Origin of the sequence: Rhodophyticola porphyridii (genome assembly GCF_003688285.1) — a bacterium.
Lineage (GTDB): Bacteria > Pseudomonadota > Alphaproteobacteria > Rhodobacterales > Rhodobacteraceae > Rhodophyticola > Rhodophyticola porphyridii.
On the sequence record NZ_RCNT01000008.1, the window covers coordinates 115,343 to 170,403 of the forward strand.

General features: G+C 62.8%; 61 protein-coding genes, 2 tRNA genes and 1 pseudogene (2 of these 64 running past the window's edge). 26 read left to right on the forward strand and 38 right to left on the reverse strand.

What is annotated here, in order from left to right:
* Positions 1–326 carry the start of a glycerol-3-phosphate dehydrogenase gene (gene glpD, locus D9R08_RS15405; protein WP_121898963.1) on the reverse strand. Its footprint begins 1,333 nt before the window's first position, so the window shows 326 of its 1,659 coding nt (coding positions 1–326); its start codon is at positions 324–326; its stop codon lies beyond the left edge, outside the window.
* A gap of 239 nt (positions 327–565) precedes the next feature.
* Between glpD and D9R08_RS15410 the strand changes: the two genes are divergently transcribed.
* Complete coding sequence (locus D9R08_RS15410) at positions 566–1,327, forward strand: DeoR/GlpR family DNA-binding transcription regulator (protein WP_121898964.1); 762 nt, start codon at positions 566–568, stop codon at positions 1,325–1,327.
* Between the two features lie 392 nt (positions 1,328–1,719).
* Positions 1,720–1,989 (forward strand): annotated as a pseudogene (locus D9R08_RS15415) (transposase); the annotation flags it as partial.
* 255 nt (positions 1,990–2,244) lie between these two features.
* Here D9R08_RS15415 and D9R08_RS15420 read toward each other — a convergent pair.
* The 4 genes from D9R08_RS15420 to D9R08_RS15435 form a co-directional block, all read right to left on the reverse strand.
* Positions 2,245–2,589, reverse strand: a complete 345-nt coding sequence (locus D9R08_RS15420) for a cupin domain-containing protein (RefSeq protein ID WP_121899062.1) — start codon at positions 2,587–2,589, stop codon at positions 2,245–2,247.
* A 322-nt stretch (positions 2,590–2,911) separates the two neighbouring features.
* On the reverse strand, positions 2,912–3,748 hold the full coding sequence (locus tag D9R08_RS15425) for an NAD-dependent epimerase/dehydratase family protein (protein WP_121898966.1): 837 nt from the start codon (positions 3,746–3,748) through the stop codon (positions 2,912–2,914).
* Between the two features lie 206 nt (positions 3,749–3,954).
* Positions 3,955–4,653: an FkbM family methyltransferase gene (locus tag D9R08_RS15430; RefSeq protein WP_121898967.1), complete on the reverse strand. Its 699-nt coding sequence runs from the start codon at positions 4,651–4,653 to the stop codon at positions 3,955–3,957.
* Between the two features lie 48 nt (positions 4,654–4,701).
* Entirely contained in the window at positions 4,702–5,730 is a 1,029-nt protein-coding gene (locus D9R08_RS15435; protein WP_158599020.1) for a zinc-binding dehydrogenase, read from the reverse strand.
* Between the two features lie 119 nt (positions 5,731–5,849).
* Here D9R08_RS15435 and pth point away from each other — a divergent pair, with 119 nt between their 5' ends.
* From pth to D9R08_RS15450, 3 genes are all read left to right on the forward strand, one after another.
* The gene (gene pth / locus D9R08_RS15440; protein ID WP_121898969.1) at positions 5,850–6,590 is read left to right on the forward strand and encodes an aminoacyl-tRNA hydrolase; all 741 of its coding nucleotides are present in this window, start codon (positions 5,850–5,852) and stop codon (positions 6,588–6,590) included.
* Entirely contained in the window at positions 6,587–7,618 is a 1,032-nt protein-coding gene (locus tag D9R08_RS15445) for a DUF2332 domain-containing protein (RefSeq protein ID WP_121898970.1), read from the forward strand. Before pth ends, D9R08_RS15445 begins: the two co-directional genes overlap by 4 nt.
* Positions 7,619–7,687: 69 nt before the next feature.
* Positions 7,688–8,074 (forward strand): DUF2237 family protein, encoded by a 387-nt coding sequence (locus D9R08_RS15450; RefSeq protein ID WP_227287621.1) that lies wholly within the window; start codon positions 7,688–7,690, stop codon positions 8,072–8,074.
* Here the strand turns inward: D9R08_RS15450 and D9R08_RS15455 are convergent, their stop codons facing one another.
* The 9 genes from D9R08_RS15455 to D9R08_RS15495 all read right to left on the reverse strand — a co-directional run bounded on the left by D9R08_RS15455 (position 8,075) and on the right by D9R08_RS15495 (position 13,242).
* Positions 8,075–8,587 carry a helix-turn-helix transcriptional regulator gene (locus D9R08_RS15455; protein WP_121898972.1) on the reverse strand — a complete coding sequence of 171 codons (513 nt, stop codon included), beginning with the start codon at positions 8,585–8,587 and terminating at the stop codon, positions 8,075–8,077. It lies immediately after the preceding gene.
* 24 nt (positions 8,588–8,611) lie between these two features.
* Positions 8,612–9,013, reverse strand: a complete 402-nt coding sequence (locus D9R08_RS15460) for a hypothetical protein (protein WP_199709395.1) — start codon at positions 9,011–9,013, stop codon at positions 8,612–8,614.
* Between the two features lie 83 nt (positions 9,014–9,096).
* Positions 9,097–9,570 carry a hypothetical protein gene (locus D9R08_RS19295; protein ID WP_199709396.1) on the reverse strand — a complete coding sequence of 158 codons (474 nt, stop codon included), beginning with the start codon at positions 9,568–9,570 and terminating at the stop codon, positions 9,097–9,099.
* 264 nt (positions 9,571–9,834) lie between these two features.
* Positions 9,835–11,064, reverse strand: a complete 1,230-nt coding sequence (trpB, locus tag D9R08_RS15470; protein WP_121898974.1) for a tryptophan synthase subunit beta — start codon at positions 11,062–11,064, stop codon at positions 9,835–9,837.
* Between the two features lie 118 nt (positions 11,065–11,182).
* Positions 11,183–11,836 (reverse strand): phosphoribosylanthranilate isomerase, encoded by a 654-nt coding sequence (locus D9R08_RS15475; RefSeq protein ID WP_121898975.1) that lies wholly within the window; start codon positions 11,834–11,836, stop codon positions 11,183–11,185.
* 9 nt (positions 11,837–11,845) lie between these two features.
* Positions 11,846–12,208 (reverse strand): lipopolysaccharide assembly protein LapA domain-containing protein, encoded by a 363-nt coding sequence (locus tag D9R08_RS15480; RefSeq protein WP_325048899.1) that lies wholly within the window; start codon positions 12,206–12,208, stop codon positions 11,846–11,848.
* Positions 12,209–12,222: 14 nt separating this feature from the next.
* Positions 12,223–12,510, reverse strand: a complete 288-nt coding sequence (gene ihfB, locus D9R08_RS15485) for an integration host factor subunit beta (RefSeq protein ID WP_121898976.1) — start codon at positions 12,508–12,510, stop codon at positions 12,223–12,225.
* A gap of 231 nt (positions 12,511–12,741) precedes the next feature.
* Positions 12,742–12,818, reverse strand: a tRNA-Arg gene (locus D9R08_RS15490).
* Positions 12,819–12,930: 112 nt separating this feature from the next.
* The gene (locus tag D9R08_RS15495; protein WP_121898977.1) at positions 12,931–13,242 is read right to left on the reverse strand and encodes an ETC complex I subunit; all 312 of its coding nucleotides are present in this window, start codon (positions 13,240–13,242) and stop codon (positions 12,931–12,933) included.
* Positions 13,243–13,885: 643 nt separating this feature from the next.
* On the opposite strand from D9R08_RS15495, the gene uvrB reads away from it, so the two are divergent.
* Entirely contained in the window at positions 13,886–16,081 is a 2,196-nt protein-coding gene (gene uvrB / locus D9R08_RS15500) for an excinuclease ABC subunit UvrB (RefSeq protein WP_121898978.1), read from the forward strand.
* Positions 16,082–16,314: 233 nt separating this feature from the next.
* Here the strand turns inward: uvrB and D9R08_RS15505 are convergent, their stop codons facing one another.
* Positions 16,315–16,815 carry an NYN domain-containing protein gene (locus tag D9R08_RS15505; protein ID WP_121898979.1) on the reverse strand — a complete coding sequence of 167 codons (501 nt, stop codon included), beginning with the start codon at positions 16,813–16,815 and terminating at the stop codon, positions 16,315–16,317.
* Positions 16,816–16,969: 154 nt separating this feature from the next.
* Positions 16,970–17,323 (reverse strand): MmcQ/YjbR family DNA-binding protein, encoded by a 354-nt coding sequence (locus tag D9R08_RS15510; protein WP_121898980.1) that lies wholly within the window; start codon positions 17,321–17,323, stop codon positions 16,970–16,972.
* Positions 17,324–17,508: 185 nt separating this feature from the next.
* Here D9R08_RS15510 and D9R08_RS15515 point away from each other — a divergent pair, with 185 nt between their 5' ends.
* From D9R08_RS15515 to D9R08_RS15530, 4 genes are all read left to right on the forward strand, one after another.
* Positions 17,509–18,597 carry a hypothetical protein gene (locus D9R08_RS15515; RefSeq protein ID WP_121898981.1) on the forward strand — a complete coding sequence of 363 codons (1,089 nt, stop codon included), beginning with the start codon at positions 17,509–17,511 and terminating at the stop codon, positions 18,595–18,597.
* Between the two features lie 166 nt (positions 18,598–18,763).
* Entirely contained in the window at positions 18,764–19,021 is a 258-nt protein-coding gene (locus D9R08_RS15520) for a hypothetical protein (RefSeq protein WP_121898982.1), read from the forward strand.
* Positions 19,022–19,225: 204 nt separating this feature from the next.
* Positions 19,226–19,666, forward strand: coding sequence for a hypothetical protein (locus tag D9R08_RS15525; protein WP_121898983.1), 441 nt, complete (start codon positions 19,226–19,228; stop codon positions 19,664–19,666).
* 111 nt (positions 19,667–19,777) lie between these two features.
* Positions 19,778–20,047, forward strand: a complete 270-nt coding sequence (locus D9R08_RS15530; protein ID WP_121898984.1) for a hypothetical protein — start codon at positions 19,778–19,780, stop codon at positions 20,045–20,047.
* Positions 20,048–20,053: 6 nt separating this feature from the next.
* On the opposite strand, the gene D9R08_RS15535 is transcribed toward D9R08_RS15530, so the two are convergent.
* The 4 genes from D9R08_RS15535 to D9R08_RS15550 all read right to left on the reverse strand — a co-directional run bounded on the left by D9R08_RS15535 (position 20,054) and on the right by D9R08_RS15550 (position 22,251).
* Entirely contained in the window at positions 20,054–20,320 is a 267-nt protein-coding gene (locus tag D9R08_RS15535; protein WP_121898985.1) for a TFIIB-type zinc ribbon-containing protein, read from the reverse strand.
* Positions 20,321–20,445: 125 nt separating this feature from the next.
* On the reverse strand, positions 20,446–20,769 hold the full coding sequence (locus D9R08_RS15540; protein ID WP_121898986.1) for an antibiotic biosynthesis monooxygenase family protein: 324 nt from the start codon (positions 20,767–20,769) through the stop codon (positions 20,446–20,448).
* A 146-nt stretch (positions 20,770–20,915) separates the two neighbouring features.
* On the reverse strand, positions 20,916–21,416 hold the full coding sequence (locus D9R08_RS15545) for a tRNA (cytidine(34)-2'-O)-methyltransferase (protein WP_233557512.1): 501 nt from the start codon (positions 21,414–21,416) through the stop codon (positions 20,916–20,918).
* Positions 21,409–22,251 carry a DUF6206 family protein gene (locus D9R08_RS15550; RefSeq protein ID WP_121898988.1) on the reverse strand — a complete coding sequence of 281 codons (843 nt, stop codon included), beginning with the start codon at positions 22,249–22,251 and terminating at the stop codon, positions 21,409–21,411. The genes D9R08_RS15545 and D9R08_RS15550 overlap by 8 nt, the downstream gene beginning before the upstream one ends.
* Before the next feature lie 105 nt (positions 22,252–22,356).
* Between D9R08_RS15550 and D9R08_RS15555 the strand changes: the two genes are divergently transcribed.
* Both D9R08_RS15555 and D9R08_RS15560 read left to right on the forward strand, forming a co-directional pair.
* Positions 22,357–22,833: a HugZ family pyridoxamine 5'-phosphate oxidase gene (locus D9R08_RS15555; RefSeq protein WP_121898989.1), complete on the forward strand. Its 477-nt coding sequence runs from the start codon at positions 22,357–22,359 to the stop codon at positions 22,831–22,833.
* A 33-nt stretch (positions 22,834–22,866) separates the two neighbouring features.
* Complete coding sequence (locus D9R08_RS15560; RefSeq protein WP_147450704.1) at positions 22,867–23,358, forward strand: hypothetical protein; 492 nt, start codon at positions 22,867–22,869, stop codon at positions 23,356–23,358.
* A gap of 3 nt (positions 23,359–23,361) precedes the next feature.
* On the opposite strand, the gene D9R08_RS15565 is transcribed toward D9R08_RS15560, so the two are convergent.
* The 4 genes from D9R08_RS15565 to D9R08_RS15580 all read right to left on the reverse strand — a co-directional run bounded on the left by D9R08_RS15565 (position 23,362) and on the right by D9R08_RS15580 (position 28,539).
* On the reverse strand, positions 23,362–23,838 hold the full coding sequence (locus tag D9R08_RS15565) for a DUF427 domain-containing protein (RefSeq protein WP_121898991.1): 477 nt from the start codon (positions 23,836–23,838) through the stop codon (positions 23,362–23,364).
* A 136-nt stretch (positions 23,839–23,974) separates the two neighbouring features.
* The gene (locus D9R08_RS15570; RefSeq protein WP_121898992.1) at positions 23,975–26,269 is read right to left on the reverse strand and encodes a glycosyl hydrolase family 28-related protein; all 2,295 of its coding nucleotides are present in this window, start codon (positions 26,267–26,269) and stop codon (positions 23,975–23,977) included.
* Between the two features lie 176 nt (positions 26,270–26,445).
* Positions 26,446–26,859, reverse strand: coding sequence for a DUF4864 domain-containing protein (locus D9R08_RS15575; RefSeq protein WP_121898993.1), 414 nt, complete (start codon positions 26,857–26,859; stop codon positions 26,446–26,448).
* A gap of 99 nt (positions 26,860–26,958) precedes the next feature.
* On the reverse strand, positions 26,959–28,539 hold the full coding sequence (locus tag D9R08_RS15580; RefSeq protein ID WP_121898994.1) for a lysine--tRNA ligase: 1,581 nt from the start codon (positions 28,537–28,539) through the stop codon (positions 26,959–26,961).
* Positions 28,540–28,701: 162 nt separating this feature from the next.
* Between D9R08_RS15580 and D9R08_RS15585 the strand changes: the two genes are divergently transcribed.
* Positions 28,702–29,073: a tellurite resistance TerB family protein gene (locus D9R08_RS15585; protein ID WP_407690613.1), complete on the forward strand. Its 372-nt coding sequence runs from the start codon at positions 28,702–28,704 to the stop codon at positions 29,071–29,073.
* A gap of 87 nt (positions 29,074–29,160) precedes the next feature.
* Here the strand turns inward: D9R08_RS15585 and D9R08_RS15590 are convergent, their stop codons facing one another.
* Positions 29,161–29,442, reverse strand: coding sequence for a hypothetical protein (locus D9R08_RS15590; protein WP_121898995.1), 282 nt, complete (start codon positions 29,440–29,442; stop codon positions 29,161–29,163).
* A gap of 140 nt (positions 29,443–29,582) precedes the next feature.
* Here D9R08_RS15590 and D9R08_RS15595 point away from each other — a divergent pair, with 140 nt between their 5' ends.
* Positions 29,583–29,771: a PLD nuclease N-terminal domain-containing protein gene (locus tag D9R08_RS15595; protein ID WP_121898996.1), complete on the forward strand. Its 189-nt coding sequence runs from the start codon at positions 29,583–29,585 to the stop codon at positions 29,769–29,771.
* Between the two features lie 71 nt (positions 29,772–29,842).
* On the opposite strand, the gene dacB is transcribed toward D9R08_RS15595, so the two are convergent.
* From dacB to D9R08_RS15615, 4 genes are all read right to left on the reverse strand, one after another.
* Complete coding sequence (gene dacB / locus D9R08_RS15600) at positions 29,843–31,300, reverse strand: D-alanyl-D-alanine carboxypeptidase/D-alanyl-D-alanine endopeptidase (RefSeq protein ID WP_325048900.1); 1,458 nt, start codon at positions 31,298–31,300, stop codon at positions 29,843–29,845.
* Between the two features lie 148 nt (positions 31,301–31,448).
* Complete coding sequence (locus D9R08_RS15605; protein WP_121898998.1) at positions 31,449–32,051, reverse strand: nicotinate-nucleotide adenylyltransferase; 603 nt, start codon at positions 32,049–32,051, stop codon at positions 31,449–31,451.
* 114 nt (positions 32,052–32,165) lie between these two features.
* Positions 32,166–34,097: a calcineurin-like phosphoesterase C-terminal domain-containing protein gene (locus D9R08_RS15610; protein WP_233557515.1), complete on the reverse strand. Its 1,932-nt coding sequence runs from the start codon at positions 34,095–34,097 to the stop codon at positions 32,166–32,168.
* 228 nt (positions 34,098–34,325) lie between these two features.
* Entirely contained in the window at positions 34,326–34,541 is a 216-nt protein-coding gene (locus tag D9R08_RS15615) for a hypothetical protein (protein WP_147450705.1), read from the reverse strand.
* 360 nt (positions 34,542–34,901) lie between these two features.
* On the opposite strand from D9R08_RS15615, the gene ettA reads away from it, so the two are divergent.
* Positions 34,902–36,557, forward strand: a complete 1,656-nt coding sequence (gene ettA, locus D9R08_RS15620) for an energy-dependent translational throttle protein EttA (RefSeq protein WP_121899001.1) — start codon at positions 34,902–34,904, stop codon at positions 36,555–36,557.
* A gap of 431 nt (positions 36,558–36,988) precedes the next feature.
* On the opposite strand, the gene D9R08_RS15625 is transcribed toward ettA, so the two are convergent.
* The 4 genes from D9R08_RS15625 to D9R08_RS15640 form a co-directional block, all read right to left on the reverse strand.
* Positions 36,989–37,065: transfer RNA gene (locus tag D9R08_RS15625), tRNA-Arg, on the reverse strand.
* A gap of 47 nt (positions 37,066–37,112) precedes the next feature.
* Positions 37,113–38,447: a sensor histidine kinase gene (locus tag D9R08_RS15630; protein WP_121899065.1), complete on the reverse strand. Its 1,335-nt coding sequence runs from the start codon at positions 38,445–38,447 to the stop codon at positions 37,113–37,115.
* A gap of 81 nt (positions 38,448–38,528) precedes the next feature.
* On the reverse strand, positions 38,529–39,941 hold the full coding sequence (locus D9R08_RS15635) for a dihydrolipoyl dehydrogenase family protein (RefSeq protein ID WP_121899002.1): 1,413 nt from the start codon (positions 39,939–39,941) through the stop codon (positions 38,529–38,531).
* Between the two features lie 3 nt (positions 39,942–39,944).
* Positions 39,945–40,691: a TVP38/TMEM64 family protein gene (locus tag D9R08_RS15640; protein ID WP_121899003.1), complete on the reverse strand. Its 747-nt coding sequence runs from the start codon at positions 40,689–40,691 to the stop codon at positions 39,945–39,947.
* 288 nt (positions 40,692–40,979) lie between these two features.
* Between D9R08_RS15640 and rpmH the strand changes: the two genes are divergently transcribed.
* From rpmH to D9R08_RS15695, 11 genes are all read left to right on the forward strand, one after another.
* A complete protein-coding gene (gene rpmH / locus D9R08_RS15645; protein WP_025311815.1) occupies positions 40,980–41,117 on the forward strand; it encodes a 50S ribosomal protein L34 in 138 nt (45 codons plus the stop codon).
* A gap of 22 nt (positions 41,118–41,139) precedes the next feature.
* On the forward strand, positions 41,140–41,532 hold the full coding sequence (gene rnpA, locus D9R08_RS15650) for a ribonuclease P protein component (RefSeq protein WP_121899004.1): 393 nt from the start codon (positions 41,140–41,142) through the stop codon (positions 41,530–41,532).
* Positions 41,529–41,750 (forward strand): membrane protein insertion efficiency factor YidD, encoded by a 222-nt coding sequence (gene yidD / locus D9R08_RS15655; protein ID WP_121899005.1) that lies wholly within the window; start codon positions 41,529–41,531, stop codon positions 41,748–41,750. Before rnpA ends, yidD begins: the two co-directional genes overlap by 4 nt.
* A gap of 156 nt (positions 41,751–41,906) precedes the next feature.
* Complete coding sequence (ttcA, locus tag D9R08_RS15660; protein WP_121899066.1) at positions 41,907–42,758, forward strand: tRNA 2-thiocytidine(32) synthetase TtcA; 852 nt, start codon at positions 41,907–41,909, stop codon at positions 42,756–42,758.
* A 92-nt stretch (positions 42,759–42,850) separates the two neighbouring features.
* On the forward strand, positions 42,851–44,404 hold the full coding sequence (locus tag D9R08_RS15665; RefSeq protein WP_158599022.1) for a putative bifunctional diguanylate cyclase/phosphodiesterase: 1,554 nt from the start codon (positions 42,851–42,853) through the stop codon (positions 44,402–44,404).
* Positions 44,405–44,612: 208 nt separating this feature from the next.
* Entirely contained in the window at positions 44,613–46,442 is a 1,830-nt protein-coding gene (yidC, locus tag D9R08_RS15670) for a membrane protein insertase YidC (protein WP_121899007.1), read from the forward strand.
* Positions 46,439–47,179, forward strand: coding sequence for an MOSC domain-containing protein (locus D9R08_RS15675; protein ID WP_121899008.1), 741 nt, complete (start codon positions 46,439–46,441; stop codon positions 47,177–47,179). The genes yidC and D9R08_RS15675 overlap by 4 nt, the downstream gene beginning before the upstream one ends.
* A complete protein-coding gene (gene yihA / locus D9R08_RS15680) occupies positions 47,176–47,829 on the forward strand; it encodes a ribosome biogenesis GTP-binding protein YihA/YsxC (protein ID WP_121899009.1) in 654 nt (217 codons plus the stop codon). Before D9R08_RS15675 ends, yihA begins: the two co-directional genes overlap by 4 nt.
* Before the next feature lie 63 nt (positions 47,830–47,892).
* A complete protein-coding gene (gene argB / locus D9R08_RS15685) occupies positions 47,893–48,756 on the forward strand; it encodes an acetylglutamate kinase (protein ID WP_121899010.1) in 864 nt (287 codons plus the stop codon).
* A gap of 39 nt (positions 48,757–48,795) precedes the next feature.
* Entirely contained in the window at positions 48,796–49,446 is a 651-nt protein-coding gene (locus tag D9R08_RS15690; RefSeq protein WP_121899011.1) for a ferredoxin, read from the forward strand.
* Entirely contained in the window at positions 49,443–49,943 is a 501-nt protein-coding gene (locus D9R08_RS15695) for a SixA phosphatase family protein (RefSeq protein WP_121899012.1), read from the forward strand. Before D9R08_RS15690 ends, D9R08_RS15695 begins: the two co-directional genes overlap by 4 nt.
* A gap of 94 nt (positions 49,944–50,037) precedes the next feature.
* Here D9R08_RS15695 and D9R08_RS15700 read toward each other — a convergent pair whose 3' ends face one another.
* The 5 genes from D9R08_RS15700 to D9R08_RS15720 all read right to left on the reverse strand — a co-directional run.
* Positions 50,038–50,841, reverse strand: a complete 804-nt coding sequence (locus tag D9R08_RS15700; protein WP_121899013.1) for an amino acid ABC transporter ATP-binding protein — start codon at positions 50,839–50,841, stop codon at positions 50,038–50,040.
* A 12-nt stretch (positions 50,842–50,853) separates the two neighbouring features.
* Positions 50,854–52,170 carry an amino acid ABC transporter permease gene (locus D9R08_RS15705; protein WP_121899014.1) on the reverse strand — a complete coding sequence of 439 codons (1,317 nt, stop codon included), beginning with the start codon at positions 52,168–52,170 and terminating at the stop codon, positions 50,854–50,856.
* Position 52,171: 1 nt separating this feature from the next.
* Positions 52,172–53,389, reverse strand: a complete 1,218-nt coding sequence (locus D9R08_RS15710) for an amino acid ABC transporter permease (RefSeq protein WP_121899015.1) — start codon at positions 53,387–53,389, stop codon at positions 52,172–52,174.
* A gap of 130 nt (positions 53,390–53,519) precedes the next feature.
* Positions 53,520–54,536, reverse strand: coding sequence for an amino acid ABC transporter substrate-binding protein (locus D9R08_RS15715; protein ID WP_121899016.1), 1,017 nt, complete (start codon positions 54,534–54,536; stop codon positions 53,520–53,522).
* A 235-nt stretch (positions 54,537–54,771) separates the two neighbouring features.
* Positions 54,772–55,061 carry the 3' end of an ATP12 family chaperone protein gene (locus D9R08_RS15720; protein ID WP_121899017.1) on the reverse strand. It continues 424 nt past the right edge of the window, so only the last 290 of its 714 coding nucleotides appear in the window; its start codon lies beyond the right edge, outside the window; the stop codon is at positions 54,772–54,774.

The window sequence follows — 55,061 nt, forward strand, 5'->3', positions numbered from 1 at the left end:
CGCATCGGCCAGCTGATATGGGGCATGGCGCGCAACAACGTCTCCCGCTCGATCAGCGCCTCGCGCACAAGCCTGACTTCGAAATACTCCAGATAGCGCAACCCGCCATGAAACAGCTTCGTCGAAGCACTGGAGGTTGCCGAGGCAAGATCGTTCATTTCGACCAGCACCACATCAAGGTCCCGGCCGGCCGCGTCCCGCGCGATGCCACAGCCATTGATGCCGCCGCCAATGATCAGAAGGTCGTGAATATGCTTTGTGGTCGGTGTTGCGTCCACGGATGCCTCTCCTGCGCCAGCGCGCTGATGTCCTTGAGATCCGCACATGTTCTGCGCCTTTACGAATAAAAAGGAAAGTCAGAATTTTCTTTTTTGTTCGATATGGGTTCGCTATCAAGCTGGCCAAGGGGGTGTCTGGCCTCCTGGCAACAGAGACCGGCGGACGCCTGACATCGTGAAAAGGAAGCCCCGAAGATGGACATGGAAAACTGTCGGAGCGTGCCGATACGGCGCTCCCCTTCGCGAAGCCTCGGACACTCCCCCGCCTTGACCTTCGAGGACATATTATGACGCTTAGCTTTCGGCAGGTCGAAATCCTCGAAATCGCCAAACGCGACGGGAAGGTCACGGTCGATAGCCTGGCCCGGCATTTCGGGGTCACGCTTCAGACCATACGTCGCGACCTGACGGAACTGGGCAACGCAGGCCAGCTTGACCGTGTTCACGGCGGGGCGATCATTTCTTCCGGTACCACCAATGTCGCCTATGAAGAACGCCGCTCCCTTCATTCGGAGGAGAAGGCGCGGATTGCGAGGCTCTGTGCCACCGCAATTCCCGATGACTGCTCCGTTTTCCTGAATATCGGCACCAGTACGGAGGCGGTTGCGAGCGAGTTGCTGCACCATCGAAATCTCATGGTGGTGACCAACAACATCAATGTCGCGCACATTCTGGTCGCCGCGGAGCAGTGCGAGGTGATCCTTACAGGCGGCAATCTCGGGCGTTCCGATGGCGGGCTCCTGGGGCCGCTCACGATGGACGCGGTGCGGCGGTTCAAGGTCGATTATGCGGTGATCGGATGTTCGGCCCTCGATCAGGAGGGTGACCTGCTGGATTTCGATATTCAGGAAGTGGGCGTGAGCCAGGCCATCATCGCCCAGGCGCGACAGTCATTCCTTGTCGCGGATCACTGGAAGTTCCAACGGACGGCGCCCGTGCGGATCGCCTCTCTCGCGGATCTGGATGCGTTTTTCACCGATCATCCGCTACCGGGTCAACTTGCTGAGAAATGCCGCGACTGGGGTGTCGAGGTTCACGTGACCGGTTGAGATAGAGGCGGAGCGGTCGAACCGATATCCCGATTTCGCCGCCATATTTCAGGACTGCGAGACCAGCGGAGCCCTTCGGAACGAGCGGCAGCGGCTAAATCGCAGCATCCGAGCCATCCGGGTCGAAAGCGGTCGCACCATCCCCGTGCGTCGTCGGGTAAGCGGCGGCACTAGGGGTCCACGGCGACCGCGATCAACCGTATTTCAATCTTCCATGCGCAGTTGACGTCATTCCGGCGCTGGCGGATCCGAAGGTCAGCCAAAGCGGGTTTGCATGGTTTTGCCGTCAGATCTCGGGAAGGGGTTTGTGAAGTTTTCCCAGAAAGCTGGGCAGTTATCCAAGGTGTATCCCGAACCTTTGACGGGATACGAGAACGGCGAAGCGCAGAAAGTTTACAGACCAGTTTAAAGCCAGGGTGGTGTTGAAAGCGCTCAGGTGCGACAGGACGATCCAACAGATCGCGGCCAGGCATCAAGTTCATCCGAACGAGGTGAGCACAGGGAAGCGGCAGGCGGTTGAAGGCATGGATGAGGTCTTTGCCCATGGCGGCAAACCCGAAGACCCGATTGAGGCTGAGGTCAGGGAGCTGCATGCCAAGATCGGGAGATTGGCTATCGAGAACATTTTGTCCGAAGCCGAGGCGATGGCCTGCAGGTGCTGATCAAACCTGAAAGCCCCGCTGTGATGCGCGGGCGCACATTGCAGGGTGTAGAGAGAGAGTTTGACGTCAGGCCCTTCCCCTCCGCTACCGGCAGCCGCATCTCTGTTTTTGCTCTGTGAACCGCGCGGAATGCCTGTAAGAACTCCGCAATGTACCTGGCCGTCTTCTGACGTAGGATGCCCTGACGGAGCGATTTTCCATATGAGATCGTGACCCTGCGACCGATCGCCGGAAGACAACCCGGATAGCGACTTTCTATACGGCTTCTCGGTCGCCTCTTGTCGTTGGGGAGGAGATGACAAGAAATCTGACATCGCTCGCGGCATCCTCATTTCGCGCCTGATGGATCTGGCCGGGCCGCACATTCAACCCGTCCGACGGGCCGAGCCGCTCTGTGCGTCCGTCGACCTCGATCGTAAGTGTTCCATCGAGAACGAAGAACAATTGGTTCGCCTTGTCGTGAACATGCATCACTTCCGCCGTGCCGGGCGGCATGCGTTCCTCAATCACGCTCAAGTCGTCTCCGTCCAGCAGACGCCAGCCGTCACAGACATCTGCCCATTTGTAGTGCGGAGCGTTTGAACGGTTCACAACAGCCATGGCGTCAGATTGCAGCATTCGCGCTCTCGTTTGCAATCTGATTTGGCCAATCGAACGAAGCCCTGACGCAGCCGCTGTGCAGGTGCCGTTCCGTGCTGCATCCTCATCGGAGCCACCGGCTCCGGGAGACCGGTTTCGGGCAAGTACGGGAAGAAGCTTTCGGCTTTGATCTCGTGCGGGGCCACGTAAAAGTTCACGTCGATACCGCGCCCGATAGAGGGGACAGGATGAAGCGGAGCGGTGCGGCGTCGTGATCCGTCCCCTACTTGCGGGCTCCGTGCCATTGCGAAGCCCCGCCTTTCATGCTGTCGAGGGTCTGACGTCAGGTCTTCTTGCGGTCATCCACAATGTTCATTCCCGCCAGTCCGCTCTGGCCGAGCGGTGTCGAGGCGAAGGGGCCGCCATGGCGCATCTGCGCCAGATCGTCGGTGTCGGCGGGCGGCGCCTCGGCAAGGATCCGTTCGGCAAACCGCTCGGCATTGTCGCGCGGCCGGTAGCCGAGGTAGCTGGCCGCGCTGTTGTCCACCGGCGAGCGGTCGTTGTCGGACACCCCATAGACAATGCTGAACCCGGTGGTCGGCGTGTCGATGGCGCGGGTGACAAGCTGGATTAGATCGTCATAGCTCAGCCATGTTCCGAGGGCGCGCGGGCTGGTGACTTGGGCACAGGACAGGATGCGCAGGCAGACCGACTCGAGCTGCCGCTTTTCCCAGTACATCCGCCCTAGATCCTCGGCGAAGCATTTGGCGAGCCCGTAGAATGTATCGGGGCGGTGCGGCACGTCGATGCCGATGAATTCATTGCGTGGATACATGCCCACCGCATGGATCGAGCTGGCATAGACCACGCGTTTCAGACCCTGCCGGAACGCCGCTTCCCAGACGTTGTAGGCACCCAGGAAATTCGGCCCAAGCATCTCTTCGAACGGCACCTCATCCACGATCGCCCCGAAATGCACGACCATATCCGCCCCGTCGAGCAGGGTGTGGACCGCATCATAATCGGCGATGTCGGCGCGAATGTAGCTTTCGCCGGGGTAAAGCATGCCGATATCCTCCGCGATATCGGAGGAGACCAGCGTCCCGGCCAGTCTCGTCAAGGGCTCCCTGAGGTAGGAGCCGAGGCGGCCTCCGGCGCCGGTCAGAACGATCTTTTTCATATCACTGCCTTTTCAGCAAAGGGCGCACCCTGGAAGGTGCGGTCATGATGGAAGGGTGTCAGATCCCGGCTGCGGTGGCAGCCATCGGTCAGATACTCCGCCCTTGCCGCGGCCATTGTGGGCGGGTGTCGCAGACCATGGCCCGAGAAACCGCTGGCGGAAACGACGTTCGCCACCTCCTGATGCGTGCCGGGGATTGCGGTCGATCACGGGGCCGGCCCCTCCTCCTCCTCGTGCCAGACCCTTCGGAAGCCGAGCGTCTTGCCCCGCGACGTGCTCGGGTCATAGGTCATATGCATATCGGAGGCCCAATCGACGATCTTCTTGATGACGCGCGGGGCGTATTGCTTGGGGTGCAGTTCCAGCACCAGAAAGCGCAACGGGCATGTCCAGGGTTGGGCGAACAGATGCGCCTCGGCGCCTTCAACATCCATCATCACCACATGGGGCCGCTGCTTGCGGATCAGATCGGCGATTGGCACCAGCGGCACCTCGATCGTGTCTGCCCGAACGTTTTTCCGGGCAAGGCGCGAACTGGTGAGGGCATCCCCCAGACGCAACCGAGCGGTCTGGCCCGGCTCCGCATGGCCGGTTACGGCGCCGTGCATCAGCGTGACGCCCTCCTGCCCGTTCAGGGCGAGATTTGCGCGGATCACATCCAGCATGCGGGGATTGGCCTCTACACTCAGCACGTTTTCCGCGCCGGCTCGCATCGCACAGATCGCGGTGACGAAGCCCATGCCGGCACCCAGCTCCAGCACCCGGAATCCGGGCCGGATGCAGCGCCGCGCGGCATTGCCCTCATCGAATTCATACGTGCCGTTTTCGAGTTTTTCGACAAGGCCGGGCTTGGCCAGATCAGACGGCAGGCTGAGTTTCACGCCGTGGACGGTGAAGTTGGGCATCGGCGGCACGGCCTTTCTTGCAGCGACATCGGGGGTGTCAGGGCCGGGCTATTGCGACGGCTCGACGCCAAGGGGAAATGCCCCGGTCGAGATCAGTGTCTTGCCCGCGCTCATATCGGCGGCATAGGCGGCGGGGGCCGTCGCCGCCTCGGCCAGGTCGATGATATGGGCCACATGGCTTTGCGCGGCCCCGTCCTGCAACGCTTTGACGACCTGACGCATGATCAGCATCTTCTGCGGCAGGGATTTCCGGGCGATCCATTTCGATACCCAGAAGCCGCGCACCACGATTTCCCTGAAGAGCAACGTTCCCGGGTTGATCTGCGAGGCCGCGCCCTCAAGCGCGCCGTAGACCAGCACTTCGCCGCGCGGCCTCAGCGCCTCGACCAGCCGGCCTGTCATCACCCCGCCGATCGCGTCCAGCGCAAGGCGGCAGCCGGTGGTCTTGCAGGCGGCGGCCAGTTCCGCGTCGAAATCGGCATCCGTCTGATCCAGAACATAGGTCGCGCCCTCGGCCTTCAGCCGCTCGACCTGCTGCGCGCCGCGCACCACGTTGATCACATCGACGCCCTGCGCCTCGCCCAACCGGCGGATCATCGCGCCCAGCGCCCCGCCGGCGGCGGTGCTGATCAGCGCCCTGTGCCCGTCCTGTTTGGCGATCTGCAGAAACGCCACGGCGGTCAACGGATTGACAACCCCCATCGCCGCCAGCCCCAGAGGCAGATCGGCAGGCAGCGGCAGACACAGCCCCGCCTGCGTCACCATGTATTCGGCCCAGCAGCCTTGCGTATCGGCGGTGCAGGAAACCGGTTTGTCGAGCACATAGCGCCCCATGATGCCGGGCCCGGCGGCTACGACCTGCCCGCTTCCTTCCAGCCCGGGGATCAGCGGATAGGGCCAGGCCAGACCGTACTCACCGTCAAGGAAATGCAGATCAGAGGGATTGATCGGCGAGGCGGCGAGTTTGACCAGAACCTCGCCCGGGCCGGGTTTGGGCACGGACACCTCGCGCAGTTCCAGCGCGGCGCGGGGCGCGGTCAACACAAGGGCTTGCATGGTCTCGGGCAGATCTGGCATCGGCGGCTCCTCGTGTTTCTGGCCCGATCCTGACACGCGCCGCGCCAGCATTCCAGCTTGGCAAATGGCGCAGGGGCTGGCATCACCACCCCCAATCACCAGTTCGGGAGCATTATGCGATGCGCCTTTTTGTCGGGCTTGGCAATCCGGGCGGCAAATACGCCGGGAACCGCCATAATATCGGCTACATGGCTCTGGACAAGATCGCGGCAGATCATGACTTCGGCCCGTGGCGATCCAAGTTTCAGGGCGTGATCGCCGAAGGCCGTCTTGGCGGCGAGAAGGTTCTGGCGCTGAAGCCGGAGACCTTCATGAACCTGTCCGGCCAGTCGGTCGGTGAGGCCATGCGGTTCTACAAGCTCGAACCCGCCGATGTGACAGTATTCTACGACGAGTTGGATCTGGCCCCCGGCAAGTTGCGCGTCAAGACCGGCGGCGGGCTGGCCGGGCATAACGGGTTGCGGTCGATCAATGCCCATATCGGCGCCGACTTCACCCGCGTGCGCATGGGCATAGGGCATCCCGGACACAAGGACCGTGTTTCGGGTTACGTCCTGTCGGATTTCGCAAAGGCGGATCAGGAGTGGCTGGCCGACCTGCTGCAAGGTGTCAGCGATGGCGCAGGCGAGTTGGCCGCCGGGGACCCGGGCAAGTTCATGAATGCCGTGGCCTTGCGCACTGCCCCGCCCAGATCGTCCAAAACGGACGCCAAATCGCGGCCGGCCACGGCCCCATCGGCACCCGCGCCCGCCCCCACACCCAAACCCCCGGCCAAGTCCGGGCCCGACACCGCCCCCCGCACCGAAGCGGAGCCGGATAGCCGCACCCCCCTGCAAAAACTGATGGACCGGTTCAGATGAACGAGCGATTGCGAGAGGCCTTTCTCGGCCAGGCGAAAAGCTGCGCCATCCTTGGCTCGCCCTTCATGGAGCGGCTGATGACCCTGATGGCCAAACGGCTGGCGCCGGGCAGTGCGGTGGCCGATCGCCTGCTTGAGTGGCCTGGCGACCTGACGTCTGCGGGGCAGTCCGTCCCGCTCAGAACAGCCGGCAGCCTGCACGGGCTGGTGCTGGATGGCGGGGATGAGGGCCTCGCACGGGTCTATCCCCCGAACGAGGCCAGCGACGACGCGCTTTGGGGCGAGATCACCCGGGCGTTCCGCGAGCACGAGACACGGCTGATGAGCTGGCTGGATCTGCCGCCGCAAACCAACGAAGTACGCCGCAGCGTCGCCCTGATCCCCGCAGCTTTGCATCTGACCGGACAGTTCGGCCTGCCGCTGACGCTGTCGGAGCTGGGTGCGAGCGCGGGCCTGAACCTCGCCTTCGACCGCTTCGCGCTGGAGACAGGGGCGGGGCCGCGCGGCGCGGCGGGCAGCCCGGTGACGCTGACACCGGAGTGGACGGGCGCGACCCCGCCGGACCTTCCGCTCCGCATCGCGGAACGCGCCGGCGTCGATCTGCACCCGCTGGACCCCGGTCAGCCCGATCAGGCCCTGCGGCTTCTGGCCTATCTGTGGCCGGATCAGCCCGACCGGCTGCGCCTGACCCGGCTTGCAATGGATCTGGCCACGACACGGCCCGAGCCCGGCGACGCCGCGGCATGGCTGCACCGCAGGTTGGCGACACCCCGCCCCGGAACCACCCATCTGATCTATCACACGGTCGCGTGGCAGTATTTCCCGCCCGAAACGCAGAAGACCTGCACAAGAGCCATCGAGGAGGCGGGTGCCCGCGCCACGGAAGACGCGCCTGTCGCCCATTTCTCGATGGAGGCGGACGGACGCGGGCGCGGGGCGGCGATGACCCTGCGCATCTGGCCCGACGGCACCGAGATTGACGCCGGGCGCGTGGATTTTCACGGCAGATGGATCGACTGGCGCCTGTAGCATATAATCTTTGCATTCGATAAGACCTGCCCTAGGTGTAGGAAAAACGGAACGGCAAGGGGCGACGCTATGGGATTAGAGATGGCACCATCGGTGAATGTACTGGGCGGCGAGCTGCAAAGCTGTTCGCAGGATCCGGTGACCGGGTTTTTCCGGAATGGCTGCTGCGACACCGGGCCCACCGATCAGGGGTCACACACGATCTGCGCCGTGATGACCGCCGAGTTCCTCGCCTTCTCGAAATATGTGGGCAACGATCTGAGCACGCCGCGGCCCGAATACGGGTTTGCGGGGCTGAAACCGGGGGATCAGTGGTGCCTCTGCGCCTCCCGCTTCATGCAGGCTCATGAGGACGGCGTGGCCCCGCTGGTCAATCTGGCCGCCACCCATCACGCGGCTCTGGAAATCGTTCCGCTTTCGGTGCTCCAGCTTTACGATCTGAACCAGGAAGCGTAGCTAGCCGGTGCTGCCGCCATCGGGCAGCACCCCGTCGCTCATCAGGTCGTCGACAAAGACGCTGAGCAGTTGCGGCCGCCCGGTCACGCCAGCCTTGCGATAAATCGCGTTGGTCTGAGCCTTGACCGTGCCCTCGGATGTGGCGCGGAGCCGGGCGATCTCGGCAAGACTCATGCCCTTCAGCGCGAACAGGGCCACATCCCGCTCCGCCGGCGTCAGGCCCCATTCGTCAAACCGGTCTTCGACCAGTTCCATGAACGCACCTGATGCGGCGCGCAGTGCCTGCTCCGCGGCCCGCGTGCGCCGGAGCGCCGACCGCAGCAACAGCGCGCCCAGCACCACCCCCATGATCAGCCCGATCGCGGCCCCGATCTCGATCAACTCATGCACTTGCCACGGGATCGGCGCGAACGGCAGCCCGAAGACGGTCAACATGATCTCGGACACGAAGAAAACCGCACAGACAAGTTGCACCACCAGGATGATGACAAAAACACCCGGGCGTTTCAGCATCCCGCGGGCTCCGATCCGGTGGGGTCAATCGTCGTCATCATCCCCGCCGTCATCGTCATCCCCCCCATCATCGTCATCGTCATCGTCGTCATCGTCGTCATCATCATCATCATCGTCATCATCACCGCCGTTTCCGGAACCGGTGCCGCCTCCCCCGCGATCGTCGGAATCGTCGCCCTGGCGCGAGGCGTAATCCCGCAGGATCGCGCCATTGCGCGGGTCCAGCACGATTTCACGAATTTCATCGCCCCTGCGGGCAACGATCCGCACACGGCCCAGCAGAGTCCGGTTTACCCGTTCGATGGTGTAACCCAGCGCTCTCAACTGGGCGACGACCTGATCGGCCGCGCTGGCTTGCGCCGTTGCAGCCCCGGTTCCAAGCAACAGGGCACCCATGGCTGCAAGCAATTCTCTTCGCGTTATCATCTGCCTCCGATCCCGTTGATGCAATCACCCCGACGCCGGGACGCCGGGGGGATCCGCAATGATCTTAGCGCCGGACGACGGGCTTAGTCGTCGTCATAATCGTCGTCATCGTCATCGTAATCGCCGCTGTCATCGCTGCTGTCATCGCCGTAATCGCCATCGTCGTCATCATCATAGTCATCATCGTCATCGTCGTAGCTGCTGTCGTCATCATCATCGTCGCGATAATCATCGTCATCGTCATCGTCGTCATCATAATCGTCGTCATCGCTGTCATCGCTGTTCCAGCGGTCGCTGTCATCATCCGCGTACTCGTCGATATCGGAGTCAAGCAACTGGCCGTCGCGCGAATAGGTGAAATCGCCCTCGAACCCGGCGCCATAGGCATCCACGTCGATTTCGTTGCGCTCGATGTCGATCTCGATGCGCTGGAAACCCTGCGCGCTCAATTCGGCGACAATGCTGTCGATCACCGATTGCGGCACGGCAAGGGCGGGTGCTGCGCCGATCAGAAGGGCGGCGGTGGAGGCGGTCATGAACTTGGCGGTCTTGGTCATCGGTCTGTCTCCTTTTTGTCGGGTTTCGGCCTGACCGGTGCGCGGCCATGGCATGCAGACAGGATGGCCTTTCCACCGGCACCCTTCGATCCGCGGCAGGTTTATCCGCCGCCGATTAAACTTCAGGCCCAGAATAGACCGGGGCATCCCGCAGCCCCATAGACCGCAGGTTTATGCGCGCCCGGGCCGCACAACGACAAACGGCGCCCCGGGGAAGCGCCGCTTTCAACCTTTGGTCTATGCGACCGGCAGGGGTCGGGCGGCCTACCCGGCCTCCATCTCCCAGCCCAGTGCCTTTGCCACGGTGAAAATGTCCTTATCGCCGCGCCCGCACATGTTCATGATGATCAGATGATCCCGGGGCAGTTCCGGCGCGATCTTCATCACATGGGCCAGCGCGTGGCTGGGCTCCAGCGCCGGGATGATCCCTTCCTGCTCACAACAGAGCTGAAACGCCTCCAGCGCCTCGCGGTCGGTGATCGACACATATTGTGCCCGCCCGATATCGTGAAGCCACGAATGCTCCGGCCCGATGCCGGGATAATCGAGCCCGGCGGAGATCGAGTAGCCTTCGAGAATCTGGCCGTCATCGTCCTGCAGCAGATACGTGCGGTTGCCATGCAGCACGCCGGGCCGCCCGCCGGTCAGCGACGCGCAATGCTCCATCCGGTCGTTCACGCCCTTGCCGCCGGCCTCCACCCCGATGATCTGCACATCCTTGTCGTCGAGAAACGGAAAGAACAGGCCCATGGCGTTCGAGCCGCCGCCGATCGCCGCGATTATCGTGTCGGGCAGCCGGCCCTCGGCGGCCATCATCTGTTCCTTGGCCTCCTTGCCGATGATCGCCTGAAAATCGCGGACCATCGCCGGATAGGGATGCGGGCCCGCCACGGTGCCGATGCAGTAGAACGTATCGCGCACATTGGTCACCCAGTCGCGCAACGCGTCGTTCATCGCGTCTTTCAACGTGCCCCGCCCGCTGATGACAGGGATCACCTCGGCACCAAGAAGCTTCATGCGGAAGACGTTCGGCGCCTGGCGCTCCACGTCATGGGCACCCATGTAGACCACGCATTTCAGCCCGAATTTGGCGCAGACCGTTGCGGTTGCCACGCCATGCTGCCCGGCGCCCGTCTCCGCGATGATCCGGGTCTTGCCCATGCGGCGGGCCAGAATGATCTGGCCCAGCACGTTGTTGATCTTGTGCGCACCGGTATGGTTCAGCTCGTCGCGCTTGAGGTAGATCTTCGCGCCGCCCAGCGTCTCGGTCAAACGCTCGGCAAAATAGAGCGGCGACGGGCGGCCCACGTAATGGGTCCAGAGATCATGCATCTCGTCCCAGAAGCTCTGGTCCGTCTTGGCGTATTCATACTGCCTTTCCAGTTCCAGGATCAGCGGCATCAGCGTTTCCGACACGAACCGGCCGCCAAAATCGCCGAAGCGCCCGTCTTCGTCCGGGCCGCTCATGAAACTGTTCAGTCTGTCGTCAGGCATGTGCCGACCTCCGGTTTGGGCTCCGGCCCCGCTCTCGCGCTGACCGGTTCCTTTTCTTTGGGGTTGAGATATCGCGGCAGGCCCCGCGGGGCAACGCCCCCCGGCGGGACGGCGCGGGTCAGCGCGGCGAGGCCACTCCTCTCAGCGCCTCGGCGAAGGCCGCGATCTTCGCGGCATCCTTCACCCCGGGCGCGCTTTCGACGCCGGAACTCACATCCACCTGCCTGGCCCCGGTCATCTCGACGGCCAGCGCGGCGTTCTGCGGCGTCAGCCCGCCTGCCAGCATCCAAGGCACGGGCCAGCGCCGGCCCGCGATCAGCCGCCAGTCGAAAGCCAGCCCGTTGCCGCCCGGCAGACCCGCATCATCCGGCGGCTTGGTATCGACCAGAAGCTGGTCGGCAACGCGGCCATAGGCCTCCAGCTTGGGTAAATCCGCCTCCGTCGCGATCCCCACAGCCTTCATCACGGGCAAACCGTATCGCGCCTTGATCTCCGCCACGCGCGCCGGGGTTTCGGCACCGTGAAGCTGAAGCATGTCCAGCGGCACCCGATCGACGATCCGATCCAGAAAATCGTTATCAGCATCGACCACCAGCGCCACCTTGGCTATGCCCGGCGGCACCTCCAAAGCCAACTCCCGCGCCTCGGCAACCGTGACCGCCCGCGGAGATCTGGCAAAGAAATTGAAGGCCACGTAGCGCGCGCCAGCGACCGCCGCCGCCGCGACATCTTCTGGCCTGCGCAGACCGCAGAATTTGATTGCAATGTCCATCACCGGCACTTAGCGCGAAGAGCCGGTATCCTCAAGCAGGGCCAGCACGTCGTCCTTGCCCTCGTTGGCCCGGCCTTTCAGGCCCTCAACCTCGCGTTCAAGGCGCTGCTTGTCGCGGCGCTGCGTCTTCGCCTCGACCCGGTGGCGATGCTCGCGCAGCCATTCCCATACGAAGCCCACCAGAAGGCCCAGAACGACACCGCCGAAGATGACCAGGAAAAGCGGCAGCTCGATCGCGTAGGACCAGCCGAACCAGAGTGCAAGATTTTCGGGCAGCACCTCCAGCAGAACCGGTTCGCGATTGGCCAGTGCAAGCACGACCAGTCCAAGCGCGACCAGCACCAGAAATGCGTATTTGAAATAGCGGATCACGTCACCCTAGCCTTTCAGCCGTCATGCCCGTTCAACCGATCCCGTAGCAGCTTGCCGGCCTTGAAGAAAGGCACATGCTTCTCCTCGACCGTGACGCTTTCACCGGTCCGCGGATTCCGGCCAACCCGGGCGTCGCGTTTTTTGACCGAAAACGCGCCGAACCCTCTGAGCTCGACCCGATTGCCCTTGGCCATAGCCTCGATAATCTCTTCGAAAATCGCGTTCACGATGCGCTCAACATCGCGCTGGTAGAGATGCGGGTTCTCCTCCGCAAGCTTGGTGATCAGCTCCGAGCGTATCATCCTGTCCCTCCCAGGTAGTGCGCAGCAATTCTGATGACTATAGGCCGATTGGCCGCGCGGCGGAACTGAAAAGCCGCATCCGATTTGCGAAACTCTGCCGGTATCGCCCTGTTTGGACGGGGAAATCACCGATGATCGGCAATCCGCCGCCTTCGGTGGGGGATATGGCTCACCTCTCACCATTTCGTGATTCGGCGGATCGGCGGGGCCGCGGGCGGGCAGGAACTTGTCTGGCGATCCCTGAAGGACTCGAACCCTCAACCTGCTGATTAGAAGTCAGCTGCTCTATCCAGTTGAGCTAAGGGACCGCTCGACGATCAGTTACGCCTTCACGGGGCCGAGGTCCAGATGCGGGTGGCATGCGGGTGGCTGCCCCGCGACCGGTTCGCCGAAGGACGCCACCGGAAACGCCGCCGGATCCTAATGGGTCCAGGCACCGCGCCGGTCGGTGGCGAAATTCTCACCATAGCCGCGCGGGCGGATGTTCGGTTTGCGTGTCTTCGGCTGGATCACCACCGCGTCGATCCCGTTTTCGGCGGCATAATCCCGCGCGGCCTCCAGCGTTTCGAAATGCAGATGCACCTGACTGTTCATGTCGTCGGAACTGGTCCAGCCCATGAGCGGGTCCACCTGACGGGCCGAGGCAGGCGCGAATTCCAGAACCCATTGCCTCGTTTTGGCCGTGCCCGAGGACATGGCGGTCTTGGCAGGTTTGTAGATGCGTGCACGCATGGGCGTCTCTCCGGATGTCTCGCGCTCTTATCGGAAATTCCGGTCTGTCACGCAATGCGCCATCTTTGCGCGGCGATCACTCTTGCTTTCGCGCGGAGCGGCACAAGAAGCCGCAGCAGGTCCCGGCCCTGATCGACGGATCCGCAATTCGGCCGCGTGAAACAGAGACAGGCCGCCTGCCCTCGTATCGAGGTTCCGGCTATCCACTCGTGGCCGGTCGGCACTGGATGCAAGTAGACGATCGGGCGTCCGTTGCGCACCGCAGGGACATGACCGGGACATCTGCAACTGCAATGCGCATGGCGGTGCTTCGCGCAGGTCATGCGTCGAGATCTGGCGGAATACGGCGGAGTATCAGGCGGGAGGAGAAGTGGGTTGCCAACCCGGCTCGAGGGAGCGAGGGGTGGGGTGGGTGCACGAACCCGGTTGGCAACCGCTTCTGCTGCTTGCCAAAAAAGATTATGACGCCGATAGGGTCATTGCAATCAAAAATTCTCCTTAAGGTTGTGCTTATTTGTCTCAAACTCGAGCAGTTTTGTTAACCGTCCGGCAAGGTTTGCCGGGCGGCTGTCAGCATGAGATGAGCAGACCCTTGAACAGGAACAAAATAAGATCATTCTAAGGCTGTCCCATGAGGTCCGTGATGCATAACAACTCCCCCGAACAGATGCCCGTCCTGAACCGCTCCGTGGATGAAGTCCGCGCGCGGGCCAAGCTGGAAGGGGGTAAACGGTTCATTCTGAAAACGGAATTCGAACCTGCGGGCGACCAGCCCACCGCGATCGCGGAGCTGGCGGCGGGGATTCGCGAGGGCGACCAGAATCAGGTGCTGCTCGGCGCGACCGGAACCGGCAAGACCTTCACCATGGCGAAAGTCATCGAGGAGACCCAGAGACCGGCGATCATCCTCGCCCCGAACAAGACGCTGGCCGCGCAACTCTACGGCGAGTTCAAGGGCTTCTTCCCGGAAAACGCGGTGGAGTACTTCGTGAGCTATTATGACTACTACCAGCCCGAGGCCTATGTGGCGCGCTCCGACACCTATATCGAGAAGGAAAGCCAGATCAACGAACAGATCGACCGGATGCGCCACTCGGCCACCCGCGCCCTTCTGGAGCGTGACGATGTGATCATCGTGGCCTCGGTCAGTTGCATCTACGGCATCGGGTCGGTCGAGACCTATGGCGCGATGACCCAGGACCTGATTGCGGGCAAGGAGTACGATCAGCGCAAGGTGATGGCCGATCTGATCGCGCAGCAATACCGCCGCAACGATCAGGCGTTCCAGCGCGGTAGCTTCCGGGTGCGCGGCGACAGTCTGGAGATCTGGCCCGCACACCTGGATGACCGGGCGTGGAAGCTCTCCTTCTTCGGCGAAGAACTGGAAAGCATCACCGAGTTCGATCCGTTGACAGGCGAGAAAACCGACACGTTCGAAAAGGTCCGGGTCTACGCAAACTCCCACTACGTCACGCCGCGACCCACGATGCAGCAGGCCATCAAGGGCATCAAGGCAGAGCTGCAAACCCGGCTTGACCAGCTTGTCGGTGAGGGAAAGCTGCTTGAGGCTCAACGGCTTGAGCAACGCACCAATTTCGATCTGGAGATGCTGGAGGCAACCGGCGTCTGCAACGGGATCGAGAACTATTCGCGCTACCTGACGGGTCGCGCCCCCGGAGAACCGCCACCGACGCTGTTTGAATACATCCCCGACAATGCCATCGTCTTTGCGGACGAATCCCACGTGTCCGTCCCGCAGATCGGCGGGATGTATCGTGGCGACTACCGGCGGAAATTCACCCTGGCCGAGCACGGGTTCCGCCTGCCGTCCTGCATGGATAACCGACCGCTGAAATTCGAGGAATGGGACGCAATGCGCCCGCAATCGGTTTTCGTCTCCGCCACGCCGCAGGCCTGGGAGATCGAGCAGGCCGGCGGTGTCTTCACCGAACAGGTCATCCGGCCCACGGGGCTGCTGGACCCGATGGTGGAAATCCGGCCCGTGGAGATGCAGGTGGACGACCTGCTGGACGAGGTGCGCCGCGTCACCGCGGACGGGTTCCGCACCCTGGTCACGACGCTGACCAAACGCATGGCCGAGGATTTGACCGAATACATGCACGAACAGGGCATCAAGGTACGCTACATGCATTCCGATATCGACACGCTGGAGCGGATCGAGATCCTGCGCGACCTTCGGCTGGGCGCGTTCGACGTGTTGATCGGGATCAACCTCTTGCGCGAGGGGCTCGATATCCCGGAATGCGGGCTGGTGGCCATTCTGGACGCGGACAAGGAAGGTTTCCTCCGCTCGGAAACCTCGCTGGTGCAGACCATCGGGCGCGCGGCGCGGAACGCCGAGGGGCGGGTGATCATGTATGCCGACCGTATCACCGGCTCGATGGAACGCGCGATGGGCGAGACCGACCGGCGGCGTGCCAAGCAGATCGCCTATAACGAGGCGCACGGGATCACCCCCGCGACGGTGAAAAAGAACGTCGAGGATATTCTGGCGGGCCTTTACAAGGGCGACGTGGACATGAACCGGGTGACCGCGAAGGTGGACAAGCCACTCCATGGGGCCAATCTGGAAACGGTGCTGAACGGGTTGCGCATGGATATGCGGAAGGCCGCCGAGAACCTGGAATTCGAAGAGGCCGCGCGGCTGAGGGACGAGATCAAGCGGCTGGAAACCGTGGATCTTGTGATTTCGGACGACCCGCTGGCACGGCAGACGGCAGTGGAGCAGGCGGTGGATTCAGCGACCGGGACGGCCGGGCGCTCCACGGCGGGCAGGCCGGGGCAACGGGGCGGGAATGTAAAGCGACGGAAGCGGTAAGCGCACCGAGGGCCCAATGCCTGCGCGTGGGGTGGCGGTCCGACCGGCATTCTGTGCGCTTCTTGCCAGCCAAATGCGGATGAAGTCAGAGCGATACGTTGCTCCAACCAGATCGCCAGGCCTCCGGGACGGGCGGGCGGTGGCGCGTCGGCCCGAAACCCGCCGAGGGCGCGCTTCGCGCCTTTCTCACCGACCGGAGAGCAAATCGCCCCTATCCAAGACTTCGCCCCCTCCTACGCCGCTTCATCCAACCAAAGCTTCCCGTCCCGAAACCCGCCGCGCAGCAAGTGGCCCGTCTCCTTCACCTCTGGAAAATCCCCCGCCCAATCGCTGAACCGGTCATTCGTGATCACCTTTCCACCCACATCCCGCGCGGCGGCGAGGATGATCGGGTCTGCCGGCTGCCCCTTAGGGACCACAAGCACACGGCTTGCGGGCAGCTTCAGTAGCTCTGCGAAATGACGGTCGTCGAGATATCTGTTGACCAGCTTGTAACCCGCGTTGGCGTCGAACACGATCCCGGGCTGGAACCCTTTCGCCTTGAGCGCGGAGATGACGATTTGGAGGGTCCTGAGCTTCGGCGCTTCCCCGTCCCAATGCATCACGTTCGAGCCATCGATGACGACCGGCTTGCCCCGCCCCTTGTGCCTGCGGACGAGGACGAGCAACAGCAACAGCACCGCAAGAAAGCCGCATGCGGTGGCAAGAACGGCGATGTCGGAAATATAAAGCATTGGGCCCGTCTATTGGATCAGTGTGTCGGGGTCAGAGCGCCGGGATCGAGACGCGAACGCGAAGGATCATCCACCCCCCGAAAGCGATTAGAAGGGGTAAAGAGAAACCGCTTTACATAAATTTGATCCATGGTTGCAACCTGGCATCCCCGCGTCACACCCCCAACTCCGCCCGCCTCTTCTTCGTCATCCCCGCCACGACCAGCCGGTAACTCTCCTCGATATGCTCATGCAGCATCTCGTCGCTCATCGCCCCGTCCTCGTAGACCTGAAGCCATGTCATGCCCCGCGATGCAAGATAGGGTGCAGGGCGGATGCCGGGCTCGCCGCCAAGCACCTCGAACGCGATCTTTCCGACCTTGAACGTGAAGGCGTCCTGTCCGTCGTTCCAGCCGCAGATCGCAAAGACCTTTTCGCCCACCTTCCACACATCTGCATTGCCCCACTGGACCACGTGGGAGGTTGCCTTGAGACCGGCGCAGAACCGGTTGAACTGATCGCGTGTCATGGCCCGACCCTGCCCAGCCCGGCCGGCGGAGGCAAGCGATCTTCGAAGGCGCGCGCGCCCCGCAGGCGCACCCGGATCCGTGCAAATACACGCGCCCTGCCCTTCCAATTCCCCCAAGCGACCCCATTCCTGCCCGAAATCGCGCCTAATTCCAGCCAGAGCAAAACAGACCGGGACAGATACACATGCGATGGGGCCTGCTTTTCACCGATATCTCGGCCCGTCTGATCGGGCTTTTCGGGCTTTATTGCACGGCGCTGCTGCTTCTGGTCTGGGCCCGGAACGCGGGTTTGCCGGAGGCGACGGGCCAGTTCGTTCTGGGGCTCGGGATTTTTTCGCTGGCCATGACGGGACTTTATCTTTTGCCGGGGGTGCATGACAGGGTGTTGCGCAGCACGGTGCGCCTGCTGGCCCGCATCCCCTTCGTGCTGATCAACGCACTCTGGCTCGTCCTGATCATGGCGGTTCTGACCTTCGCATCCGACAGCGGGCACAGGTTGATCCCGATGGAGTTCGGGCGACAGGCCCATATCTGCGCAATCGCCGCCCTTCTGGGGCTGTTCGCGCTGACCATTTTTCCCTTCGGCCTTGCCTATGGCGATGCCAGGGCCGAACTGAACCGGGCGCGTCTTCTCAAACGGCTGGACCGGGACATCACCGCGCGCGCGGCGGGCGCGTTGTATGACACCCAACCAGAACGGCGGCTTCGCAAGCGCGATATCGGCGATGTGCTCGCTCCCCTCCCACTGGGGCTGACGCTTGTCTGGTCGCTCTATGCCTTGCGGTTTGGCGACACGGTTCAAACCGCCCGACTGGACCGATGGGTGGAGACGAACGCGGTGATGCTCTTTGCGAGCATCGCAGTGCTGATCGTGTTGCCGCCCCTCCTCAACCGGCACCTGCGTGCGCCCATCACCCCGCAAGGGGCGCAGCGCGGACTTGGCAGACGGGTGGCCCTGCCCATGCTAGCCCTGCCCATCGCGACCGGTCTGCTTCTTGTGGTTCTGCCCCGTGACGGGCTCCCTGAGGCGTGGAACATGGCCACCGCAAACCCTGTCGAAACGCTGCGCTACAAACTGGTCGATATAGCGACGGAGCCCGGGCTGGGGGGCTGTGTGCGTCTGTTCCCGGTCGACGCTCCCCAACGAAACATGCTGCATTGCGGGATGGACCGCGCGTTCACGGATCGGCTGGCGCCCGGCGATATCTTCGAAGCGACGGGCGAGTTGAGCCGATTTGGCCATACGTTCGATCAGGTTCGCGTTCTGCGCTAGCCGCCGCCGGGCACTTGCGGCGCTTGTCGCCTGCGGTGCCCGCTGTCCGGTCTTTTTGCCGGTCCGTGCGCCAGAGCACAGCGCGCGTCTCTCCGACGCTCTAGACCGTTTCGGGCACGGCTCCCCGGCCTGCAATGTCCAGTTCAGAACAGATAGGAGAGATCAGATGACCAATCCAACCGGCCAATACACCGACGTGCGCGTGGTCGCGATCCAAGGCCATGGCGGCAACATCTCGGGTGCAACCGGCACCTACAGCAATATCAACGTGTTCAGCTGCGGCCCATTTCCACCCAATGACCGCCCCGCGATCGACGGATTCTACAACATCACCGGCAAGCATAACGGGAAGAGCTATTCGTTTCCGGGTGTGAAATGCACGCATTCCGGCGGAACCAGCGACTTCCGGGATCCCAGCAACTGACGGGTCGCGGCGACGCGTACGCCCCGATCCGGTGGCTCCGTCCGGCGCGCCCGGGCGGGGCCGGTGAACGCGCACCCCATGGGTCCGGTTTCGCCACATCCGCCCCGATTAAGGGCCCGGGTCGGCGGGCCGGAAATACGGAAGCTCTACCGGCGCCTCCGGTCGTCTCTTGCCAACGGGCGGAAACGCGCCACACTCCCTGTCATGCGCTGCCTGCTGATGATCGCCGTTCTACTTCTGCCGCTGCCGGCGCTGGCGTGGGATGTCGGCAGAGATGGCCCCCGCTGCACGCTGACCCACCGAACGCCTGAGACGACGATCCGCCTGACCTATGATCCGGGCCTTCCCGAATACACGATCAGTCTGACCCGCCCGGGCGCCCCGTGGCCGAGGGCACCGATCTTCGCCCTGCGCTTCGACGGCGCACAGCCCAACATGATTTCCACCAGTCGGCACATGCTGAGCGACGGCGACAGGCAGCTCATGGTGACCGACAGAGGGTTCGGAAATGTGCTGGACGGTTTGCAATTCAATGACATGGCCACCGCGATTGTCGGCGACGAGATATTGCGAATCCCGCTTGACGGAGCGGCGCCCGAGGTCGCGGATTTCCGCGCCTGCAGGGCACCCCTGCCCATCGGCTGAACAACCGGCACAGCCCCTGCCCGATGCGCCCCCCGGGGACGCCGGGCAGATTGAACCTTCGACAGGCCCCGCGCGACCCATCCCCGAACCATCCTGTCCGGGAGCCTCCTCATGCGCCGTCTCGCTCACATCGTCTGCATTGCCGGGCAACTGGCCTTCACGGGTCCGGCCCTTGCACAATCCTTCAGTATCGGCCTGTCGGAGGGCCCGTTCAGTCTGAGCCTTGGCACGGGGACGCGCAACGCCCGCACATGCGAGATCAGGACGGTGCCGACAGGCGGAACGGTCCGCCTGCGCAAGGGCATGATCGTGGAAAGCGTCAGCTGCGCCGATGCGGACTGCACCCGGCAACGGGTCGTGATCTGTCCGCGCCGCCGCTAGGCCCGCTCAGAAATCGAAGATATCGTCGAGGAAGGATCCGCGCCGCTTTTTCTTGTGATAGCTCGACGACCGGTCCGGGCCCTGATCGTAATCGTCGTCATAGCCGCGGCGCGCCGGTTGCGGCGCGGCCGGCGCATCCGCCGTGGAGCGTTCGATGATCTTGTCCAACTCACCCCGATCCAGCCAGACGCCCCGGCATTGCGGGCAATAGTCGATCTCGACCCCCTGTCGGTCGGTCATTACCAGTTGGGTTCCGTCGATGGGGCATTGCATGGGGCAGATCTCCTGAGGCTTTCATCCATACAGGTAGGCGTCATCAGGCGGCTCGGCAAATGCCGATAGAGAAAGCCTATCGGCCACATGGGGCCCACTCATATCCGCCATCGCCCGGCCGCCGGCTAGGTGTCGAACACGGCCGCGACATCATACATCACCGGTTCGAAACTGCGGCAAAGCTCGGTGATCGCCTTGTTGCGGCGGACCATCTCATCGCTGCGCAGCATCGCCTGAAAATCCTCGCGCCGGTTCCATTGAGAATAATTCGCCACCCGGGTCTGGGCATCGTTCACATGCAGCCCCGCCGCGATGAACCCGGGCTGTTGCGAAATGAACTGATCATAGGCATCGGTCAACGCCTCGATCAGGTCGCGGCAATTGCCGGGCGTGGTTTCGAATGTGGTGATCACGGTTTGCAGGGCCGCACCCTGGACGATGGATGGCATCAGGCTGTCCTTTCTGCTGCGCAAGGGTAACGCCGCAACGCGGGCCGGAGCAAAGGAAAAGAGGCCTCAGGGCACGAGCGGTATCTTTTACCGGAGGCCCACGGTGCCGAACTCCCGACGCCATCGTGGCGAAGCGACGAAAAGGCTCAGACGAAATGGCGGCGCATCGCCTGATACACCACCGCCGTCGCCGCATTGGCAAGGTTGAGCGAGCGGATATGCGGGCTGCGCATCGGGAGATGGAAAACCCGGTCCTCCATCCCGTCCAGTATCTCGGGTTGCAGACCTTTCGTTTCGCGACCGAAGACAAGATAGGCATCGGCCGGGTAGTCCGGCGCATAGAACGATGCCACGCCGTGATCTTCGAAGAAGAAAAGCCGCTCACGGCCAGGCTGTCGCACCCGCAGAAATTCGGGCCAGCTGTCATATTCACTCAGCCGGACATGCCGCCAGTAGTCCAGTCCGGCCCGCCGGACGGCTTTTTCCGAGATATCGAACCCGTAGGGCCGGATCAGGATCAGTTCGAGATCCAGCGCCACACAGGTGCGCCCGATCGTGCCGGTGTTGCCCGGGATTTCCGGTGTGACCAGCACGACCTTCATCCGGGGGGGCGGCCGGTCAGGGGGTCCGGCGCCCGCGTCAGACATTCGGCTTACCTTCCAGACCCAGTATCCGGCGGGTGGCGGTCCAGATCGTGGGCAGACGCGGCGGTGTGTCCAGCTCCGCCATCACCTCGTCTTTCAACGCGCCCGTCAGATGCGTTTCGGCAAACCCCCGCGCCCAGTCAAGCAAATCAGCCTTGTCATCGGGGCGGAGCCGCACCGCGCTGCCGATCAGGCCGACGATGGTGCCTGCGGGGGAATACCATTCGTCCTGGATCGCGCGGATCCGCTCCGGCAGGATCGGGCCAATACCGCGGATCAGCCGGGATTCGGAAAACCGCAGCAGAAGCCTGCCCATCTCTTCGCGCGAATAGCCGATCAGCGGCGGGAATGTGTCGAAGAATATCGGCCCCTCCTGCCCCATGGCGAAGTTGCGGATCGACGGATGATAGCCGATGCGTTCGGGCCGGCGCGCCACCGCCGCCCAGAAGCCCGCGATACTGATCGCCGCCTGATCGAGCAATGCGATCGCCGTTTTCAGATCAGCGGCCCGCAACATGTCGCGGAGCATGGTTTCCGGCGGCAACGCCTTTTGCAGGATCACCGGACGCTGAAAACCCGCCTCCTCCAGCACCAGAAACCGCGTCTCGGGCAGAGTGACGCCGGCATCGCGCAGACAGGCGGCATAGGCGTCATGACGGCGCGCCAGAAGCTCCAGCACCTCGGGATCGCGCCCCCCGCGATAGGTCTTGATCACCCGGTCCGACAGCGGCCCAGACCGGGGGCGGAACGGGGCGCAGAAATATCCCAGGCGGCTGACGGGGTCACCCCGGTCCGCAAGCGCGTCTCGCACGGCGCGGTTCAATTCGCTGGTGTTCATATCCCGCCCTTTCCGCTGGCATTCCCGTGGTTAGGGCGGGGCGCGGCCACGCGCAAGGGTGCCCTGGTTCTGGCGAGGTCGCCGGCCTTGTGATATGCGGACCCCATGGCCGACGCCCCCAACCCGATCCGCGAAACCGACGAGGACGCCCGCACGCTGGCCAAGGGCCTGATCGCGGCCGCGCGTTTCGGCGCGCTTGCCGTGATCGAGCCCGAAACCGGCCTTCCGACGGTCACGCGGATCGCCGTGGTGCCGGGCCCGGACGGAGCACCGATGAGCCTGATCTCGGATCTGTCCAGCCACAGCGCGGCGCTTGCGGCCAATCCGGCCTGTTCGCTGTTGCTGGGTGAACCCGAGGCAAAGGGCGACCCCCTGACCCATCCGCGGATCACCCTGCAATGCCGGGCGCAGCGCGCGGATAAATCGGCGTTGCGCGCGTATTACCTCGGCCTCTATCCCAAGGCGCAGCTCTATTACGATTTCGGCGATTTCCGGATGATCCGGTTTCAGATCGACCGCGCGCTTCTCAATGGCGGGTTCGGCAAGGCCTTCCATCTGACAGCGAATGACCTTGGGCGCTAGGCGATGGCCGGTTTCCGTGCCATGCTATCCCGCATGAGAGCGATTGACCCCGATCTGCTCGGGCGTTGGGGCCTGCCGGGCGAACCTTATATCTACGAGGTTCTGCCAGACGGCAGCTATCACGTGGCCGATGCCGCGGCGCCGCTGAGTTTCTCGGACGATGCGGCGGAAATGACCTGGGACGATCAGGTTTTCGACAGACAAGGCGCAGCCGGTATCGGTGTTGAAGGCGCTTGGCGCGCGCGAGACAGCGCCGAGAGCTGGATGTTCACCGCCGATGGGTCTTACCAGGTCGGGTGGGGCGACGCGCGCCCGCCGGCAACCGGCATCTGGGCCTTGCACGATCATGGCCGCAGGCTCTGGACACGCGAAAAGCTGGCACAGTTGACGACCGACGGGGCCAATGTCGTCTTCCACCTGATCGACGGCGGCCCGCAATCCTATGGCTACACCGTCAGCGACGGGATCTGGACGTTGCTCGACCCCACAAGCTGGAAGAAACGCGCGGCCTATCACAGGCTGTGACGCTCACCAGAACTCGGTTCCCGGCGCGCCCTTGATCCGCCCCTGCAGGTTGGGGGTGACCCAACCGCCATAGAAACTGCCGGGTTGTGGCGAAACCCGCTGATCCCCGACGAAACAGGCATCCATCGGCTCGGAGTAAAACGCGAGATACCCCGCGAGCGACGCGAAGGGTTTCGACGGTCGCGAAAAGCTCCACGCCGCGCGCGGCCGGATCTCGCCGCCCGCCTGCGCCGTCCAGTAGCGCGCGGCCCCTTTCCATTCGCAATAGCTGGCTCCCTGCGCCGCCTTCAGGACACCGGCCATCACATCCTGCGGCGGAAAGTAATAGGTCGGCGCGTGGTGGGTTTCCAGAACCCGAAGCCCTGCCGTCGTATCGGCGATCACCACCCCGCCAAGCACGACTCTCAGCCTTTGCCCTATTTGCTCGATAGCAGGAGGCCTTGGATAATCCTGCACATTTTCAGAGGGAAGATCGTTCATCCCGCTCTCCGACTTGGGAACGCCCCCGCCCCTTCGTCGACCCGGGACCTAGCACAGCTCCGTTATCGAACAAGCCCCCAGATCTGGATCGGCGGGGGCTTGCCTGTTTGTCATGGCCTCGGCGAAAAGGCAGGCGTCAGACCGTGTCGCAGCGCGCGGTCAGTTGCACGGACCCCTTGACGGCCTGCGACCAGTTCAGCCGGATCGAGCCGCGGTCAACGCCATGCCGTGTGGTCGCAAATGGCGTGGTGTAGACCGCCACATTGGAGGCCGTGCGGATTGCCCCCTCGGGCACGACAGAGGTCACCACGCGCGCCTCGGTGCCGAAGGGCAGCCAGTTCCGAAGATCCATCTCCCAGACCTGCTGCGCGGTGTTTTCCGTCATCTTGACGGTGACGGGGTTCTGGGCATCCTTGATGATCCCGTGGAATGTGTTCCCCGTCATCAGGAAGGACCGCGTGCGGCTGGTATCCAGCGGGGCCACGCTTTCATCCACGGCGTCGACCCGGTCAAGCGCCTGCCCGTTGAGCTGCTTGAACACGTTGTCGCAAATCGACAATCCGTTGATGTAATGCCCCGGCCCCATCGGCTTGATGATAATGAACTTGATCCAGGGCGCCGCCCCGTTGGAGGTAAAGATATTGCCGTTGATCGTCAGCCCGCCGAAACTCAGCTCGTTTTGCAGCTCGGGCGTCGGATCGTGCTCGTTGACCCATTCCAGAAAATTGTTGTCGATGTAGTTTCCGGTGATTGTGGATTTGACATTGGTATTGGTCAGAACGATCCCGGCGCTGCGCAATCCGTCAGTTTCCGCATCGCCCTGGAAATAGTGATTGCCGATCACCATGTTGCCCGACCCGGTCAGGACCGCGAAATGCTTGAAGCGCACCGCCCGGTTGTTTCGGATCTTGGGATCGTTGCGATTGACGTTCATGCAGATCGTCGTGCGGTCCTGCGCCCGGGCCGACTGTTCGTTCGACAGGAACTGGCAACGGTCGACCTGTAGACCCTGGCACCCGCTATCGGCCGAGGTGATGGCACGGTCCTTGGGGCCGGTGAAGAAGCAATCGCTGAACTGGAAGGTCAGACCGTTGATCGGCAACATCACTGCGCTGGAGCGCCCGGCGCAGAGGAACTCGATATTGCTGATGACAAAGCGTTGGAGGTTCTGAAACCCGATGAAGTCCAGAAGATACTTGAAGCGCCGGAATGTGTAGGTCTGACTTTGCGGCGGCACATTGAGCGGGTTCGACAGGAAAACCTTCCCCGCCGCGACATTCTTGCCCGAGACGTATACTTCACGGCCCACGCCCTGCGCCGCCGTCACCAGCGACCCGATCTCGATATTTGCCACATTGGCCACGTCGGACAGCTCGGACGGTTTGGTGACGACCCATGTGCCGGTTCCGGTCTGAACCTCGTCCTCCCAGCCGGTGCTGTTATCCGCGCTGAGCTGTCCGTTTCTGATGACGCGGCGGTTGGCATAGGAATTCTTGTTGTCCACCACCGCCTGCACATCGATCGGCTCGATCAGCAGTACGCGGCGCCCGCCCATGTCGAACGCCTCGTGATCGGATTGATTGAAGAGTGTCTGAATGCCTTTCTTGAAGCCGATGACATCATCGCCGAATGCGTCGGAATAGGCATCCAGATCGAAGTTCTTCGTCAATGCGAGCCGGTCGGTGTCCGACATGATCAGCCGGCCCTCGAACCGGACAGGGCTGTTCATCGTCAGGTTGCCGACAATGCGGTAATCACCCTCGGAGACCAGCACCTCGCGCCCGGCGGCGGCGGCATCGGCGGCCAGAAACGCCGCCCGGTCATTCGTTGTGCCGTCGCCCATGGCGCCGAAATCCCGGACATCGACCCAATCCATCAGCTTGCGGCGGAACACATGGGTGATATCTTCGATACGGATGCTCTCGATCCGCACGATCCCGCCATTTGGTCCGGTCAGATCGAGACCGAAATAGCCATAGGCGGCCGTTTCGCCCCAGGGCATGTCCACGCCGCCCCGGTCTCCCAGCCCGACAATCGCCGAGATCGTCACCACCTCGCCGTAGCTGGTGAGGCTCGTCGATGGCCCGGTCTGCGGTACGCCACCCACATTCGCATCCGCGGCAGTACCGGCCCAGGCCCCGATCCGCACGTCGGGCAGGTTGCCCGCGACCGCCTTGAGGCGGGCCGAGATGCGCAGATACATGCCCGGCAGCATCGGCGTCTGCCCCATGTAGCGCAGGGTTGTGACACTGTCGGTTTTCAGGATCTCGAGGCAGGTGCCGAAGTCCTGATCCGCCGGCACCAGCGCGGCATTGGTTGCGGTTGCATAGGTGTCGCTGCCGGGCGTGCCGTCCTGGCGCGACCAGACCCCAAGCCCGTCGCCGAATTCCGGCGGCATCAGCATCAGCCCGTCTGTGATCACCTTGTTCATATCAAACCCTTTCCTGCGCGCGGAACACACACGCATATGGCCCCGCAGGACCAAGGGGCCCTGAAAGGCAACCTCGATTGTTCACATGTCCGGAGAGACCGGCCCGCAAATCAGGGCCGGATACGCTTCAAGGATTAGCGCAGATTAGTTAACGCAGCTTTAATGCGACGTCGTTTTCACGCACCCACCTCTGGCGCGCGCAGGAACTGGACGCCATTGATCTGCCATCCGGCCTCCGTTTCGATCATCTGATAGCCAAGGACATGGACCCGGCCCTGACAGTCGGTCACCTGAACGCGCTGGACGACAAGCCCGCCAAGTGTCTGCAGATCAAGGTAGTCGATCCGGCCCGGACGCCAGACCATCGGATATCCCTCCCGGACCATGCGTCCGAAATTCTCGGGCGTCTGGAACAGGCGCTGAATATTGGGGCTGGCGTATTGCCATGCCGTGGCGACGTCATCTGCCAGAAACGCCTCGAACTGGCTCTGAATGGTGGATTCGATGGCCGGGTTCGGGGCGAGAACCTCCTGCGCCTGCGCCCAGGCCGCAGCCCAGATGAGGCCGAGCGTCAGAATAAATCGCCGCATTGGTCCGTCCTTCCCGCACCGTCTTCGGATATGGAGAAGGGTAGACCGCGCAAGGATCCGGTCAAACCCGCCTTGGCGGCCCGTCGCCCGATGCGTCGGTCAGGCGGCGAGGGTCCCGGCCAGCCCGTCCTCGATCAGCCCGATGGTCTCGGCCACGCCGTAAAGCGCTACGAACCCGCCAAATCGCGGCCCTTGGCTTGCGCCCAGAAGCACTTCGTAAAGCGCCTTGAACCAGTCTCGCAGCGGTTCGAACCCGTGATCCTTGCCCACCGCGAAGACGATTGTCTGCAACGCCTCGTCGTCCTGCGGGCCATCATAGGCGGCCAGACGGTCGGCCAGGTCGCGCATCGCCGCGGCTTCTTTTTCGTCGGGCAGACGGAACACCTTATGCGGCTTCACAAAGTCATTGTAGTACCGCACAGCAAAGCCTGCCGCCTGATCGAGGTCGGGGTGGGTCTCGGCGCTGGCATCGGGCGCATATCTGCGGATGAAGCCCCAAAGCGCCTCCTTGTCCTCAGCATGGGCGACGGATGCCAGATTGAGCAGCATCGCGAAGCTGACCACCATGTTCGAGGCCGGCACGTTGTGGCCGTGGATATGGAACACGGGGTTGTTCAGCCGCGCCGCGGTGTCCTGCCCCGCATAGGCGCGCAATTGCTGATGATATTCGTCCACCGCCTTCGGGATCACGTCGAAATACATCCGCTTGGCGGTTTTCGGTTTTTGATACATGAAGTAGCTCAGGCTCTCCGTCGAAGCGTAGGACAACCACTCGTCGATGCTGATCCCGTTGCCCGTGGACTTCGAAATCTTCTGCCCGTTTTCATCAAGGAACAGCTCATAGGTGAACACTTCGGGCGGCTTGCCGCCGAGCTTCGAGCAGATGGCGGAGTAGATCGCCGTGTTGGGGGCATGCTCCTTGCCATAGCTTTCCCAATCGACGCCAAGCGCGGCCCAGCGCGCCCCGAAATCCGGCTTCCATTGAAGCTTGACGTTGCCACCGGTCACGGGGAGCGTCCATTCGCGCCCCTCAGCGTCGTCGAAGGTTACCGTCCCCTCGCCTGCATCCACATGCTTGATCGGCACATAGAGCACACGCCCGGTTTCCGGGTGGATCGGCAGGAAGATCGAATAGGTCTGCTGACGTTCCTCGCGCAGGGATTTGAGCATCACCGCCATCAGGTCATCATAGCGTTCCGCCGCGCGCAGAAGCGTTTCATCGAAGGCACCGGAGCGATAGAACTCGCGGGCGGAATAGAACTCGTACTCGAAGCCGAACGTGTCCAGAAAACGGCGCAGCATGGCGTTGTTGTGATGGCCGAAGCTCTCGTGCTCGCCGAACGGATCGGGGACGCTCGTCAGGGGCATCTGCAGGTATTCGGCCAACATCTCCTGGTTCGGCACGTTGTCGGGCACCTTCCGCATCCCGTCCATGTCGTCCGAAAAGCAGATCAGCTTGGTGGGGATATCCGACAGGATCTCGAACGCGCGGCGCACCATGGTCGTTCGCAACACTTCGCCGAAAGTGCCGATATGGGGCAAGCCGCTTGGACCGTAGCCGGTTTCGAACAGCACATAGCCTTTTTCGGGCGGGCCATTTTCATAGCGTTTGACCAGACGGCGCGCCTCCTCGAAAGGCCAGGCCTTGGAGTTGAGTGCGGTCTCGCGCAGATCGGTCATTTTCATCTTCCATCGTTTAGCCGCGCCACCTTGCCGCGCGCCGCCTGCACCTATTGCCCCGCGGGCTCTGGGTCAATAAATTCCAATGACGCAAATGCCCACAGGAGCCCCAACGTGACCGATGATACCTCCCTTTCCGCGCAGGACGCGCTGGTTGCCGTCATGGTCGCCGTCTCGGTCTCCGATGAAACGATCCGAACCGCCGAGCTTGTCACCATCGAGGAGCTGGTAAACCACCTGCCCGTTTTCGCGGATTACGACACCGACAGGATGAAGCGCGTGTCGCAAACCGTGTTTGATCTGTTCGAGGAGGAAGACGGGCTGGACGCGCTTTTCGGGCTGATCAAGAACGCCCTGCCCGACCGGCTGTTCGAGACCGCCTACGCGCTGGCCTGCGACGTTGCCGCCGCCGACGGCCTGCTGCGGCAGACCGAACTCGAATTCCTGATGGAAATCCGCTACCAGCTCGATATCGACCGGCTCCATGCAGCCGCGATCGAACGCGGCGCGCGGGCAAGGCATATGGTGTTGTGATCAGCCCCTGAACGGCGACGGGGCGGCCCTTTCGAACCACCCCGGGAATGCCAGCTGACGTGAGCTGCGGCTCAGATCTGTCGGACGTTACCCGTCGTTGGCGGGCGGAGTTACGCGCAGGGTCGGCACTTCGATTTCTTGGGTCTCGGTCGTGACCTCGACTTCGGGAACTTCAACCTCGACAGTCTCGCTCTCCACTGCGATCTCGCCCACTTCGGCGTTGAACTCCGGCATCTGGCCACCTTCGACAGTCACGTCAACGTCCGGCAGGCGGGCTTCCTCCGTCTGGTCAATGTCAATCATGTAGATTGCGCTCACAATACCAATAGCTGCGACAGCCCCGATTGCGATGTATCCAGCGGTTTTCATAACATACTCCTTTTTGATCTTCGGGCTCTCAACAAGCCGGAACGCAAATTGGTTCCCCAGAATAATTATTGGAACCCAAACCCGGGTCGACCGCGTTCACCCCTCAGATACGCTTCTGTTCACATCACAAGGGAAACATCATGGAATATGGTATTTTTGGCCTGCTGGTCCTGATCGCCAATATCTACGCGATCTACAACATAATCACTTCCGGCGCGTCGACCGCGGCGAAGGTCGTCTGGACGCTGGTCATTCTGATCCTGCCGGTTCTGGGCTTCATCGCCTGGCTGATCGCGGGTCCCAAGAGCGACGCAAGCGCCCGGGTGTAAGTCATCCGTTTCGCACAAAGACAAACCCGGCCCGGATCTCTCCGAGCCGGGTTTTCCGCATTTGAAAGCCCCTATGTGTAGAGAGCGGCCCATCGTTCGATCAATTGCTGCTGCAACCGCTTTGCGCGACGGGTGTAGCTACGCCCGCCCTCCGGGCGTTCCATCTGTGCCGGGTTCAATGCGCCGCGCCGATCCAGATCGGCACAGAATACTGCGAAGGCGAAGTCACGACCCGAGGGCGCGCGCGCATATCCCGCCAGCGAACTGACAAAATTCAGCGTTCCGGTCTTGGCCACAACCTCCACCGGATGATCCGGTTGCAGGTTGCCCTCGGCATCGCGCATCGGTATCGCCGTCATCAGGCGGCGCAGCATGCCATCGGCGCCCGCCGCCACCAGAGCCTGGGCCATGTCCTGCGGACGGACCCGGCTGGCCTCCCCCAGCCCGGAATGATCGACGAAGCTGGAGTTCCGCGCCGCAAGCCGGGACCTCATCCAAGCGCTCATCTCGTTGGCCGACGCGCTGAGCGAGCCGGGCGCCGCGCCGCCTGCGTTGCTCGCGCTCAACCCCACCGCCTCGGCCGTGATATTGGTGGACCAGCGCATCATCCCTCGCAGGATGTCCTGCAACGGCTCGCTGACATGTTCGACCAACACGCTCCCGCCCTCGGGGGGCACGCCTTCGCCCGGCCCGTCAAGAACGATCCCGTTCGAGCGGGCCAATGTCTGGAACACATCGGCTGCGTAGAGATGCGGCTGGCGCACCGGCAGCCAGCGACTGCCGCCATTGCCAAGCGCGCCGCGGGCAACGGTCCAGTTCTCCCGTCCTTCGCGCTGCTCATAGGTATACACGGGCACGTCGCGATCCGCGACACGCATCCGGGCAAGGCTGACCGCAGGGCGCAGCGTTTCCGAACGCGCATCCATCCGGACGGTATACTCCCCCTGCTCCCGCGCCCATTCGAAATGCACCCGGTTGAAGTTGAGATTGAGCCCCGAAATCGCCGGGTTGTAGCCCACATGATCCGGCTGCTCCGGGTCGATCTCCCGCACATAGGGCAGCGCGCCGGTGGCCAGCATCAAGCGGCCCGTCACCTCGCGCAGACCGGCTTCCCTCAGCGCGATTGCCATCGCGCTCAATTGATCGGTTCCAAGCAGGGGATCGCCACCGCCGACCAGCCACAGATCACCCTCCAGCCGGCCATTGGTGACCGGCCCGCCGGCGATCAGACGGGTCTGGAACCGGTAACCCGGCCCCAATCGGTCAAGTCCATAGGCGCAGGTGATCGCCTTGGCCACGCTTGCCGGCGGCATCCCGTAAAGCGGGCGTTCCACCTCCAGCATCTCGCCGGTGCGCGCATCGGCAACCGCATAGCCCACACGCCCGCCCAGCTCCGCCTGGGCGATCAAGTCGGACGGTGACGGGATCGCACGCCGCCACAGCCCGCTTGGACGGACCAGCGGCCTCAACGAGGTTTCGGGTGGCATTGCAAAGCCGGGCTGCGCCAGCCCGGCCAATACACCACTCAAGAAAACCCGCCGAGAAACCATTTCAAGAAAAACCCTGTCGCCGCATTCAACTAAACCGCAGCCCGGCGGGCGGCTCAACCCTTTCGGTGGTCACAAAAACCCCATATCCGGAATGGATGACATCCGGAACGCGGCGCACCGCACGCGATCAACGCACCCAATCGCCCCGCGCCCGGATTTCGCTGGACGATACATCCAGCATTGGCACGTTCAGAAAGCACCACGCCGGCGGGTCCGACATCGCCAGGCGCGAGGCGGCGGCAGCCGGCAGCTTGTGGCGGCGGAAAACTTGCGCCGCCTTGGAAGTCCGTGCCGAAATGCGTTGCCCGGGTCGGGCCATCACGCCGACGGGCACGTTGCGCATGATCCATTCCCACCGCTGCCAGCGGTGGAAGCTCGCCAGATTGTCCGCGCCCATCAGCCAGACGAAGCGGACCCCGGGATAAAGCGCAAACATCCGCTCCAGCGTGGCGCCGGTGTACCGCGTGCCCAGACGGGCTTCGATATCCGTCACCTCTACCCTTGGGTGCCGCACAAGCGCCCGCGCCGCCGCCATCCGACGGTCCAGCCTTGCGGGCCCTTCTGCCTTGAGCGGATTGCCGGGCGACACCAGCCACCAGACCCGATCCAGCTCGAACCGCTTCAATGCCTCCCGGCTTACATGCACATGGCCTGCATGGGGCGGATCGAAGGACCCGCCGAAAAGACCCACCCGCATGCCGGGCCGCGCATTGGGAAAACCGCTTCGCAAGGGCCTCACCCCGTCGCATACCTGTCAAAACGGTCTGGTAGCAGCCCAACCCCTTGGGCGCAAAAGAAAAGGGGCGGCACGGATGCGCCGCCCCCTCGCGATGTCCGGGGCATGTCAGTTCGTGGGGTCTTCCCAGAGGCTGTTGTCCCATAGCGGCGCGGGCCGTTCACTGCGCACTTCGAAGGTGATCCGGTCCCGCCATTCGCGCCCGTGCTGATCGGTGGCGGTCACGGTGATCACATTGGCCCCCTCGGGCAGATCGGCGGGCATTTCCAGCCGCCAGAGGTGAGAGGAGCTGTCGGCGATCATCCAGGCCTCGGCCGATTGCGGGACCGCGGGGCCGAACTGCCGGCCCTGCCAGATCTCGAAGCCCTGCGCCCGCGCATCACCCGATTGCGACTGCCACGCATAGCGCCCGACGGTCATCTGCCGCGGGACGGAGAACGGATCGGCATACTCCGCCCCGGTCAGAACATCCTCGCCATTGCCGGCCTGGGTCCGTGTCATCTCCATCATCGGGCCATCACCGATCTGGGCCATCACACGGCTGTTCCGCGTTCCGTTCCAGACATTCGCCGTGAGATAGACGCCCTCCGCCAGCTCCTCCGGCGTGAACAGCTTCACATCGGCCAGATCGTTCACGGTCAGCGGCGGGGCGTCGGCGCTCGTGTCGCCCCGCGCCTCGGTCCAGGCGAACAGTTCGGTGAACCAGTCGCGGAATTGCGGCGTGTTGAAGCTGAGCGCCATCTGCCGGTCGGGACTCTGGTTCGCGGCATGGAAGTTCACCACGAAATTCGAACCGTCGAATTCCACGATCATGTAGCCCGGCGGTGTACCGCCCCGCGCAAAGGACAGCGGAGTGCCATCGAAGCTCAGATCGCCGAAGAACCAGTTCCCCGAGGGCGCGCCGCCCACCACGTGGTCAAAGGGCAACCGGGTGACGCCCACCTGCTCTTCCCAGCCCTGATACCACTCACCGGCGGCCAGATATTCGAACGTATGCGTGTGGCCCGAGAAGGAGACGGCGGGCCGCCCCGCCAGCATCTCGTGGATCTGGGCCAGATTGTCCGTCTGGTGCCGTCCGGTGTTGCTGTCGATGAAGGACACGAACGGAATGTGATGCATCAGCACCACCAGATGGTCCTCAGGGACCAGCGCCAGCGTCGCCTCAAGCCAGGCCATCTGGTCGTCAGTTACCCGGCCGTTATAGACCGTCCGCTCGGGGTCGGCACAGGCATCGCGCCCGCCGGGGCCGCTGTCTTCCGGACCGCAGGGATAGACCACGTTGTCCAGCGCCACGAAAAGCACCTCGCCCATCTCGAAGCTGTAATAGTTGGGCCCATAGATCTGGCGCCAGCTATCGGCGGAATGTGCGTCGCTGGAGGCATCGAAGTCGAAATCATGGTTCCCGTGGATATAGTATTGCGGCAGGTCCAGCACCGAAAAGACATCCATGAACCGAGGCAGCAGGCTGAGATCGTCGCCCATGACATCGCCCAGCATCACCATGCACGCCGCGTCGCTCAGATCGCGGTCCAAAAGGCTGTCCAGCACGCCGTCGCGGACATAGCCGACCTCGGTGTTCGAATAGGGCTGGGTATCGCCCATCATCACACAGGAAAACGCCTCGTCGATACCCGTGCGGATCATCGGGAAATTGATCGCATCGGGCAGCGGACCGGTGGGTGCCAGCCCGCCGTAGCGCAACGTCTCGGGCGTGCCTTCGGGTTTGTGATGGTAGAAGAACTGCGGAACGCCATGGACGTTCACCGGCACGTCCCACGCCGCCGGTTCGCTGACCATGACGGTCATGTTGTCGAATACAGGCAGGCGATAACTGCCATCGGGCCCGGTCTGGGTCACATCGCGCCCGTTCGACACGATCACGCCGCCCACACCGGGTTCGTCATCTTGGCGCATGCCGTCGCGGCTGAGATCGTGGAACACCACACCTGTCACCGTTTCGGCAGTGCTGCCGCTGCCCGGCACCACGTGAATATCTGCCACATAATCGGTCCGCGCCAAGGCCGGCGCAGCAATACTCAAAGAAACCGCCGCAAGCAAAGCTGCGCGGCCCGTGAAACGTCCTGGAGTCATGGGTCACCTTCAGTTTTCAATGAAACGTGCCCGAGGAATGCAACCCCCCGGAGCCCCAAACCTGCACCCGCCGGATGACGCTGCCGTGTCAGAACGGACACGTCTGAATGAAACCGGCAGAAAGCCGCCCGACCGGGGGTCGCCGACCCCGGTATCGGGGCCGGCGGGGGATGCGCGCTAAAGATTGAATATGTTGATCCGGGGCGGCGGGTCGACCGACCGCGGAGGCCGGGCCTGCGGCAGCAGGCCCACATCATGGCGCAGATAGTCGGGGATATCGACCGGTGGCGGCAGATGCCGCTTGGCCGGTTTCAGACGGGCCAGCAGCCGACCAAGGATACGCAACACCGCGCCGGGGCTCCGGCGCCGCGGGTGAACGGATTGAGGTGTCATTTCGTGCTCTCCAATCAAAATGGAAAGCCGCCGCATGAGGTCGGAGAAAAATAGAAAAAGGCCGCGTCATGGGCGGCCTTCGAACAGGATTAGCTGATCGTGCCGCGTTTACGGGTCAAGGCCGCGTAGGGCCGTGCGGGTCACGATCATCAAGTCCATGGGTTTTCCTCGTCGAGGGGTTCAAGTGCGGGGTGCGTAGCGGGCGGGCTGAGTCGCTGCAACCCCTAATCTCGCGGGTGCCCCGCTCGGCAAAAAACCGCGGCCTCCGGGTTACCGCGAATTCGCGCCCGTGCGATTGCCCATTCCCGCCGGCCCAAGTAAAGAACGACGAAACCCCATTTTCCGAGTGGAGCATGACCCATGGCCAGTTACCAATATGTCTATCACATGGATGGCGTCTCCAAGACCTATCCGGGTGGCAAGAAATGCTTTGAAAACATCCGGCTCAGCTTTCTTCCCGGAGTGAAGATCGGCGTTGTCGGCGTAAACGGCGCGGGCAAATCCACGCTGATGAAAATCATGGCCGGGCTCGACAAGGATTTCTCGGGAGAGGCCTGGGCCGCCGAGGGCGCGAAGGTCGGCTATCTCCCGCAGGAACCCCAGTTGGATGAGAGCCTGTCGGTCCGCGACAACGTCATGCTCGGCGTCGCCGAGAAGAAAGCCAAGCTTGACCGCTTCAACGAGCTGGCGATGAACTATTCCGACGAGACCGCCGACGAGATGGCGGCGCTTCAGGACGAGATCGACTCGAACAACCTCTGGGATCTGGACAGCCAGATCGATGTCGCGATGGAGGCGCTCCGCTGCCCGCCGGATGACGCGATGCCGGAGCATCTCTCGGGCGGGGAACGCCGCCGCGTGGCTTTGTGCAAATTGCTGCTCGAAGCGCCCGACATGCTGCTGCTCGACGAGCCCACCAACCACCTTGACGCGGAAACCATCGCCTGGCTTCAGCAGCACCTGATCGATTACAAGGGCACGATCCTGATCGTCACCCATGACCGTTATTTCCTGGATGACATCACGGGCTGGATCCTGGAGTTGGACCGCGGACGCGGGATCCCCTACGAAGGAAACTATTCCGCCTGGCTGGAACAGAAAGCCAAGCGACTGGCTCAGGAAGCGCGCGAGGACAAGTCCCGCCAGAAGACGCTTGAGCGTGAACTGGAATGGATCCGGCAGGGGGCAAAGGCGCGTCAGGCCAAGCAGAAGGCCCGGATCAACGCTTATGAGGATCTGGCCAGCCAGTCCGAGCGTGAGAAGCTCTCGCGCGCACAGATCATCATCCCCAACGGTCCCCGGCTTGGCGGCAAGGTGATCGAGGTGAACGGGCTTGCCAAGCATTACGGCGACAAACAGCTGATCGAAGACCTGAGCTTCGCGCTTCCGCCCGGCGGGATCGTCGGTGTGATCGGCCCCAACGGCGCGGGCAAATCAACGCTGTTCCGGATGCTCACCGGGCAGGAGGAGCCAGATGCCGGAACGCTTGAATACGGCGATACGGTCGATCTGGCCTATGTGGACCAGTCGCGCGATGCGCTTGCCCCCGATGCCACCGTCTGGGAGGAAATCTCGGGCGGTGCCGAGATCATCGAGCTTGGGGATGCGCAAATGAACTCCCGCGCCTATTGCTCGGCCTTCAACTTCAAGGGCGGCGATCAGCAGAAGAAGGTCGGACAGCTTTCGGGCGGCGAACGCAACCGTGTCCATATGGCCAAGTTGCTCCGGTCCGGCGGCAACGTCCTGCTGCTCGACGAACCGACCAACGATCTGGACGTCGAAACCCTGCGCGCGCTGGAAGACGCCCTGACCGAATTCGCCGGCTGCGCGGTGGTCATCTCGCACGACCGGTTCTTCCTTGACCGTATCTGCACCCATATCCTGGCCTTCGAAGGCGAGGCGCATGTGGAGTGGTTCGAAGGCGATTTCTCGGCCTACGAGGAAGACAAGAAGCGTCGCCTCGGCCCGGACGCGCTGGAACCGAAACGGGTGAAGTACAAGAAGTTCGCGAGGTAAACGCCCAGCGGCACCGGCAAGTGCAGAGCGCGGCGCTTGCCGGAAGGCGCGGGTGCGGTGTTCTCCGAGGAAACAGGTGCTGGCAGGCGGCTCTGACCCGGCACCTCGCGCCGTCGCGGCCTGCCACTTTCACCAAGACCATGTGATCGGGGCCGCCATGACATCACCGGTGATCCGGATTCTTTAGCGATAAAAGCCTGTCGATATCGTCCCTGTCGCGTCCGTCGTGGGCCGGCCGCATCCGTTGAGCAACCTCAGGGAGGGACTGCCGAAAAGCTCTCCAACTGCACCTCCAAGATTTTAGGATCGGGGCGGAGATCTGTGTATAGCTCGGCCATAACTCTCTAGGCTGGAACAACTTCAGTCCGGGTTTACGGAATCTGAAAATCAACCACCAGAGCGGAACGAATGCGCAGAAGTGTTTAGAGTAGTGGCGCGCTGGGGAGGATTCGAACCCCCGACCCCTTGATTCGTAGTCAAGTACTCTATCCAACTGAGCTACCAGCGCGTGAGGCCGGGGTTTATCGCCCTGCCCCGATCAGTGCAAGGGGCAATTCAGGCCGCGATGCTGGCCGGAAGGTGAATACAGAAGGTGGTCCCCTCTGGCCCGGTTTCCTGCAACTCCAGCTTGCCGCCATGGCCGCGGATCAGTTCGGACGCGATGGCCAGACCCAGACCGGTGCCCCCGGCGCGCGCGCCTCCATGAAACGGCTGAAACAGGTGATCCTGCGCCTTTTTCGGCAGCCCCGGCCCACTATCCTGCACCTTTATCCACCAGCCCTCGGCGGTCTCACCAGCGCTGACGCAGACCTTGCCCGGCTGGCCCGTTGCAAGGATCGCCTGACGCGCGTTTCGGACCAGATTGCCGAGTACGCGGTAAAGCTGCTCGGGGTCGGCGCGGGCCATGATGCCGGCGGGAATATCGGCGACCAGCTCAACCTCCTCGTCAGTGACGGTCAGCCGTTCATTCTCCATGAGATCGGAGATCAGATGGTTCAGATCGACCCGGTCGAGGGCGGGCGGCGGCTCTTCGGCGCGGCCGAAGGCAAGCGTGCCCTCACACAGGTTCACCGCGCGGGCGAGCGACGCCACGAGCTTCGGCGTGGTGCGTTTGACCGCGGGGTCGTCGATGGTTTCCAGCCGGTCCGCCATGAGCGTCGCCACCGTCAGGATGTTGCGCAGATCATGGCTGATCTTGGCCACCGCCTCGCCAAGCTGGGCAAGGCGTTCGCGTTGTCTCAGCGCGCCGGTCAGTTGGGTCTGAAGCGATTGCAGCGCGATTTCGGCATCCCGAAGCTCCGTGACGCCGGCGGTCGGCTCGATGATCCGGCGGGTATCCTCGGGGGCTTCGGCATAGGACATCATGTGCGACACAACGCGCTTGATCGGGGTCACCAGAAAGCGCCGCACTGCCAGAAAGAGCAATGTCGCCGTCACGACCGAGATCACCGCCGAAAGCCAGAGGATCCGGATACCGTAATCGATCAGCGCCGCCCGCAGCGGCTCGGTATACATTGTCACCTCGATCAGCAGGCCCGCCTCGCGCACCGGCTCTCCGATCACGCGGATGGTCTGGTTTTCCGGTGTGGCGATCCGCACCATCGCGTCGCGGATCAACTGCCAGGCCGGGGCGTCGCGCAGATCGAAGCTATAGGAAACCGGAGGAATGTTATCCGTCGACAGGATCAGCTGGCGCACCTGGTCGCGCCGCAACACCACGTTCAGAACCTCCGCGTTTTCCAGCAACTCGTATTCCAGATCGTCATCGATCATTCCGTCGCTGGCCAACAGGGCGAGCGACGCGATCTGCGCACGTTCCAGGCGGTTGAGCAGATAATCCTCGCGGAACCGCGCAACCGAGGGCACGAAAATCAGGACTTCCGCGATCATCACAAAGATCACGGTCAGGATCAAAAATCTGCCTGAGAGAGAATTCACGGTCGGCTCTCTTCCTTGAACAATTCGTGCGATTTAAAACCGCTGTACCAGCCGCACAACCCGTTTGACCCAAGGGTTTTCGAACAATCTGGGAGAGAAATACGCCCCCGCGGCGCGTTTGTTAATCTCCCCCAGGGTGGGATAGGGCGCGACCATGCCCGCAACAGCGCTCATTTTCAGCCTGTTGGCAATGGCAAGCGCCCAGATCTGGATCAGCTCGCCGGCCTGTGCGCCGACGATGGTGGCGCCCACTGGCTTGCCCTTCACCACCATGACCTTGACAAACCCCGTGGTCCGGCCTGTGGCGATCGCCCGGTCATTCTCGTGATAGGGAAAGCGCGCGACCTCCAGCCTGTCGCCATGCCTCTCGCGGGCCTCCGCCTCGGTCAGGCCGACCTGCGCAAGTTCCGGATCGGTATAGGTGGCCCAGGGAATATGATCGGTCCGTGCCTTGGCGGGCAGGCCGAACAGCATCGGCCGGATGATGACGCCCGCGTGGTAACCCGCGACATGGGTGAATTGCAGCCCGCCCGCGGCGTCGCCCACGGCATAGACGCGCCGGTTGCTGGTCGAGCGCAAACCCGCATCCACCTCCACACCGCGCCGGGTATGGGCCACATTACCCGCCTCCAGCCCCAGCTTGTCGACATTGAGCTTGCGGCCGACCGCGACAAGCAGGTGGCTTCCGTCAAAGCCGCGGCCGTCCTCGGTTGTCACGCGGATGCCACTGCCGGTACCGGCCACTTGCGAGACCTGCGCGTTTTCGACGATCCCGATCCCCTCGGCCCTCAGCTTCTCCAGCACGATGGCCGCCGCCTGGGGGTCGTCCCTGCCCAGCGCCGTCATGCCCTCCAGCACGGTCACCTCGCTGCCCAGCCGGCGATGAGCCTGCGCCATCTCCATCCCGATCGGGCCACCGCCGATGATGATCAGATGGGCCGGCCGCGCGCGCAGGTCGAAGATGGTTTCGTTGGTGAAATGCGGCACTGTCTCAAGCCCCGGGATCGGCGGCACGAACGGGCGCGATCCGGTCGCGATGACAAAACGGCGGGCGGTGATCACATGGTCCCCTGCCTGTACTTCCCTTTCCGATATGAAGTGCCCGAACTCGCGGATCACATGAACGCCGAAACCCTCGAACCGGTCCTGGCTGTCGACCGGTGCAATCGTTTCGATCACGCCTTGCACATGGTCCTTCGCGGCGGCAAAATCCGCCTCGGGCGCATGACCTGCAATCCCGAAGGCGGAAACGGAGGTTTCATGCGCCTTGTGCCCGGCGGCCAGCAATGCCTTGGAGGGCACGCAACCGTAGTTCAGGCAATCACCCCCCATCTTGTGGCCTTCCAGCAGAACCACCTTCGCCCCCATCTGCGCCGCCCCGGCAGCGACGGACAACCCGCCCGAGCCCGCACCGATGATACAGATATCCGTTTCGATCCGGGTCATGGCTCAAAGTCCCTTCTTGCCGCGAACGGCCTTCAGAAGGATCGGCAGCAATGCCAGCGCGCAGAGGCCGAGGATCGGCAGAAGGATCCGGGGCTCGAAGATGATGCCGAGATCCGGTGTCTCGCCGCGGGCGAAGACCTCGCCCAGGCCGGCCCCGACCGAGGTGTAGACAACCGCCCCCGGCATGATCCCGAAAAAGGTCGAGATGACATAGCGCCGGGTAGGCACCTCAAGGAAGGCGGGGACAAGATTGGCCACGAAAAACGGCACCGCCGGGATCAGCCGCATCAGAAACAGCATCGACCACTGGTTTTCGTCGATGCCGTCCTTGATCCGCTTCACGATCCCTTCGGAGCCTTCAAGCCTCGCCCCCAGCCGGGCACCGAAACTGGTCTGCGCCGCGAGGAAAATCGCCGTCGCCCCCAGCGTGGCGGCGGTGATGTTGAAAAACGCGCCCGGGAACGTGGCGAACAGAAAGCCCCCGGCCAGCGTCGCGACCGTCGCCCCCGGCAGCGAAAAGGCAACGATCAGCGCATAGATACAGATGAAGGCCAGAACCGTCAGAAGATAGTTGGCATCCCGGAATGCGATCAGCGCCTCCCGATTGTCCGCCAGTGCCTGAAAGGCGGCGTCAAAGCCGAGATACGACCGGAACACCCACGCGAACAGACCCGCCCCGATCACGATGACAGCAAGCGGCAAATAGCGCGCGATGGGTGATTTACTTTGCTCTTTCACGATATCCGTCATCTGGATGGTCCCTCATGCTTAACTTGGACCCTAAATGCGGGATCGCGCGCAAGGGCGATAGCGCGCCTCACGGCTGCTTGATGGGCCGTGACGGAAAGCGGGCATTTATGTCAGGAAATCCGCCCTTTCCGGCATATCCGGCAGCGCCATGTTTCAAGCTCCCAGATTCCTCGCCCGGATTTGTTGACATGCGGCCCGCAAGACCGTATTGCCCGGGCTTCTAGAGATTCCCGTGCCGTTTGACGCGCCCATCCGGGGTGCCGTCCGGCAACACTACGGAGCGATACAATGTCGAAACGCACATTTCAGCCGTCCAACCTGGTGCGCAAGCGTCGCCACGGATTCCGTGCGCGCATGGCCACGAAGGCAGGCCGCAAGATCCTCAACGCCCGCCGCGCCCGTGGCCGGAAGTCGCTGAGCGCCTGATCCTACCCGAAAGGCCGGTGCAATGACACCGAATGCGCCTCCGCCGACAGCCCCGTCGACGGGGGCTTTTTTGCTTGAAAGGCTCCGCAAACGCTCCGATTTCCTGCGCGCGGCCAAGGCGGCGCGCGCACCGGCTCCGGGGTTCCTGCTGCAGGCCCGGCAGCGGCACGCCGACGAAGAGGCCCCGCCGGGGGCGATCCGCGTCGGCTTCACCTGTTCGAAAAAGGTTGGCAATGCCGTCGCGCGGAACCGCGCCAAGCGGCGCCTGCGGGAAATCGCCCGGCTGATCATTTCACTGGAAGGACGCCCTGGCTGGGATTACGTTCTGGTGGGCAGGCCCGAGGCAACCGCCGCCCTGCCCTTCGACCAGCTCAAGACCGATCTTTCCCGCGCGCTGAAAAAAGTCCACCGATGACCGTTCTTGCCCGTATCTTCGCTCTGCCCGTCCGCGCCTACCGGCTGATCTTCTCTCCCTGGGTCGGGTTCAACTGCCGCTATCATCCGACCTGTTCCGCCTATGCGCTGGAGGCGCTGGAGAAGCATGGCGGGTTGAAAGGCGGCTGGCTGGCACTGCGCCGGATCGGGCGCTGCCACCCCTGGGGCTCCTCGGGCATCGACAACGTGCCGGATTGAACGGACCGCATCTGCTGGGCCGGCACGTGCATGCGAGAGTTGCCATATCCTTTCGCAATTCGCAGGGGGGGCCGAACCGGCGGTCAGATGATGCGCGCGCTTGACGCCGCCCTGCCCCCGCCCCTATGCCAAATCCAGATCACAAAGGCCCCGCCGATGCTGGACGATACCGACGACATCCACCCGCTTTTCAACGGCGCGCCGAAGACGGCGGAGTTCAAGAAACTGCGCAAACGGATCATCCGCGAAGCCCGCGAGGCGATCGAGCGGTATGGCATGATCGAACGCGGCGCCCGATGGCTGGTCTGCCTTTCCGGCGGAAAGGATAGCTACACCCTGCTGGCCGCTCTGGTGGAGCTGCAATGGCGCGGGCTCCTGCCCGTGGACCTTCTCGCCTGCAATCTGGATCAGGGCCAGCCGGGCTTTCCCGCCACGGTCCTGCCCGAGTTCCTGAAGCGGATGGGTGTGCCGCACCGGATCGAGTATCAGGATACCTACTCCATCGTCATGGACAAGGTGCCTCAGGGCCGGACCTATTGCGCGCTCTGTTCCCGGCTGCGGCGGGGTAATCTCTACCGGATCGCGCGGGAGGAGAGCTGCTCCGCCGTCGTGCTCGGCCATCACCGTGACGACATTCTGGAAACCTTTTTCCTCAACCTCTTCCATGGCGGTAAACTGGCCACGATGCCCCCCAAGCTGCTGAACGACGACGGGGATCTCCTCGTCTATCGCCCGCTCGCCCATGTGGCGGAGACCGATTGCGACAGGTTCGCCCGTGCCATGGGCTATCCAATCATCCCCTGCGATCTGTGTGGCAGTCAGGACGGGCTGCAACGTCAGGCCATCAAGCAGATGCTCGACAGATGGGAGACCGCCTCGCCCGGTCGACGGCAGAAGATGTTCAGCGCGCTGATGTCGGCACGGCCCTCCCATTTGCTGGATCCGGACCTGTTCGACTTTGCTGGGCTCACCAGATCGGTCGCATTTGAGCAAAATTCCAACGACTAACGGCACAGCGTTAAGGGCCTGTCAGGCAGTTTGACTTAGCGATGAGACGTTGTCCGGCGATGTATGCCGGGCGGTGTTGCGAAGGGTCGATCATGCCGAGATTTGGGTTTCTGCGTTTTTCCGGCCTGCTCGAAGGATTGCGCAGCGGGCTGTTGCGGATCGACGTAATGGTGCTTTACCCCATACTGGCGCTGATCGCCGTGGGGTTCGGCGAAATCGACATTCTTCTCGTCACCGCATTCCTGCTGCCGGCGCTGCTTGCATTGCAGGCTTTCGCGCGCTCTCCGCGGGCCCGGCTGGGCGGAGAGCGCCCCGCCGCGGCGGAGAGGCCGCATGGCTTGCCGACCCGCGCATCCCTCATGGCGATGCTTGACCGGATCGCCGTACAATCGCCAGCCGAAGCCACCGCGGCCATAATGGTCCATATCGACGAACTTGCAGGCGTGACCGAGCGTTGGGGGGGCGAAACGGTCGATGATATCCTCCTTCGGGCGGCCGACCGTTTGCGCGCGGCACTCAGACATGACGACATGATCGCCCGGATCGGCGAAGCAGGCTTCGGCATCGTCCTGCACCCGGTCCGCAGGGCGAGTTCCGATGTCCTTCTGGGTGTGATCGAGCGCATGGAAACGGCCTTGCGGCAGCCGTTCGCGATCGGCGGGTCTTCGGCGCATATCTCCGCGTCCTTCGGCTACTGCACGCTGGACATGGCGCCCGCACCCACCGGCAAATCGATGCTGGACGCGGCAGAGGAAGCGCTTGCCGAGGCGCGTGGCAACGGCCCGTCCGCGGTTCGCGCCTTTTCACGAGAGCTCGGGCAGCATCGGCGCAAAGGCTCCGATCTGGCAGACGGGGTCAAACCGGCGCTGGCCTCCGGCGAGATCCGGGCCTGGTACCAGCCGCAGATCTGTACCGATACCGGAGTTATCAGCGGTTTCGAGGCGCTGGCGCGATGGCACCATCCCGAACATGGTGTCTTGCCGCCCGGCGAGTTTCTGCATGCCGTCGCAGCTGCGCAGCAGATGGCCCGGCTGGGCGAGGTGATGCTCTATAATGCGCTGGCGGCCTTGCGAAGCTGGGACAGGGCGGGCCTGTCCATCCCTTCGGTCGCGGTGAATTTCTCCGCAGAGGAGCTGCGCGACCCGCGCCTTGCCGACCGGATCAAATGGGATGTGGACAGGTTCGACCTGCGCCCGGGCCGGTTGACGGTCGAAATCCTCGAAACCGTCGCAGCGCAATCCGAAGACGATATCATCATTCGCAACATCGAGATGCTTGGAAGCCACGGCTTCAATCTGGATCTGGACGATTTCGGCACAGGTCAGGCTTCGATCGCGAATATCCAGCGTTTCAACGTGAACCGGATCAAGATCGACCGCAGCTTCGTGGCCAGGCTCGACAAGGATCCAAAGCAGCAATCCATGGTCTCCGCGATCCTGTCGCTGGCCGAGCATCTGGGCGTCGCCACGCTTGCAGAAGGGGTCGAGACCCCGGGCGAGTACAGCATGCTGGCGCAACTCGGCTGCGGCCATGTGCAGGGCTTCGGCATAGCCCGCCCGATGCCCTTCGAAGACACCATCGCCTGGGCCGCGGCGCATACGGCCAAACTGGCTGACACCGCCGGGATCGGTCGCCAGGCAGGATAACCGCCCGCAAAACGCCCGCAGGTCCCGGCCTTCGCTGCCCGGCTCTGCCGCAGCCAGTCTTTCCGCCACATGCCCGCCGCTGTCGCGTTGTGCCGCTAGGGCGAGACGAAACCGCGCGGAAGCCTTGCGCCAAGGGGAAAAGCCCTTGACCTTTCCAGCCCCAATCTGTTGAACCTCCCTGACTTCAACCAAGGGGTGGTCCGCAACAATGAACGATCAGAACAGAAACCTGATCCTGGCAACTGCGCTGAGCTTTCTGGTCATTCTGGTCTGGTTCTTGCTGTTCCCCCCGCCCGAACCGCAGGTGGCAGACCCGAACACGCCCGCCGTTACCGCCCTGAACGAAGACGGCACCGAAATGGCGTTGACCCCGCCGGTTGCGGACGCGTCGGACACGCCGCAACTTGCCACCGATGCCGAAACGCGCGCCAGCATCCTGTCCGAAGCGGAGAGGATCACCATCGACACACCCGCCGTGTCCGGCTCGATCTCCCTCGTCGGCGGGCGGATCGACGACCTGTCGCTCAACAACTATTTCGAGACGCTGGAGGAAGACAGCCCGACCGTTACGCTTCTGTCTCCGGTCGGCGAGTCCGAGGCCTATTACGCGCTCTATGGATGGGCCCCGGCCGGCGATCTGGGTTTCGAAGACGTGCCCGGCGCCAATACCCCATGGCAGATCGAGAGCGGGGACACGCTCACTCCCGAAACTCCGGTGACGCTGGTCTGGGACAATGGCAACGGCCTGATTTTTCGCCGCACCATCTCGATCGACGAAGATTTCATGTTCGAGATCACGCAATCGGTCGAGAACACGACCGAAACACCGGTGCGCATGGCGCCTTACGGGATCGTCGCGCGCCACGGATTGCCCTCGGATCTGCAGAATTTCTTCATCCTCCACGAAGGCGTGGTGCGCAAGATCGATGGCACGCTCGATGAGATTGCCTATGACGATCTGCCGGATCTGGATTTCATCCAGCGCGAAGGCACACCCGCAGAGGTGATTGACGTCACCGAAAACGGCTGGATCGGATTTACTGACAAATACTGGATGACCACGCTGATACCGGGTGAGCAGCAACCGTTCACATCGGTGACCCGCTATGTGCCCTCCAGCGACATCTACCAGACCGAAGCGCGCCTGCCGACGATGACTGCCGCACCGGGCCAGACCACAGAGATCAGGACCCAGCTTTTTGCCGGCGCGAAGGAATGGGAGACCATCCGCGACTATCAGAACGAAGGCGGCATCGCGCGGTTCCTCGACTCGATTGACTGGGGCTGGTTCTACTTCCTGACAAAGCCGATTTTCTGGATGCTGCACACGCTGAACGCCCTGATCGGCAATATGGGCGTGGCGATCATCGCGCTCACCCTGATCATCAAGGCGGTTCTGCTGCCGCTCGCGTTCAAATCCTATGTCTCGATGGCGAAGATGAAAGAGCTTCAGCCCGAGATGGAAAAGCTGAAGGAACGTGCGGGCGACGACCGGCAGAAACTCCAGCAGGGCATGATGGAGCTTTACAAGACGAACAAGGTGAACCCCGCCTCGGGCTGTCTGCCGATCCTGTTGCAGATCCCGATCTTCTTCTCGCTCTACAAGGTGATTTTCGTCACGCTGGAGCTGCGCCATGCCCCGTTCTTCGGCTGGCTGAATGACCTTTCCGCTCCGGATCCGTCGTCCATATTCAACTTCTTCGGGCTGCTGCCATGGGCGGCGCCGGAACCCGGCTCGATCATGGCGCTTTTGTTCATCGGCATCCTGCCCCTGCTTCTGGGCGTCTCCATGTGGCTGCAGCAAAAGCTGAACCCGGCGCCGACCGACCCCACGCAGGCGATGATCTTCGCCTATCTGCCATGGGTTTTCATGTTCATGCTCGGCAGTTTCGCCAGCGGCCTTCTGGTCTACTGGATCGCGAACAACACGATCACCTTCGCGCAGCAATACACCATCATGCGCAGTCAGGGCTTCAAGCCGGATGTATTCGGGAATATCCGGTCGGGGTTCCAGCGCAAGAAGCCTGAAGAGAAATGACCCTGCGCCTCACCTCGATCTGGCGCTATCCGATCAAGGCCATCGGGGCCGAGGCGCTGGAGCGGGTCGTGCTGGCACCTGACCGCCCCCTGCCGCTGGATCGCGCCTGGGCCGTGCTTCAGGACGGCGGAGAGTTCGATGGCGGCTGGAGTTCCTGCCGGAACTATCTGCGCGGCGCCAAGGGGCCGGGTCTGATGGCCATAACCGCACGGGTCAACGGGGCGTTGATCCATCTAAGCCATCCGGATCGGCCCGATCTGGCGCTGGACCCGGATGGCGACGCAGCCCCGCTTCTGGACTGGCTGCGCCCAATCTACCCCGAAAACCGGCCCGCTCCCGCAAGGCTGGTGAAATCGCCGGAGCAGGGCATGAGCGATGCACCCTTCGCCTCGGTCTCCGTCCTGAACGCCGCCTCGCTTCGCGCCTTGTCTCAAAGGCTCGGTCAATCGCTCGATTTGCGCCGGTTCCGCGGCAATCTGTGGCTGGACGGGCTCGCCCCGTGGGAAGAGTTCGATCTGGTCGGCAAGACGCTTCAGATTGGGCCCGTTGAACTGAAGATCGTGGAACCCATCGGTCGCTGCACCGCCACCGAAGCCAACCCGGAAACCGGACGGCGGGATGCTAGAACGCTGGACGCGCTTGAGGAGGGCTGGGGCCACACCAATTTCGGCGTCTATGCCAGCGTCGCCCGGGGCGGCGAGATCGCTGTTGGCGACACTGCCGGGATCAGACCGTGAACGCCCTTCCCTTTCCGATCGCCGAGCCGCCGGACGACGCCACAGCCGAGCGCGGGCGCAGGCTTTTCGCCACCGGTGCGGAATTTCTCAAAGGTGTGGTCGCGATGGATGGCATGCCGCCCGCCGACCGGGTGGAGGTCTGCTTCGCCGGCCGCTCCAATGTCGGGAAATCCACTCTGATCAACGCGCTGACCGGGCGCAAGGCGCTCGCGCGTGCCTCGAACACGCCGGGGCGCACGCAGGAGATCAACTTCTTCACCCTCGCCGACAGCCACTATCTCGTCGATCTGCCGGGCTATGGCTTCGCCAACGCGCCCGTGGCCGTCGTCGAGAAATGGCAACGCCTGCTGAAAACTTATCTGGCGGGACGCGCCACTCTGCGCCGGGCCTTCGTGCTGATCGACACGCGCCACGGCGTCAAGCCGGTCGATGAGGAGATCATGGCGCTGCTGGACAAGGCCGCCGTGACATTTCAGGTCGTTCTGACAAAGGCGGACAAGGTCAGGGACAAGGACCGCGAGAAAACCCTGACGCAGGTCCGCGGCGCGCTGGCCACTCACCCCGCCGCCTATCCCGAACTGGTGCTGAGTTCGTCGGAGAAGGGTGAGGGCATCGCCAGCCTGCGCAGCATTATCGCCACGCTCGACTGAGCCTCGCGCTTGCCTCGCCCTTGCGACGCCCGTAACAAGACGCGACGCGAGAGGCCAGATCCGATGAAGAAACAGACCGCCATGACCCGTGACTATGTTGCCACCGCCCGGACCCTGAACGAGGCGCTGCCCTATCTGCAACGCTACGACGATGCGATCGTGGTCATCAAACTGGGCGGCCACGCCATGGGCAGTGATGAGGGTATGGCCAGCTTTGCCCGAGACGTGATGCTGATGCGTACGGTGGGTGTGAACCCGGTCGTCGTCCATGGCGGCGGCCCGATGATCAACGATCTTCTGGCCCGGCTTGGTGTGGTCTCGGATTTCGTGAACGGCCAGCGGGTGACCGACGCGGCCACTGTCGAGGTGGTGGAGATGGTTCTGTCGGGTCGGGTCAACAAGCGCATCGTGCAGGCGATCAACTCCGCGGGCGGCAAGGCTGTGGGCCTGTCGGGCAAGGATGCCGATCTGATCGTCTGCGATCAGGCGGATCCGGAACTGGGCTTCGTCGGCCGGCCCACGGACATTAACCTGAACCTTCTGCAGCAGCTTTTTCAGGCCGAGATGATCCCGGTGATCGCGCCCATCGGCACAGGCCGAAACGGCGAGACCTTCAACATCAACGGCGATATCGCCGCAGGTGCCGTGGCGGCGGCGCTCAAGGCGGACCGGCTGCTGCTGCTCACCGATGTTTCCGGGGTCAAGAACGCCGCCGGCGACGTGGTCACCGAGCTTTCCGCCGCCGAGGTCGAAGAGATGACCCGCGCAGGCATCATCGCGGGCGGCATGATCCCCAAGACCCAAACCGCGCTGGACGCCGTGCGCGCCGGGGTGCGGGCATGCTCCATCGTGGACGGGCGCGTGGCCAATGCGGTGCTGCTGGAGCTGTTTACCGATCACGGCGCCGGCAGCATCATACGCGCCTGACCGCTTGCGCCGCCGGGCGCGGCCCGACAAGGTAGGGCGATGGAGTATTCCGCACTGAGAGCGCGCGTAAGCGCGCACCATCTGGACATATTCGGCGCGTTCCACCCCGGCCCCGGAGACGACGCGCCGGCGGGCACGGAAACGCTCGTACTCCTCGGCCCTCGGGAGCCGGAGTTCTGGGCGCATGTCACCGCCGAGCCGGAATTCACCGACCGCAAGCCCGACCCGATGGATCGCTGGTCCCGCCGGGTGATCGGGCGGCTGGCCTGCGATCTCGGGGCGAAGGCAAGGTTTCCCTTCGGCGGGCCACCTTTCGCGCCCTTCATCCGGTGGGCCACGCGCACGGGGCGGGCCTGGACCAGCCCGGTTAGTATTCTGGTGCATGACACGGCAGGGCTCATGGTGTCCTACCGCGGAGCGCTGGCGCTGAAGCAGCGGATCGCACTGCCGGAGCCTCCGGGCGCGCCGCCTTGCGAAACCTGCCACAAACCCTGCCTGACGGCCTGCCCCGTCTCCGCCCTCACACCGCAGGGCTATGACACCACCGCATGCCATGCCTATCTTGATAGCGTCCAGGGAGAGACATGCCTGAGCGCGGGTTGCGCCGTGCGCCGCGCCTGCCCGCTCAGCCAGTCATATGGCCGCCAGCCCGCCCAATCCGCCTTCCACATGAGAAGTTTTCATCCATGAGCCTGACCCTGATCCTGATCCGCCATGCGAAATCCGACTGGGACGACCCCACGCTGGATGATCACGACCGCCCGCTGAACGAACGCGGGCGGCGCGATGCGCCTCGCATCGGTGCCTGGTTGCGGGCGAAGGGCCATGTCCCTGTGGCGGCAATGATTTCAACTGCCGTCCGCGCCGCCGAGACTTGGGCGCGGCTAGGTTTCGATACGGTGCAGGCCAGCTATCACCACCGTCTCTATCACGCGCCCGCCCCGGTGATGCTGGGCACCCTCGCCACGGCCCGCAGCGACGCCCCGGTGGTCGCGATGGTGGGTCACAATCCCGGTATCGCCGAATGCGCCGAAAGACTGCTGGCGCACTCGCCCGATCATGCCCGTTTTTCCGACTATCCCACCTGCGCCACGCTGGTGGCGCGTTTCGATGCGGCCAACTGGTCGGATATTCATTGGGGAACCGGCACGGTGCTCGACTTCGCCACGCCGCATGATTTGCGCTGATCGCGGCAGGTCCTGGGAAACACAGGTATGTTTGCAAGACACAGGCCGCCCCGAAGGACGGCCTGTACGATCCTGTCGGAAACCCGCTACCGGATCAGTGGCCGAGGATCTGGCTCAGGAACAGTTTTGTCCGGTCTGATTTAGGATTGTTGAAGAACTCTTCGGGCTCATTCTGTTCGACGATCTGGCCCTGATCCATGAAGATTACACGATTTGCGACCTGCCGGGCAAAGCCCATCTCATGGGTCACGCAGATCATAGTCATGCCTTCTTCGGCAAGCTGGATCATTGTGTCCAGCACCTCCTTGATCATTTCCGGGTCGAGCGCCGATGTCGGCTCGTCGAACAGCATGATCCGGGGTCGCATGCAAAGGCTCCGGGCAATAGCCACACGCTGCTGCTGACCGCCCGAAAGCTGACCAGGATACTTGTCTGCCTGTTCCGGGATCTTGACCTTGTTGAGGAAATACATCGCCGTTTCCTCGGCCTCCCGCTTGGGGGTCTTGCGCACCCAGATCGGGGCCAGAGTGCAGTTCTCCAGGATCGTCAGATGCGGGAACAGATTGAAATGCTGGAACACCATGCCGACCTCTGACCGGACCCGGTCGATGTTCTTCAGGTCGTTCGACAACAGCGTGCCATCCACGGAAATGGTGCCTTTCTGATGCTCCTCCAACGCGTTGATGCAGCGGATCAGCGTGGATTTGCCCGAGCCGGAAGGGCCGCAGACAACGATCCGCTCACCCTGATTCACTGTCAGGTTGATGTCGCGCAGCACGTGGAAGTTGCCGAACCACTTGTTCATGTCCCGGATCTCGATGGCCACCTCGTCGGAGACGGCCATTTTCGAGCGGTCGATTTTGCGGTCCGCGACGGGCGAAGTTTGAGCGTCGGTCATGTGGACGTCTCCTTAGCGATGTTCAGTGCGGAGCTTGCGCTCCAGGAATTGCGAGTACTTCGACATTGAGAAACAGCAGATGAAGAAACAGAGCCCAATGAAGATGAAAAGCTCCCAATAGATGCCATTCCAGTCGGTGGTGGCGCGGATCAGGTTCGAGAAGCCTATCGGGTCTGACAGCCCCACGAACACCACAAGGGTCGTATCCTTGAATAGTCCGATGAAGGTATTCACGATCCCCGGGATCGAGATCTTGAGCGCCTGAGGCAGAATGATCAGCTGCATCGACTGCCAATAATTCAATCCAAGACTGTCCGCCCCCTCGTACTGCCCCCTCGGCAGTGCGGCGAGACCTCCCCGAATGACCTCAGCCATATATGCGGACGCGAAGAAGGTCACCATGATGATCACCCGCAAGAGCAGATCGAAATTGGTACCGGGCGGCAGGAAGTAATTCAGCAGCAGCGAGGCCGTGAAGAGCCAGACGATGAGAGGCACGCCACGGATCACTTCGATGAAGGTCACACAGGTCTTGTTGATGATGAACAGATCCGATTGCCGTCCAAGCGCCAGCAGGATGCCGAGAGGAAAGGACAGGATGATGCCTGTTATCCCGATAATGAAGGCCAGCATGAAGCCGCCGATTTCGTCGGAGGAGACGTACTGCATGCCAATCGGCGCGATGGAATTGAGCATCCCGGTAAGCGGACCGGCCAATAGGAGCCAGTAGAGGATCGGCACCAGGAACGCCCCGATGATTGCCAGCAGCGGCCCGACCATCTCGGCCCCGTATCTGAAGATTGCGCCGGCGATCACAAATCCCAGGGCGACGACAATCGGCCCCCAGATCGTTCCGCCCCAGATCAGCCAGAAGCAAATGAACGGCGCGGCGGCCGTCAGGTAGAAGAGCTTTCGCGGGACGCCCTCGAACAGGATCGGGGACACGGCCACGAAGAAGACCAGCAGCGCCGCCACGGGTCGCCAGTACAGATCCTGCGGATAGAAGCCGAACAGAAGCTGGTCCCACCGATCCGCCAGGACGGCCCAGCAGGCCACGCTGGCATCCTCTCCGTAAAGCTCGTTCCGGATCTGCCGGCATTCCGTCAGCGAGCCTGCGTCCCATATGCCGTAAAGCATCCAGCCCAGGGTGTGGCTGAGCACGTAATAGATCACGAAAAGCGACAGGATCGTCAGAATGGCATTCAACCAGGAGGAAAAGAGATTTTCCCTGAGCCACTTGATGGCGCCGCGTTCGGTGACCGGCGGTTCGGCCTCAGGCAACATGGTCTCGCGCACATATGAGACCGTTTGCGCATGAACGTCACTCATCTCAGCGCTCCTTCAGCTTGATGGACTGGTTGTAGATATTCATCAGCCCTGAGATGATCAGCGATGTGACAAGGTAGAACAGCCCAAGAAGCAACATCCCTTCAAGTTCCCGACCAGTCTGGTTGATCGAGATACCGCCAAGAGTGGATCGGACATCCATGTATCCAACGGCAATCGCGAGCGACGAGTTCTTGGTGAGATTGAGATATTGCGAGATCAGCGGCGGAATGATGACCCGCAGCGCCTGCGGCAGGATCACGAGGTTCATCGTCCGGTTCGGACGAAGGCCCAAGGCAAAGGCCGCCTCGGTCTGGCCTTTCGAAACGGCCAGAATCCCTGATCGCACATTCTCGGCAATGAACGCTCCGGTATAAAGCGACAGCGCAAGCCAGAGCGCGATAAGCGAGTTTCTCAGATGTGTGCCGCCGGTGAAGTTGAAACCCGCCAGTTCCGGGTAATCAAGCGTAACCGGACGGCCTAGAATGTAGTAAAAGAGGATCGAGGGAATGAAGAACAACCCAAGCGACACCCAGAAAACCGGCAGGATAACCCCGGTTTCCTCCTGACGTTTGCGGGCATAGCGCCGAAAGGCGAAGATCCCCGCGAGCGAGGCCAGGAAGACGAGGATCAGAACCATTGCCCCCTCGCCCCAGACCGGTGCAGGAATAAAGATGCCGCGGTTGGTTATGGCGACGGTGTCGAACAGGATCATGCTGGCTTCGGGGTTTTCGCCGCGAAAATCCCGCGGCTGAGGCGTAGCCTCGGTCATGATCGCGAAAACGATCAGGATCCACAGTAGCGTGGGAATGTTGCGGAAGCCCTCGACATACACACCCATGAGCCTCGAGACGATCCAGTTCTTCGACAGGCGCAGGACGCCCGCAATCACACCAAGGATCGTGGCCAGGATACAGCCCAGAAAGGCAACAAGCAGCGTGTTGAGAATGCCGACCAGTGCGGCGCGCGCATGGGTCGAGTCGTTGGAATACTCAATCAGGCGCTGGTTGATATCATATCCGGCCCGCTGTCCTAGGAAGCCGAAATTGAAGTCCTTGCCCAATTCTTGAAGGTTCTGGACCGTATTGTTCGCCAGCCAGAACACTCCCGCCATGATCAGAATGAAGGCCACCACCTGGATCGTCAGCGACCGGTAGCGGGTATCGTAGATCAATTGGCTTAGTCGGAAGGCTTCGGCGGGTGGTTCCGTCATCGTTGCCATATCGGGCACCCCTGCAACTGTTGGTATGCCGAACTCTGTAACAGCGCGATGTCGGCTGCCCGGTTCGGTCTATGGTTGTTGTGTAGATAGACGAAGGGCGCGGAATGACCGCGCCCTTCGAGGTTTCTGCTTACCGGAACGGTGGCGAGTACAGCAGGCCACCATCGGTCCACTGGGCGTTCAGGCCGCGGGACAGGCCGATCGGCGTGGATTCACCGATGTTGTCCTCGAACAGCTGGCCGTAGTTGCCAACCGCTGCAATCGCGTTCTGGGCCCAGTCCGAGCTCAGACCCAGCATGCCGCCCAGTTCACCCTCGGTACCCAGCAGACGGTTGATCTCCGGGTTGTCGGTGCCACTGGCCAGTTCAGCCACATTGGCCGACGTGATGCCCAGCTCTTCGGCGGCGATCAGCGCATTCAGCGTCCAGCGGACGATGTCGCCCCATTCGTTGTCGCCATGACGGACCAGCGGCCCAAGCGGCTCTTTCGAGATGATCTCGGGCAGAACCACATGCGCCGACGGATCTTCGAAGGTGGCGCGCGTCGCGGCCAGACCCGAAGCGTCGGTCGTGTAAACGTCGCAGGCGCCAGCCAGATACTGCTGCTGCGCTTCGGCGTTGGTTTCGATCGGCACGGGCTCGTAGCTCATCCCGTTCGAGCTGAAGAAGTCGGCAAGGTTCAGTTCGGTCGTGGTGCCGGTCTGGATGCAGACGGTTGCCCCGTCCAGTTCCATGGCCGAAGCCACGCCCAGTTCACGCGGAACCATGAAGCCCTGACCGTCATAGTAGTTGATACCGACGAACTCGAAGCGCAGGTCGACATCGCGACTGAAGGTCCAGGTGGTATTCCGCGCCAGCATGTCCACCTCGCCAGAAGCCAACGCGGTGAAGCGGGTCTGACCGGTGGTGGGCACGAAGTTCACGGCCGTCGCATCGCCAAAGACGGCGGCGGCAACCGCGCGGCACAGGCCGACATCGAAGCCTTCCCATTCGCCACTGGCGTTGGGGGCAGCGAAACCGACCAGGCCGGTTGTCACGCCGCAGTTCAGGCTGCCGCGCGCCTGGACTTCGTCCAGCGTCTGCGCGGAGGCGAACCCGGCGGCGAGACCAGCAATAGCCAGAGTGCCGAGAAGTACGGATTTTTTCATTGTTTACCTCTTCCTGATGGACTGCCTTTGAGGACAGTTTCCGATGGCCAAGAGTGCCTTGGCATAGCTCATGAGAGGCTTCCACCCCCTCATCGCCTCTAAATTGGGCAAATATGTGCCGAGAGGTCAAGGGGCGGGAGCCTTGTTTCCGCAGGGTCAGGACATATCCGATGGCCTCATTCCAGTAGATGCTTAAATGACAAGCATAACGGATGCTTATATGACATTGGCGCAATCAGGAGCCGTCCGACAGCCTCCAGAACCTCGCCGCATGACGGAACGCCTGCTCTTTTTGCGCGGCAAAACGGGTGGCTTCATCGTCTTCGCCCCACTGCTCGACCTGCCAGAGCTCATCGATTCGCGACAGAAGCCACGCCTCTTCTGCGGTAATCCGATCCTCCGTCACGGCCAGCGCCAGCAGGAGCGACCCCGAAAGCGTGACCAGATCGTGAAACGCCGTCAGCGAAAAGGGATTGATCGAGCCGACCAGTTCTGAATAGACCTGCAAACTGGCCGGAGGCTGAT

Coding starts and splice junctions, on each gene's coding strand:
- D9R08_RS15430 (WP_121898967.1), bottom strand. CDS start 4,653: ATGCCCAACTTCACCGTCCACGGCGTGAAACTCAGCCTGCCGTCTGAT.
- rpmH (WP_025311815.1), top strand. CDS start 40,980: ATGTCGAAACGCACATTTCAGCCGTCCAACCTGGTGCGCAAGCGTCGC.
- D9R08_RS15510 (WP_121898980.1), bottom strand. CDS start 17,323: ATGACACGCGATCAGTTCAACCGGTTCTGCGCCGGTCTCAAGGCAACC.
- D9R08_RS15665 (WP_158599022.1), top strand. CDS start 42,851: ATGCCGAGATTTGGGTTTCTGCGTTTTTCCGGCCTGCTCGAAGGATTG.
- D9R08_RS15635 (WP_121899002.1), bottom strand. CDS start 39,941: ATGACCCGGATCGAAACGGATATCTGTATCATCGGTGCGGGCTCGGGC.
- D9R08_RS15450 (WP_227287621.1), top strand. CDS start 7,688: ATGGGATTAGAGATGGCACCATCGGTGAATGTACTGGGCGGCGAGCTG.
- D9R08_RS19295 (WP_199709396.1), bottom strand. CDS start 9,570: ATGACCAAGACCGCCAAGTTCATGACCGCCTCCACCGCCGCCCTTCTG.
- D9R08_RS15420 (WP_121899062.1), bottom strand. CDS start 2,589: ATGGCTGTTGTGAACCGTTCAAACGCTCCGCACTACAAATGGGCAGAT.
- D9R08_RS15550 (WP_121898988.1), bottom strand. CDS start 22,251: ATGAACACCAGCGAATTGAACCGCGCCGTGCGAGACGCGCTTGCGGAC.
- D9R08_RS15540 (WP_121898986.1), bottom strand. CDS start 20,769: ATGCCATCCATCGTCCAGGGTGCGGCCCTGCAAACCGTGATCACCACA.
- D9R08_RS15570 (WP_121898992.1), bottom strand. CDS start 26,269: ATGAACAAGGTGATCACAGACGGGCTGATGCTGATGCCGCCGGAATTC.
- trpB (WP_121898974.1), bottom strand. CDS start 11,064: ATGCCTGACGACAGACTGAACAGTTTCATGAGCGGCCCGGACGAAGAC.
- D9R08_RS15640 (WP_121899003.1), bottom strand. CDS start 40,691: ATGACGGATATCGTGAAAGAGCAAAGTAAATCACCCATCGCGCGCTAT.
- D9R08_RS15595 (WP_121898996.1), top strand. CDS start 29,583: ATGGAATATGGTATTTTTGGCCTGCTGGTCCTGATCGCCAATATCTAC.
- D9R08_RS15530 (WP_121898984.1), top strand. CDS start 19,778: ATGCGCCGTCTCGCTCACATCGTCTGCATTGCCGGGCAACTGGCCTTC.
- D9R08_RS15690 (WP_121899011.1), top strand. CDS start 48,796: ATGGAGTATTCCGCACTGAGAGCGCGCGTAAGCGCGCACCATCTGGAC.
- ettA (WP_121899001.1), top strand. CDS start 34,902: ATGGCCAGTTACCAATATGTCTATCACATGGATGGCGTCTCCAAGACC.
- D9R08_RS15590 (WP_121898995.1), bottom strand. CDS start 29,442: ATGAAAACCGCTGGATACATCGCAATCGGGGCTGTCGCAGCTATTGGT.
- D9R08_RS15410 (WP_121898964.1), top strand. CDS start 566: ATGACGCTTAGCTTTCGGCAGGTCGAAATCCTCGAAATCGCCAAACGC.
- D9R08_RS15525 (WP_121898983.1), top strand. CDS start 19,226: ATGCGCTGCCTGCTGATGATCGCCGTTCTACTTCTGCCGCTGCCGGCG.
- D9R08_RS15535 (WP_121898985.1), bottom strand. CDS start 20,320: ATGCAATGCCCCATCGACGGAACCCAACTGGTAATGACCGACCGACAG.
- D9R08_RS15435 (WP_158599020.1), bottom strand. CDS start 5,730: ATGCCAGATCTGCCCGAGACCATGCAAGCCCTTGTGTTGACCGCGCCC.
- D9R08_RS15445 (WP_121898970.1), top strand. CDS start 6,587: ATGAACGAGCGATTGCGAGAGGCCTTTCTCGGCCAGGCGAAAAGCTGC.
- D9R08_RS15495 (WP_121898977.1), bottom strand. CDS start 13,242: ATGCGTGCACGCATCTACAAACCTGCCAAGACCGCCATGTCCTCGGGC.
- D9R08_RS15630 (WP_121899065.1), bottom strand. CDS start 38,447: ATGATCGCGGAAGTCCTGATTTTCGTGCCCTCGGTTGCGCGGTTCCGC.
- D9R08_RS15580 (WP_121898994.1), bottom strand. CDS start 28,539: ATGACCGATCTGCGCGAGACCGCACTCAACTCCAAGGCCTGGCCTTTC.
- D9R08_RS15460 (WP_199709395.1), bottom strand. CDS start 9,013: ATGATAACGCGAAGAGAATTGCTTGCAGCCATGGGTGCCCTGTTGCTT.
- D9R08_RS15520 (WP_121898982.1), top strand. CDS start 18,764: ATGACCAATCCAACCGGCCAATACACCGACGTGCGCGTGGTCGCGATC.
- D9R08_RS15710 (WP_121899015.1), bottom strand. CDS start 53,389: ATGGCAACGATGACGGAACCACCCGCCGAAGCCTTCCGACTAAGCCAA.
- D9R08_RS15545 (WP_233557512.1), bottom strand. CDS start 21,416: ATGTCTGACGCGGGCGCCGGACCCCCTGACCGGCCGCCCCCCCGGATG.
- D9R08_RS15505 (WP_121898979.1), bottom strand. CDS start 16,815: ATGCTTTATATTTCCGACATCGCCGTTCTTGCCACCGCATGCGGCTTT.
- D9R08_RS15700 (WP_121899013.1), bottom strand. CDS start 50,841: ATGACCGACGCTCAAACTTCGCCCGTCGCGGACCGCAAAATCGACCGC.
- D9R08_RS15705 (WP_121899014.1), bottom strand. CDS start 52,170: ATGAGTGACGTTCATGCGCAAACGGTCTCATATGTGCGCGAGACCATG.
- D9R08_RS15575 (WP_121898993.1), bottom strand. CDS start 26,859: ATGCGGCGATTTATTCTGACGCTCGGCCTCATCTGGGCTGCGGCCTGG.
- yidC (WP_121899007.1), top strand. CDS start 44,613: ATGAACGATCAGAACAGAAACCTGATCCTGGCAACTGCGCTGAGCTTT.
- D9R08_RS15715 (WP_121899016.1), bottom strand. CDS start 54,536: ATGAAAAAATCCGTACTTCTCGGCACTCTGGCTATTGCTGGTCTCGCC.
- yidD (WP_121899005.1), top strand. CDS start 41,529: ATGACCGTTCTTGCCCGTATCTTCGCTCTGCCCGTCCGCGCCTACCGG.
- argB (WP_121899010.1), top strand. CDS start 47,893: ATGAAGAAACAGACCGCCATGACCCGTGACTATGTTGCCACCGCCCGG.
- D9R08_RS15475 (WP_121898975.1), bottom strand. CDS start 11,836: ATGGACATTGCAATCAAATTCTGCGGTCTGCGCAGGCCAGAAGATGTC.
- D9R08_RS15555 (WP_121898989.1), top strand. CDS start 22,357: ATGGCCGACGCCCCCAACCCGATCCGCGAAACCGACGAGGACGCCCGC.
- uvrB (WP_121898978.1), top strand. CDS start 13,886: ATGCATAACAACTCCCCCGAACAGATGCCCGTCCTGAACCGCTCCGTG.
- ttcA (WP_121899066.1), top strand. CDS start 41,907: ATGCTGGACGATACCGACGACATCCACCCGCTTTTCAACGGCGCGCCG.
- D9R08_RS15515 (WP_121898981.1), top strand. CDS start 17,509: ATGCGATGGGGCCTGCTTTTCACCGATATCTCGGCCCGTCTGATCGGG.
- D9R08_RS15585 (WP_407690613.1), top strand. CDS start 28,702: ATGGTCGCCGTCTCGGTCTCCGATGAAACGATCCGAACCGCCGAGCTT.
- D9R08_RS15675 (WP_121899008.1), top strand. CDS start 46,439: ATGACCCTGCGCCTCACCTCGATCTGGCGCTATCCGATCAAGGCCATC.
- D9R08_RS15560 (WP_147450704.1), top strand. CDS start 22,867: ATGAGAGCGATTGACCCCGATCTGCTCGGGCGTTGGGGCCTGCCGGGC.
- ihfB (WP_121898976.1), bottom strand. CDS start 12,510: ATGATACGCTCGGAGCTGATCACCAAGCTTGCGGAGGAGAACCCGCAT.
- pth (WP_121898969.1), top strand. CDS start 5,850: ATGCGCCTTTTTGTCGGGCTTGGCAATCCGGGCGGCAAATACGCCGGG.
- D9R08_RS15615 (WP_147450705.1), bottom strand. CDS start 34,541: ATGACACCTCAATCCGTTCACCCGCGGCGCCGGAGCCCCGGCGCGGTG.
- D9R08_RS15695 (WP_121899012.1), top strand. CDS start 49,443: ATGAGCCTGACCCTGATCCTGATCCGCCATGCGAAATCCGACTGGGAC.
- D9R08_RS15565 (WP_121898991.1), bottom strand. CDS start 23,838: ATGAACGATCTTCCCTCTGAAAATGTGCAGGATTATCCAAGGCCTCCT.
- D9R08_RS15425 (WP_121898966.1), bottom strand. CDS start 3,748: ATGAAAAAGATCGTTCTGACCGGCGCCGGAGGCCGCCTCGGCTCCTAC.
- rnpA (WP_121899004.1), top strand. CDS start 41,140: ATGACACCGAATGCGCCTCCGCCGACAGCCCCGTCGACGGGGGCTTTT.
- D9R08_RS15455 (WP_121898972.1), bottom strand. CDS start 8,587: ATGCTGAAACGCCCGGGTGTTTTTGTCATCATCCTGGTGGTGCAACTT.